This is a genomic window from Nocardioides sp. Root122, from assembly GCF_001425025.1.
Classification (GTDB): Bacteria; Actinomycetota; Actinomycetes; order Propionibacteriales; family Nocardioidaceae; genus Nocardioides.
Map to the genome: position 1 here is coordinate 1 of NZ_LMDE01000015.1, position 55,565 is coordinate 55,565.

59 protein-coding genes (1 of these 59 running past the window's edge) are annotated in these 55,565 nt (G+C 72.6%); 40 read left to right on the top strand and 19 right to left on the bottom strand.

The window, feature by feature from the left end:
• Positions 1–95: 95 nt before the first annotated feature.
• The 5 genes from csrA to flgN are packed head-to-tail and all read right to left on the bottom strand — an operon-like array spanning position 96 to position 3,611.
• Entirely contained in the window at positions 96–338 is a 243-nt protein-coding gene (gene csrA, locus ASC64_RS19585; RefSeq protein ID WP_056909247.1) for a carbon storage regulator CsrA, read from the bottom strand.
• Positions 339–372: 34 nt separating this feature from the next.
• Positions 373–780 carry a flagellar assembly protein FliW gene (gene fliW, locus ASC64_RS19590; RefSeq protein WP_056909430.1) on the bottom strand — a complete coding sequence of 136 codons (408 nt, stop codon included), beginning with the start codon at positions 778–780 and terminating at the stop codon, positions 373–375.
• A 23-nt stretch (positions 781–803) separates the two neighbouring features.
• Complete coding sequence (gene flgL / locus ASC64_RS19595) at positions 804–1,700, bottom strand: flagellar hook-associated protein FlgL (protein ID WP_056909248.1); 897 nt, start codon at positions 1,698–1,700, stop codon at positions 804–806.
• Positions 1,700–3,100, bottom strand: a complete 1,401-nt coding sequence (gene flgK / locus ASC64_RS19600) for a flagellar hook-associated protein FlgK (protein ID WP_056909249.1) — start codon at positions 3,098–3,100, stop codon at positions 1,700–1,702. The genes flgL and flgK overlap by 1 nt, the downstream gene beginning before the upstream one ends.
• A 1-nt stretch (position 3,101) precedes the next feature.
• A complete protein-coding gene (flgN, locus tag ASC64_RS19605; RefSeq protein ID WP_235563840.1) occupies positions 3,102–3,611 on the bottom strand; it encodes a flagellar export chaperone FlgN in 510 nt (169 codons plus the stop codon).
• A 222-nt stretch (positions 3,612–3,833) separates the two neighbouring features.
• Here flgN and ASC64_RS19610 point away from each other — a divergent pair, with 222 nt between their 5' ends.
• The 18 genes from ASC64_RS19610 to ASC64_RS19695 all read left to right on the top strand — a co-directional run bounded on the left by ASC64_RS19610 (position 3,834) and on the right by ASC64_RS19695 (position 19,842).
• Positions 3,834–4,715 (top strand): sigma-70 family RNA polymerase sigma factor, encoded by an 882-nt coding sequence (locus tag ASC64_RS19610; protein ID WP_235563841.1) that lies wholly within the window; start codon positions 3,834–3,836, stop codon positions 4,713–4,715.
• Positions 4,716–4,845: 130 nt separating this feature from the next.
• Positions 4,846–6,018, top strand: coding sequence for a flagellin N-terminal helical domain-containing protein (locus ASC64_RS23035; protein WP_056909250.1), 1,173 nt, complete (start codon positions 4,846–4,848; stop codon positions 6,016–6,018).
• Between the two features lie 112 nt (positions 6,019–6,130).
• On the top strand, positions 6,131–7,489 hold the full coding sequence (gene fliD, locus ASC64_RS19620; RefSeq protein ID WP_056909251.1) for a flagellar filament capping protein FliD: 1,359 nt from the start codon (positions 6,131–6,133) through the stop codon (positions 7,487–7,489).
• A 13-nt stretch (positions 7,490–7,502) separates the two neighbouring features.
• Positions 7,503–7,949 (top strand): flagellar export chaperone FliS, encoded by a 447-nt coding sequence (fliS, locus tag ASC64_RS19625; protein ID WP_082550668.1) that lies wholly within the window; start codon positions 7,503–7,505, stop codon positions 7,947–7,949.
• Complete coding sequence (locus ASC64_RS19630; RefSeq protein WP_056909252.1) at positions 7,946–8,290, top strand: hypothetical protein; 345 nt, start codon at positions 7,946–7,948, stop codon at positions 8,288–8,290. The genes fliS and ASC64_RS19630 overlap by 4 nt, the downstream gene beginning before the upstream one ends.
• A 221-nt stretch (positions 8,291–8,511) precedes the next feature.
• Positions 8,512–8,871, top strand: a complete 360-nt coding sequence (locus ASC64_RS19635) for a flagellar basal body rod protein FlgB (protein WP_156385305.1) — start codon at positions 8,512–8,514, stop codon at positions 8,869–8,871.
• Entirely contained in the window at positions 8,871–9,263 is a 393-nt protein-coding gene (locus ASC64_RS19640) for a flagellar basal body rod protein FlgC (RefSeq protein ID WP_056909253.1), read from the top strand. Before ASC64_RS19635 ends, ASC64_RS19640 begins: the two co-directional genes overlap by 1 nt.
• Positions 9,263–9,577, top strand: coding sequence for a flagellar hook-basal body complex protein FliE (locus ASC64_RS19645; RefSeq protein WP_056909254.1), 315 nt, complete (start codon positions 9,263–9,265; stop codon positions 9,575–9,577). Before ASC64_RS19640 ends, ASC64_RS19645 begins: the two co-directional genes overlap by 1 nt.
• Positions 9,578–9,597: 20 nt before the next feature.
• On the top strand, positions 9,598–11,151 hold the full coding sequence (fliF, locus tag ASC64_RS19650; protein ID WP_235563842.1) for a flagellar basal-body MS-ring/collar protein FliF: 1,554 nt from the start codon (positions 9,598–9,600) through the stop codon (positions 11,149–11,151).
• Positions 11,151–12,164: a flagellar motor switch protein FliG gene (gene fliG / locus ASC64_RS19655; protein WP_056909256.1), complete on the top strand. Its 1,014-nt coding sequence runs from the start codon at positions 11,151–11,153 to the stop codon at positions 12,162–12,164. Before fliF ends, fliG begins: the two co-directional genes overlap by 1 nt.
• Complete coding sequence (locus tag ASC64_RS19660; protein WP_156385306.1) at positions 12,148–12,732, top strand: FliH/SctL family protein; 585 nt, start codon at positions 12,148–12,150, stop codon at positions 12,730–12,732. The genes fliG and ASC64_RS19660 overlap by 17 nt, the downstream gene beginning before the upstream one ends.
• Positions 12,729–14,030, top strand: coding sequence for a FliI/YscN family ATPase (locus tag ASC64_RS19665; protein ID WP_056909258.1), 1,302 nt, complete (start codon positions 12,729–12,731; stop codon positions 14,028–14,030). The genes ASC64_RS19660 and ASC64_RS19665 overlap by 4 nt, the downstream gene beginning before the upstream one ends.
• On the top strand, positions 14,030–14,497 hold the full coding sequence (locus tag ASC64_RS19670; RefSeq protein WP_056909259.1) for a flagellar FliJ family protein: 468 nt from the start codon (positions 14,030–14,032) through the stop codon (positions 14,495–14,497). Before ASC64_RS19665 ends, ASC64_RS19670 begins: the two co-directional genes overlap by 1 nt.
• Positions 14,494–15,474 (top strand): transglycosylase SLT domain-containing protein, encoded by a 981-nt coding sequence (locus ASC64_RS19675; protein WP_056909260.1) that lies wholly within the window; start codon positions 14,494–14,496, stop codon positions 15,472–15,474. The genes ASC64_RS19670 and ASC64_RS19675 overlap by 4 nt, the downstream gene beginning before the upstream one ends.
• Positions 15,471–16,874 carry a flagellar hook-length control protein FliK gene (locus ASC64_RS19680; protein WP_056909261.1) on the top strand — a complete coding sequence of 468 codons (1,404 nt, stop codon included), beginning with the start codon at positions 15,471–15,473 and terminating at the stop codon, positions 16,872–16,874. Before ASC64_RS19675 ends, ASC64_RS19680 begins: the two co-directional genes overlap by 4 nt.
• A 9-nt stretch (positions 16,875–16,883) precedes the next feature.
• Positions 16,884–17,375 (top strand): flagellar hook assembly protein FlgD, encoded by a 492-nt coding sequence (locus ASC64_RS19685; RefSeq protein ID WP_056909262.1) that lies wholly within the window; start codon positions 16,884–16,886, stop codon positions 17,373–17,375.
• A 23-nt stretch (positions 17,376–17,398) separates the two neighbouring features.
• Positions 17,399–18,247 (top strand): flagellar hook-basal body complex protein, encoded by an 849-nt coding sequence (locus tag ASC64_RS19690; RefSeq protein ID WP_056909263.1) that lies wholly within the window; start codon positions 17,399–17,401, stop codon positions 18,245–18,247.
• A gap of 206 nt (positions 18,248–18,453) precedes the next feature.
• Positions 18,454–19,842: an HNH endonuclease signature motif containing protein gene (locus tag ASC64_RS19695; RefSeq protein ID WP_056909264.1), complete on the top strand. Its 1,389-nt coding sequence runs from the start codon at positions 18,454–18,456 to the stop codon at positions 19,840–19,842.
• Between the two features lie 146 nt (positions 19,843–19,988).
• On the opposite strand, the gene ASC64_RS19700 is transcribed toward ASC64_RS19695, so the two are convergent.
• On the bottom strand, positions 19,989–20,411 hold the full coding sequence (locus tag ASC64_RS19700) for a GNAT family N-acetyltransferase (protein ID WP_056909265.1): 423 nt from the start codon (positions 20,409–20,411) through the stop codon (positions 19,989–19,991).
• 84 nt (positions 20,412–20,495) lie between these two features.
• On the opposite strand from ASC64_RS19700, the gene ASC64_RS19705 reads away from it, so the two are divergent.
• From ASC64_RS19705 to ASC64_RS19770, 14 genes are all read left to right on the top strand, one after another.
• Complete coding sequence (locus ASC64_RS19705; protein ID WP_235563843.1) at positions 20,496–21,104, top strand: nucleotidyltransferase domain-containing protein; 609 nt, start codon at positions 20,496–20,498, stop codon at positions 21,102–21,104.
• Between the two features lie 121 nt (positions 21,105–21,225).
• Positions 21,226–21,513 (top strand): flagellar FlbD family protein, encoded by a 288-nt coding sequence (locus ASC64_RS19710; RefSeq protein WP_056909266.1) that lies wholly within the window; start codon positions 21,226–21,228, stop codon positions 21,511–21,513.
• Positions 21,513–22,289: a motility protein A gene (locus ASC64_RS19715; protein ID WP_056909267.1), complete on the top strand. Its 777-nt coding sequence runs from the start codon at positions 21,513–21,515 to the stop codon at positions 22,287–22,289. Before ASC64_RS19710 ends, ASC64_RS19715 begins: the two co-directional genes overlap by 1 nt.
• A gap of 1 nt (position 22,290) precedes the next feature.
• A complete protein-coding gene (locus ASC64_RS19720; RefSeq protein WP_056909268.1) occupies positions 22,291–23,187 on the top strand; it encodes an OmpA/MotB family protein in 897 nt (298 codons plus the stop codon).
• On the top strand, positions 23,184–23,627 hold the full coding sequence (locus tag ASC64_RS19725) for a flagellar basal body-associated FliL family protein (protein ID WP_056909269.1): 444 nt from the start codon (positions 23,184–23,186) through the stop codon (positions 23,625–23,627). Before ASC64_RS19720 ends, ASC64_RS19725 begins: the two co-directional genes overlap by 4 nt.
• A gap of 71 nt (positions 23,628–23,698) precedes the next feature.
• Positions 23,699–24,661: a flagellar motor switch protein FliM gene (locus ASC64_RS19730; RefSeq protein WP_056909270.1), complete on the top strand. Its 963-nt coding sequence runs from the start codon at positions 23,699–23,701 to the stop codon at positions 24,659–24,661.
• A complete protein-coding gene (gene fliN / locus ASC64_RS19735; protein ID WP_056909271.1) occupies positions 24,658–25,416 on the top strand; it encodes a flagellar motor switch protein FliN in 759 nt (252 codons plus the stop codon). Before ASC64_RS19730 ends, fliN begins: the two co-directional genes overlap by 4 nt.
• A gap of 1 nt (position 25,417) precedes the next feature.
• On the top strand, positions 25,418–26,062 hold the full coding sequence (locus tag ASC64_RS19740; protein WP_056909272.1) for a FliO/MopB family protein: 645 nt from the start codon (positions 25,418–25,420) through the stop codon (positions 26,060–26,062).
• Complete coding sequence (gene fliP, locus ASC64_RS19745) at positions 26,059–26,946, top strand: flagellar type III secretion system pore protein FliP (RefSeq protein ID WP_235563844.1); 888 nt, start codon at positions 26,059–26,061, stop codon at positions 26,944–26,946. Before ASC64_RS19740 ends, fliP begins: the two co-directional genes overlap by 4 nt.
• Positions 26,947–26,952: 6 nt before the next feature.
• Entirely contained in the window at positions 26,953–27,222 is a 270-nt protein-coding gene (gene fliQ / locus ASC64_RS19750) for a flagellar biosynthesis protein FliQ (RefSeq protein ID WP_082550671.1), read from the top strand.
• Between the two features lie 4 nt (positions 27,223–27,226).
• Positions 27,227–27,994, top strand: coding sequence for a flagellar biosynthetic protein FliR (locus ASC64_RS19755; protein ID WP_056909273.1), 768 nt, complete (start codon positions 27,227–27,229; stop codon positions 27,992–27,994).
• A gap of 6 nt (positions 27,995–28,000) precedes the next feature.
• Positions 28,001–29,167, top strand: coding sequence for an EscU/YscU/HrcU family type III secretion system export apparatus switch protein (locus ASC64_RS19760; protein ID WP_056909274.1), 1,167 nt, complete (start codon positions 28,001–28,003; stop codon positions 29,165–29,167).
• Between the two features lie 76 nt (positions 29,168–29,243).
• The gene (locus ASC64_RS19765; RefSeq protein WP_156385307.1) at positions 29,244–31,289 is read left to right on the top strand and encodes a flagellar biosynthesis protein FlhA; all 2,046 of its coding nucleotides are present in this window, start codon (positions 29,244–29,246) and stop codon (positions 31,287–31,289) included.
• Positions 31,286–31,522 (top strand): hypothetical protein, encoded by a 237-nt coding sequence (locus tag ASC64_RS19770; protein WP_056909275.1) that lies wholly within the window; start codon positions 31,286–31,288, stop codon positions 31,520–31,522. The genes ASC64_RS19765 and ASC64_RS19770 overlap by 4 nt, the downstream gene beginning before the upstream one ends.
• A gap of 13 nt (positions 31,523–31,535) precedes the next feature.
• On the opposite strand, the gene ASC64_RS19775 is transcribed toward ASC64_RS19770, so the two are convergent.
• Together ASC64_RS19775 and ASC64_RS23040 are read right to left on the bottom strand one after the other, a co-directional pair.
• On the bottom strand, positions 31,536–32,240 hold the full coding sequence (locus ASC64_RS19775; RefSeq protein ID WP_056909276.1) for a 4a-hydroxytetrahydrobiopterin dehydratase: 705 nt from the start codon (positions 32,238–32,240) through the stop codon (positions 31,536–31,538).
• A 34-nt stretch (positions 32,241–32,274) separates the two neighbouring features.
• Positions 32,275–33,822 carry a sensor histidine kinase gene (locus ASC64_RS23040; RefSeq protein ID WP_156385308.1) on the bottom strand — a complete coding sequence of 516 codons (1,548 nt, stop codon included), beginning with the start codon at positions 33,820–33,822 and terminating at the stop codon, positions 32,275–32,277.
• Between the two features lie 88 nt (positions 33,823–33,910).
• Between ASC64_RS23040 and ASC64_RS19785 the strand changes: the two genes are divergently transcribed.
• On the top strand, positions 33,911–35,227 hold the full coding sequence (locus ASC64_RS19785; RefSeq protein WP_056909278.1) for an MFS transporter: 1,317 nt from the start codon (positions 33,911–33,913) through the stop codon (positions 35,225–35,227).
• 5 nt (positions 35,228–35,232) lie between these two features.
• Here ASC64_RS19785 and ASC64_RS19790 read toward each other — a convergent pair whose 3' ends face one another.
• From ASC64_RS19790 to recC, 4 genes are all read right to left on the bottom strand, one after another.
• Positions 35,233–35,841, bottom strand: coding sequence for an ACT domain-containing protein (locus ASC64_RS19790; RefSeq protein ID WP_056909279.1), 609 nt, complete (start codon positions 35,839–35,841; stop codon positions 35,233–35,235).
• A gap of 64 nt (positions 35,842–35,905) precedes the next feature.
• Positions 35,906–37,663 carry an exodeoxyribonuclease V subunit alpha gene (gene recD, locus ASC64_RS19795; protein ID WP_056909280.1) on the bottom strand — a complete coding sequence of 586 codons (1,758 nt, stop codon included), beginning with the start codon at positions 37,661–37,663 and terminating at the stop codon, positions 35,906–35,908.
• On the bottom strand, positions 37,660–41,085 hold the full coding sequence (locus ASC64_RS19800) for a UvrD-helicase domain-containing protein (RefSeq protein WP_235563845.1): 3,426 nt from the start codon (positions 41,083–41,085) through the stop codon (positions 37,660–37,662). Before ASC64_RS19800 ends, recD begins: the two co-directional genes overlap by 4 nt.
• A 1-nt stretch (position 41,086) precedes the next feature.
• Positions 41,087–44,473 carry an exodeoxyribonuclease V subunit gamma gene (gene recC / locus ASC64_RS19805; RefSeq protein ID WP_056909281.1) on the bottom strand — a complete coding sequence of 1,129 codons (3,387 nt, stop codon included), beginning with the start codon at positions 44,471–44,473 and terminating at the stop codon, positions 41,087–41,089.
• Between the two features lie 328 nt (positions 44,474–44,801).
• Between recC and ASC64_RS19810 the strand changes: the two genes are divergently transcribed.
• Positions 44,802–45,677 carry a MerR family transcriptional regulator gene (locus tag ASC64_RS19810; protein ID WP_162245824.1) on the top strand — a complete coding sequence of 292 codons (876 nt, stop codon included), beginning with the start codon at positions 44,802–44,804 and terminating at the stop codon, positions 45,675–45,677.
• A gap of 12 nt (positions 45,678–45,689) precedes the next feature.
• On the opposite strand, the gene ASC64_RS23045 is transcribed toward ASC64_RS19810, so the two are convergent.
• From ASC64_RS23045 to ASC64_RS19835, 6 genes are all read right to left on the bottom strand, one after another.
• Positions 45,690–45,824 (bottom strand): hypothetical protein, encoded by a 135-nt coding sequence (locus ASC64_RS23045; RefSeq protein ID WP_268788256.1) that lies wholly within the window; start codon positions 45,822–45,824, stop codon positions 45,690–45,692.
• A 47-nt stretch (positions 45,825–45,871) separates the two neighbouring features.
• Positions 45,872–46,558 (bottom strand): hypothetical protein, encoded by a 687-nt coding sequence (locus tag ASC64_RS19815; protein WP_056909283.1) that lies wholly within the window; start codon positions 46,556–46,558, stop codon positions 45,872–45,874.
• The gene (locus ASC64_RS19820) at positions 46,555–47,784 is read right to left on the bottom strand and encodes an NRAMP family divalent metal transporter (RefSeq protein WP_056909284.1); all 1,230 of its coding nucleotides are present in this window, start codon (positions 47,782–47,784) and stop codon (positions 46,555–46,557) included. Before ASC64_RS19820 ends, ASC64_RS19815 begins: the two co-directional genes overlap by 4 nt.
• Positions 47,781–48,227, bottom strand: a complete 447-nt coding sequence (locus tag ASC64_RS19825; RefSeq protein ID WP_156385309.1) for a hypothetical protein — start codon at positions 48,225–48,227, stop codon at positions 47,781–47,783. The genes ASC64_RS19820 and ASC64_RS19825 overlap by 4 nt, the downstream gene beginning before the upstream one ends.
• A 91-nt stretch (positions 48,228–48,318) precedes the next feature.
• Positions 48,319–48,492, bottom strand: coding sequence for a CsbD family protein (locus ASC64_RS19830; RefSeq protein ID WP_056909286.1), 174 nt, complete (start codon positions 48,490–48,492; stop codon positions 48,319–48,321).
• A gap of 26 nt (positions 48,493–48,518) precedes the next feature.
• Positions 48,519–48,794 (bottom strand): DUF7218 family protein, encoded by a 276-nt coding sequence (locus tag ASC64_RS19835; RefSeq protein WP_056909287.1) that lies wholly within the window; start codon positions 48,792–48,794, stop codon positions 48,519–48,521.
• 84 nt (positions 48,795–48,878) lie between these two features.
• Here ASC64_RS19835 and ASC64_RS19840 point away from each other — a divergent pair, with 84 nt between their 5' ends.
• The 6 genes from ASC64_RS19840 to ASC64_RS19865 all read left to right on the top strand — a co-directional run bounded on the left by ASC64_RS19840 (position 48,879) and on the right by ASC64_RS19865 (position 55,326).
• A complete protein-coding gene (locus tag ASC64_RS19840) occupies positions 48,879–49,352 on the top strand; it encodes a DUF6328 family protein (RefSeq protein WP_056909288.1) in 474 nt (157 codons plus the stop codon).
• Between the two features lie 54 nt (positions 49,353–49,406).
• A complete protein-coding gene (locus ASC64_RS19845; RefSeq protein ID WP_056909289.1) occupies positions 49,407–50,591 on the top strand; it encodes a hypothetical protein in 1,185 nt (394 codons plus the stop codon).
• Between the two features lie 216 nt (positions 50,592–50,807).
• Positions 50,808–51,905 (top strand): sugar ABC transporter substrate-binding protein, encoded by a 1,098-nt coding sequence (locus tag ASC64_RS19850; RefSeq protein WP_056909290.1) that lies wholly within the window; start codon positions 50,808–50,810, stop codon positions 51,903–51,905.
• A 116-nt stretch (positions 51,906–52,021) separates the two neighbouring features.
• The gene (locus ASC64_RS19855) at positions 52,022–52,798 is read left to right on the top strand and encodes an ATP-binding cassette domain-containing protein (protein WP_056909291.1); all 777 of its coding nucleotides are present in this window, start codon (positions 52,022–52,024) and stop codon (positions 52,796–52,798) included.
• 23 nt (positions 52,799–52,821) lie between these two features.
• Positions 52,822–54,087, top strand: coding sequence for a sugar ABC transporter permease (locus ASC64_RS19860; RefSeq protein ID WP_056909292.1), 1,266 nt, complete (start codon positions 52,822–52,824; stop codon positions 54,085–54,087).
• A gap of 9 nt (positions 54,088–54,096) precedes the next feature.
• Positions 54,097–55,326 (top strand): ROK family protein, encoded by a 1,230-nt coding sequence (locus ASC64_RS19865; RefSeq protein WP_056909293.1) that lies wholly within the window; start codon positions 54,097–54,099, stop codon positions 55,324–55,326.
• A 28-nt stretch (positions 55,327–55,354) separates the two neighbouring features.
• Here ASC64_RS19865 and ASC64_RS19870 read toward each other — a convergent pair whose 3' ends face one another.
• Positions 55,355–55,565 carry the 3' portion of an ROK family protein gene (locus tag ASC64_RS19870; protein ID WP_056909294.1) on the bottom strand. 992 nt of this gene lie beyond the right edge of the window, so only the last 211 of its 1,203 coding nucleotides appear in the window; its start codon lies beyond the right edge, outside the window; its stop codon occupies positions 55,355–55,357.

A 55,565-nucleotide genomic window follows, 5' to 3' on the forward strand; every position in this document is an offset into this window, starting at 1 on the left:
CCTGTGGCGCTGCTGGCACGACCGAGTGCCCTACAACCCCGACCTACACGGCCGCCTCAACCTCCTCAATCAGGAGGCTGCTTGACATAGGGCTCTCAGTCGTCCTTGGAGCGGTCGCGGATCGCGTTGAGCAGCGAGTCGACGGCACCCTCGGGGGGTGAGGCCGCTTCCTGGTTGGACTGCGCCAGCTGGGCCAGCAGCTCCTGCCGGTGCACCGCGATGGACCGAGGGGCGTCGATGCCGATGCGGACGACGTCGCCACGCACCTCGAGCACCGAGACTGTGACGTTGTCGCCGATGACGACGCTCTCTCCCGCACGACGGCTCACGACCAGCATGCGGTGAACGCTACCTGAGGGGTCGCGCCCGAGCTCACGCGATCAGCGGAGTGGCCACCGAGAGGCTGGGATCGTCGAGGACGACCTGCACGGCCCGGTGGGTCGCGATGTCGAGCACGACAGGCGCTGCGAGGTTGGCGGTGGTGGTCGCGAGCGACTCGCCGGCCGTGAGCACGCAGAGCACGACCAGGTCGTCCGCCGAGCTCGAGCCGAGGTCGGCGAGGATCGTGTCCTCCACCTCGGGGGTGTAGTCGGGGAAGAACGTGGCTGGCGGCACGACCAGGAACCGCAGGCCCGGCTGCTCCAGGGACGTCAGGCTGCACAGCGCACCCGTGTCGTCCACCTGGACCAGCGCGAAGCGCGCGAGGTCGGGGAAGCCGGCCATCGGCTGCACCAGCTCGATCACCGGGATCTCGGGGGCACCGTTCGCGGGTCCGGTCATGGTCGTCGTCTCCATCGTGGCGATCATCGCAGAAAGTCCAGAAGGCTCGGCTGCAGCACCCGCGCGGTCGCTGCCAGGGAGGCCTGGTAGGCCACTTCCTGCATCTTCAGGTCGACCATGGCGCGGGGCAGGTCGGTGTTCTCGATCTCGGACAGGGCGTTGGTCAGCGACAGCTCGGTGTCACCGGCCCGGATCCCCGCCTGCTCGACGCGGTTGGTGCGGGCGCCCACGTCGGTCCGTGCGACGATGAGGCGGTTGCCGTCGTCCTTGAGAGCCTCGAGGCCGGACGCGATGGCGCTCGTGTCGCCGGCGCGGACCGCGTCGGCGAGCGCGCTGAGGTGGTCGAAGACGTTGTCCCCGTCGTTGCCGAACGCGGCCGGCCCGGAGACCGCCACGTCGACGGCCACACCGTCGGCCACCGCCCGGTTGACCGGGTTGGTGTCACCGGCGTAGGTCACCACGCCGCCCACCTCGGCGAACGCGGCGGGGCCGGCGGTGGTCCCACCGAAGACCGGCCGGTCGATGTAGGTCGCGTTGGCGGAGCCGAGCAGCGAGCTGCGCAGCTGGACGATCTCGACCGCCAGCGCATCCCGGGCATCCTTGTTCACGGCTCCGTTCACCGCCTGCTGGCCGAGCTCACGGGCCCGGCGCACCAGGTCGTTGGCCGTGCCCAGTGTGCTGTCCAGCGTGTCGAGCCACCCGATGCCGTCCTGCGCGTTGCGGGCGTACTGCTGCTGGGATCCCACGGACGATCGCAGCCGCATCGCGGAGGCGGTGTCGGCCGGGTTGTCGGAGGGGCGGTTGAGCACCCGGCCGGTCGACAGGTGCTCCTGGATCTCCGCGAGCCGGGTGAGGCTGCCCTGGAGCCGGGTCAACGACCGGTCGGTCAGCATCGACTGGGTCACGCGTCCGATCGCCATCAGCGCACCAGCCCGGTCCGGTTGATGAGCGTGTCGAGCACCGAGTCGAGGGTCGTCATGACCCGTGCCGCGGCCTCGTAGGCCCGCTGCGCCTGCATCATCGTCACTGTCTCCTCGTCGAGGTTGACGCCCGAGAGCTGCTCGCGGGCGCCGTCCACCTGGCCGGTCAGGTTCTGCTGGGTGGCGGCCTGGCGCCGGACAGACGCCACGTCGGTGCCGAAGACCGTCACGAACCGCTGGTAGGAGCGCTCGGGTGCCACGAGCGCGTCGGCGATCGCGGTGGCGTTGCCACCGTCGCGGTTGGCGACGCCGCTGATTCCGGACGCCGCGAGGTCGGCGGCGTCGAGGGGGTTCAGGACCAAGGGCCCTCCGGGGGCGGCCGGGTCGACGGAGAAGATCGGCTTGCCGGGGTTCCCGGCCGCGTCGTAGCCGGACTGGTGGGCTGCGTTGACCGCGTCGGCCACCTGCTGGGCGACGGCGGTGATGTCGGCGCGCAGCTTGGGCAGGGTCGTGCCGAGAAGCTCGACGGTGCCGCCGATCTCCCCGCGGAGGCCGGTGACCGCGGTTGCCGTACCACCGGGCGGGGTGACGGCGAGCGCGAGCGGCTGACCGTCGGACGTGCCGTCGGCATTGACGCCGCTCGTCGCCGAGAGCGTGCCGGCGCGGTTGCCCGTCACCAGGGCGACACCGCCGACGGTGACGTCCATGCCGCCCTGGCTGTTCTCGACGGCCTTGCCGCCGGTGAGCTCGGCCAGCCGCAGTGCCATCTGGTCGCGCTGGTCGAGCAGGGTCGAGGGGTCGTTGCCCGACATCCGGGCGGCGGCGATCGCCTCGTTGGCCGCCGCGAGGTTGGTCGCGACGGTGTTCGTCTCGCCGAGGTCCGCGAGCAGGGACATGCGCTGGTCGGCCTCCTCGGACGCCACGTTGCGTCGCTGGGCGGCGACGGCGTCGACGAGGGTGCTGGACGTCGCGATGACCGCGGCGCGCACGGCGGGGGAGTCGGGGCTGTTCCCGAGGTCGTGCCAGGCGGACCGGACGTCCGCCAGCGCCTTGGAGATGCCGTCGCCGGCGGGCTCGCCCAGCGAGGCCTCGACGCGGGCCAGTGCCGTCGCCCGCGTGTCGAGGTAGGACTGGGTGCCGTGCTCGCTCCTGGCGCGCGAGTCGAGGAGCGGGTCGACGAGCCGGTCGACGGACCCGACCCGTACGCCGTCGCCGTGGCCGTCGTAGCGGCTCCACATCGCCGGCTGCACGGGGGCGCCCACGGCCTGGCCGACGACGCGCCGACGCGCGTATCCGTCGGTCGAGACGTTGGCGATGTTGCCGCTGGCGACCTCCATGACCGACTGGTGGTAGCGCAGGGCGCTGGCTGCGGTGCCGATGGAGCCGAAGGACCCGGTCATCTCACAGGCTCCTGTCCACGAGGCTGGCGCGCAGCGGCTCGGCGGTGGCGCTCCCGTCGGCGGCATAACCGTCGACGGACTCGCCCAGGGACATCAGGGTCTCGCGCGCGGAGCGGTAGCCGGCCGAGATCAGGTGCCGGTTGGAGTCGGCCAGGGTGGTGATCTCGTTGGTGAGGGTCACGAAGGCCTCGCGGTGCTCGGTGAAGATCGTGGTCCACGGCTCCCCGGCGGACTCGGCCAGGGACGCCAGGCTGGGGTTGGAGCTCATGCCGGACGCGGCGGCAGCCTCGTCGGCGGCGACCGCGCGCAGCATCTCGGTCTCGCGGACGGTGGCCAGGAGCGTGTCGATGTCGCGGGTCGCGTGGGCCAGCCACCGGCTGCGGCCGCTGGCCAGGACCAGCTGCTCGACCTCCAGCCTGTAGTGGAGCTCCTCGAGCAGCTCGCGCTCGCGCCACAGGACCAGGGAGAGCTTCTCCATGGCTGCGCCGCGGTGGGTGTCGGTGAGGTTCACGAACGTCCCATCGGCGGTCGGGCCCCTGACCTGAGGGGTTGACTGGACCAGTGCGGGCTCGCGTGCGCGGACCGGACTACCTGCGCGTCCACGGGTAGGGGCACTCGGGCATGGCCCGAACGGGCCATGGGTCCTCGGGACCACGGTCCCTGATCCACGCGCTGGTGGATCAGCAACCCCCGTTTGGTAACAACTCCTCCACAAAACATTCAACGATCAGGCGTGCTCAGCAACGCGACCCTCTCTTCCCCCGCCCTCTCCTCCACGTCCTCCCCCACGACTCCCGCCGTGGTGGACGAGCTCGTGACCGCCCACATCCCCCTCGTCGGCCACCTGGTCCGCGAGGTGCTGGCCCGGGTCCCGAGCCACGTGGACCGCGATGACCTGACGTCCGCGGGCCTCACCGCGCTGGTCCGCGCGGCGCAGGGCTTCGAGGCCGAGCGCGGGGTGCCGTTCGCCCGCTACGCCGCGACTCGCATCCGCGGTGCGCTGCTCGACGAGCTGCGCGGGGTCGACTGGGCGTCGCGCTCGGTCCGCCGCACGGCGCGGGGGCTGGACGAGACCCGCACCCGGCTGACGCAGAGCCTCGGCCGGGTGCCCACGGACGCCGAGCTGGCAGCGGCCCAGGGCATCCCGGTCGAGCAGGTGCTCGCCAACCGCGAGGACCTGGCCCGCGCCCAGGTGCTGTCCCTCGAGGCCGACGACGCCCGGGGGTCGTACGCCACCGAGCTGCCGTCCGCCGGCCCCACGCCCGAGCAGGCCCTGGAGCACGCCGAGCTGCTCACCTACCTCTCCGAGGCCGTCGCCGAGCTGCCCGAGCGCCTGCGCCGCGTCGTCGAGGGGTACTTCCTGGCCGAGCAGCCGATGGCCGAGCTCGCCGCCGAGCTCGGTGTCACCGAGTCGCGCATCTCGCAGCTGCGGGCCGAGGCCATGGTGCTGCTGCGCGACGCGCTGAACTCGCAGCTCGACCCGGCGCTCGTGAAGGCGCACGACCGCCCGGACGGCGTGGCCGCCCGCCGCCGCGAGGCCTACTTCGCCGCCGTGGCCGAACGCCACGCGGCCGTGGCGCGCCCGTTCGTGCCCCGCGTGGCCACCAGCGCCTGACACGCTGCGCCGCCGGGCGAAAAGAAGTTCCCGAAAGCTCTCAGGTGGGTCGCCGACCCGCCGAACAGGACCTCGACGGAGTCCACGGATGGACTCCAGCAGTGATCCACCACCATGGAAGGAATCCATCATGTCGCTCCGCATCAACCAGAACATCGACGCCTTCAACTCGTACCGCAACCTGTCGGTCACGCAGGGCCAGATGTCCAAGTCGCTCGAGAAGCTGTCGAGCGGTTTCCGCATCAACCGCGCTGCCGACGACGCCGCCGGCCTCGCGATCTCCGAGGGCCTGCGCTCGCAGGTCGGTGGCCTCAAGGTCGCCTCCCGCAACGCCCAGGACGGCATCTCCGTCGTCCAGACCGCGGAAGGCGCGCTCACCGAGGTCCACTCCATCCTGCAGCGTCTGCGCGACCTGGGTGTCCAGGCCGCCAACGACAGCAACAACTCCGACGCCCGCAAGAACATCGAGACCGAGGCAACCAGCCTCGTCTCGGAGCTCGACCGGATCGGCAAGTCCACGAACTTCGACGGCGCCAAGCTCCTCGACGGCACCGCCGGCAACGCGGGCAAGCTGCAGTTCCAGGTCGGTGCCGACGGCGACGCCAACTCGCGCATCACCGTCGACCTGTCCTCCGCCAACGTGAGCAAGGTCGCGACCGACCTCACCACCGGCGCCCTTGCCACCACCGGCACGACGTTCGACGTCGCGGACGCCACCGCCGTGACCGGCAACCTGACCTTCACCGACACCAAGGGCGGCGTCGTCAGCGACGTGACCGTGGCGATGGGTGCGGCGGGTTCGAGCGCCTCGGTGCAGGACGTGGCCGACAAGCTGACGGCCAACGCGGACTTCGCCTCGAAGTTCTCGGTCAAGGTCGTCAAGGACGCCAACGGTGCCGCCACCGGCATCTCGGTGAAGGCCCTCGATGGCGGCGCTGTGGCCGTCGCCGCCCCCGGCACCGGCCTCGCCGCCGGCACCGCAGGTGCCAGCACCCCGGTCGGCCTGGACTTCTCCTCCGCTGACGCCGCCCAGGCGTCCGTGGCGAAGATCGACCAGCAGATCAAGGGCATCTCCACCGCTCGCGCCAACCTCGGTGCGATGCAGAACCGGTTCGAGCACACCATCAACAACCTCAACGTGGCCGTCGAGAACCTGTCGGCCTCCGAGAGCCGGATCCGCGACACCGACATGGCGTCCGAGATGATGAGCTTCACTCGTGCGCAGATCCTGTCGCAGGCGGGCACCGCGATGCTCGCCCAGGCCAACCAGGCCCCGCAGGGTGTGCTGTCCCTGCTCCGCTGATCTCCAGCGGTAGCGCTCCAGCAACACCCGTGGACGACGGGTGGGCCCACTCTCCGTGGCCCGCCCGTCGTCCGTCCGGGACGCATGTCCCGGTCAGTCCTGAGGAGTCACCATGAGCGGATCCGCCAGCATCAGCGGGCTCTCCAGCGGTCTCGACACCGCCGGGATCATCAGCCAGCTCATGCAGCTCGAGGCCGTGCCTCAGGCTCGCATGCAGACCCGCGTGACCACCGAGCAGCGCGCCGTCAACGCGATGCAGACGCTCAACAGCCGGCTCGCCTCGCTGGCCACCACGGTCGGCGACCTGACCAAGCCCTCGGCGTGGAGCAAGCTCACCACCGCCTCCTCCCTCGCCGGGGTCACCGTGACCGCCGGCTCCGCCGCGACGGCAGGCGCCTTCTCGGTCAAGGTCGACCAGGTGGCCACGACCCATCGACTGGCCTACAGCAAGCAGGTCGGCTACGAGACGCCAGGCGCCGTGCCGACCAGTGTCGAGGTCAGGGACTCCGCCGGGGTGCTCAAGCAGACCCTCACGACGGACGGGACCCTGAGCGGGCTGGTCGGCGCGATCAACGACCCGGCCAAGGAGACAGGCCTACGAGCCACCGCGGTCCGGGTGGGCACGGACGGCGCCGGTGTCGACCAGTACCAGCTGGTCGTCGAGTCCACTGCCACAGGCGACAAGTCGCGCTTCACGCTGGTCGACCCGGCCGCCCCGGTGACACCGTTGCTCAACGACGCCACCGTCCGTGACGGTGTGGACGCCCTCGTCACCGTGAACGGCAGCATCCAGGCGCGCTCGGCCACGAACACCTTCCAGAACCTGGCTCCTGGTGTCGATGTGACCATCGGCGCCGCCGTCGATACCTCGAAGACTGCCGACATCGAGCTCAAGCTCGACCCGGCCGGCACCATCAAGTCGGTGAAGTCCGCGGTCGACGCGATCAACTCCGTGCTCACGGAGATCGACTCGCTGACCTCCTACAACGCCGCGACCAAGTCCAAGGGCATGCTGGCCGGGGAGTCGAGCGTCCGCGAGCTGCGCGGCCAGATCCTCGCCTCGGTCTTCCCCACCGACGGCACCAGCCTCGCCGACCTCGGCATCCAGAGCGACAGGACCGGCCGACTCGTCCTGGACGAGACCAAGCTCAGCGAGGCCTACAAGGCCGATCCGGACGCCGTGCAGCAGCGCCTCACCGCCGACGGCACCGGGTTCCTCGACCGGGTCGCCGACGTGGCGACCGCCGCCAGCGACAAGAACACCGGAACCCTCACCCAGGCCATCACCGGCCGGACCAGCACGATCGACAGGCTCAACGACGGCATCGAGGCATGGGACCTGCGACTGGAGCTGCGACGGACCGCGCTCACCCGGCAGTTCACCTCCCTCGAGACGGCCCTCAACAAGATGAACAGCCAGTCCTCCTGGCTGGCCGGCCAACTCTCCTCACTATCGACCTCGGGAAGCTAAGGACAGCACCCTCATGGCCTACACCTCGCCCTTCTCCAGTCCCTACGCTGCGTCGTCCGCGACGCCGTCGGGGGTGCCGCTCGCCTACCTCCAGTCCTCGGTCGAGACCGCCAGCCCGAGCAAGCTGCTCGTCATGCTCTACGAGCGCCTGGTGCTCGACTGCCGCCGCGCCCTCGCGGCCCAGCAGGCCGGCGACCACCCGGTCGCCCACAACAACCTGCTGCACGCCCAGGACATCGTCGTGGAGCTGCAGTCCTCGCTCCGCCCGGGAGTGTGGGAGGGCAGCGACGCGCTCACCAGCATCTACAGCCACCTGATGGTGCAGCTCGTGCAGGCCAACGTCCAGCGCGACGCCACCACCACCTCGCAATGCCTCGACATCGTCGTCGGGCTTGCGGACGCGTGGCGGGAAGCCGCCACCGAGGCCGCTCTTCCCACCGACACCGCGCGATCCGCGTGACCACCCCGCCACCCCCTCCCGCAGCCGGCGACGAGCTCGTCGCGGAGTGGGAAGAGGTCCTCGACGTCCTCGAGCGCGACGCGCGCGCGGCTGCCGAGCTCGCCGGTGACCCCAGCCGCGACGGCGCCCCGTCCCTGACGGCGTGGACGCCGCCGGCTCCCGGTGGCCCGGTCCCGGACGCCCTCGTCGACCGTGTCCGTGAGCTGCTCCAGCTCCAGGCCTCCGTGCGTGCGGAGCTCGAAGGAGCCATGGGCGAGAACCGTGGCAGCCTCGCCGACCTCGCGCGGACGGCCTCCCCGGCACGGTCGCGCGCGGCGGCGTACGTCGACGTCTCTGCCTGACGCGCGGACCTGGCCACGCCCGCCGCCCGACCGGGTGGTGTGCGCATGGCCCGTCCGGGTGGTGCCGCGTCGGGACCTCCGTCCCGATCGTGTCGGGAACGTCAAGTTCTCCTCATCAACTCCTCAACAGGACGGCAACAGCGCCGATCCGACCCAGTGAGCACGGAACGCTCACCACCTTCGCCGATGGACCGGCACCCGCACCTCCTGCAGGAGTACCCGTGTCCCTCGGCATGCCCGATGCCGTCACGTCCGTGCTCGCCACCGCCCTCGACGGGCTGGCGAACCGGCAGAACGTGATCGCCGACAACATCGCGAACGTCGACACCCCTGGCTTCCGGGCCACGAGCGTCGACTTCGAGTCCTCGCTCACCGCCGCGCTCCAGCGCGGCGAGATGTCGACCTCCGGAGTCACCCCCACCGAGCGGCCGAGCAACGCGCCCGTGGGGGAGAACGGCAACAACGTCGACCTGCGCCAGGAGTCGCTGTCGGCCCTGCAGACGCAGTTCCAGTACCAGATGATGACGCGCGCGGTGTCCGAGCGCTTCGCCCTCGTGACGACCGCGGCGGGTGCCTTCTGATGGGCGCCTTCGACATGCTGCGCATCGCCAACAGCAGCCTGGGCATGCACCAGACCTGGCTCGACGCGCTCGCGCACAACATCTCCAACGCCAACACTGTCACGGCGACCAGCGAGAACGCCTTCCAGTCGCAGATGGTGGTGGCCACGGCCCGTCCTGAGGGCGGCGTGGACGTCAGCGGCATCGAGCTCGGCGACGCCGAGGGCATCCTCGAGTTCGCCCCCGACCACCCCCTCGCCGACGCGGACGGCTACGTCCGCACGCCGAACATGGACATGTCGGTCCAGATGACCTCCCTCGTGCAGGCGCAGCGCGGCTTCCAGGCCTCGGTCCAGGTGACCAAGACCGCGCAGGACACCTACACCGCGGCACTCCAGATCGGACAGGGCTGATGAGCATCGGCGGCATCGAGGCCATCAGCGGCTTCACCCCCCTCGCAGCGCCCGTGGTGCAGGCACCGGTCGCCCCGGCGCCTGCGTCGGGAGCGGACTTCGGCAGCCTCGTGCTCGACGGCATCGAGCGGCTCGAGGGCATCCAGGACTCTGCTGACACGCTCGCCGTGCGTGCGGCGTCCGGCACCCTGCCCAACATCCACGACTACACGCTGGCCGCGGCCGAGGCCGAGACGGCCACGAAGCTGACCGTCGCCGTGCGCAACAAGGCCATCGAGGCGTTCACCGAGATCATGCGGATGCAGGTCGGATGAGGCCCGGGATCACCCAAGCGATGGAGCGCCTCCGCCGCTCCTTCGCCCTCTTCAGCCCCGGCCAGAAGGTCGTCGCGATCGTCGGCACGGCTGCCCTCCTGCTGGCCGCCTTCATGGTGTTCCGGTGGGCCTCGGCCCCGTCGTACGCACCTCTCTACAGCAACCTGTCGGCGGAGGACGCCTCCGCAGTCGTCGAGCAGCTCGACGCCGACGGCGTCCCCTACGAGATCGGCGGCGGCGGCGGGACCATCTCCGTGCCGCGCGACAAGGTCTACGCGACCCGCATCTCGCTGAGCGGCGAGGGCATCCCGTCCGGCAGCGGCGACAGCGGCTACTCACTGCTCGACGGCCAGGACATCTCGACCTCGCAGTTCAAGGAGCAGACCGACTTCAAGCGGGCCATGGAGGGCGAGCTCTCCTCGACCATCGAGGCCATCGACGGCGTCGAGACCGCCGTCGTCCACCTGGCCCTCCCGCCGAAGCAGGTCTTCGTCGAGGAGCAGGACCCCGCCACGGCGTCCGTCCTCGTCGCCACCCGCGGTGGCACCACGCTCAGCCCCGACCAGGTCCAGGCCGTGGTCAACCTGGTCGCGTCCAGCATCGACGGCCTCGACCCCACCAAGGTGACCGTCGCCGACGCCTCCGGCCGCGTCCTCTCGGAGGGCGACGAGTCCGGGACCGGGATGAACAGCAGCCGCAACCGCCAGGTCGAGGACTACCAGGACCAGCTCAGCGGCAAGGCGCAGGCGATGCTCGACCGGATCTACGGGCCGGGCAACTCCTCGGTCCAGGTCACGGCCGTGCTCGACTTCGACAAGGTCAGCCGCCAGACCACGACGTACGGCCGGCGCAAGGCCCCGGTCCTCGCCGAGTCGGCACAGAGCGAGACCTACTCCGGCGGTGCTGGCGGCGCGTCACCCGGTGGCGTGGTCGGACCGGACGCCCAGACCGAGGTCGCCGGCGTCGGCGGCGACGGCAGCTACGGCAACAAGTCGATGGTCCGCGAGAACGGCGTCGACAAGGTGGTCGAGCAGTCGGAGACCGCTCCCGGCTCCGTCGAGACCCTGCACGCCGCGGTCGTCGTCGACACCAACTCCGACGTGACCGTCGACGTCACCGAGATCAACAGCCTCGTCTCCTCCGCGATCGGCCTCAACCCCGACCGCGGTGACACCATCGAGACCTCGTCGGTGCCGTTCGACACCTCCGTCGCCGAGGCAGACGCGGCAGCATTGAAGGCCGCTCAAGCGGCCGACGACGCCGCCGCGCGCAACGCCTTGATCCGCAACGGTGCCCTCGGTGGCCTCGTGCTCCTGCTCGTCGGCCTGGCCTGGCGGCGCTCGCGCAAGCACGCCAAGGCGCGCCAGGACGCGACGACGTACGTCGTGGAGCAGCTGCGGGCCGAGCAGACGGAGCGTACGGCGCTGCACGCCCCCGACGAGACCGCGCTGGCCCTGGCCCCGGTGGAGACCGCGGCCTCCGACGAGATGTTCGACGAGCTCGTCGCCCTCGTGGACCGTCAGCCCGATGAAGTCGCCTCGCTGCTGCGCGGCTGGCTGGTGGAGCGTTCCTGATGACCGTGATGACGACCGGGCTCGGAGCCCGCAAGGCCGCGATCGTGCTCGTGCGACTCGGCAAGGAGCGCGCTGCGACCGTGCTGGCGCACATGAGCGACGAGGAGGTCGAGGCGGTCTCCGCCGAGGTGGCCACCCTCGCCAGCGTCGAGCCGGGCGAGGCCAACGACGTGATCACCGAGTTCGGCAGCCTGCTCACCGCCCGCCAGCACATGCTGCAGGGCGGCATGGACCTGGCTCGCGACCTGCTCGGGCGCGCCCTCGGCGAGGATCGCGCCGAGGAGGCCATGCAGCGGCTCAACGCGATGGCCGTCCAGCTGCCGTTCCAGTTCCTCCAGCGTGCCGACCCGACCCAGCTGCGCTCCTTCATCAACGAGGAGCACCCGCAGGTGATCGCGCTCGTGCTGGCGCACATGTCGGCCGAGAAGGCCTCGCTCGTGCTCTCCGGGCTGTCACCGGAGCGCCAGGCCGACGTCGCGCACCGCATCGCGGTGATGGGGCGCGCCAACCCCGAGACCGTCCGGACCGTCGAGGCCATGCTCGAGCGCCGGCTGTCGTCGGTGCTGCAGCCCAGCGACTCCTCGCGCGTCGGTGGCGTCGTCCCCCTGGTCAACATCATCAACCGTGCCGACCGCTCCACCGAGCGCCAGATCGTCGAGGGCCTCGAGTCGCTCGACGCCGGGCTCGCAGAGGAGGTCCGCAGCCGGATGTTCATGTTCGAGGACATCGTCAACCTCTCGGACCGCGACGTGCAGCAGGTGCTGCGCCAGGTCGACACCGCCGAGCTCGCGCTGGCGCTCAAGGGCGTCTCGGACCAGGTGCGGGACAAGATCACCGGCAACCTCTCCGAGCGTGCCGCAGAGAACGTGCTGGACGAGATCGAGATCCTCGGCCCCGTGCGCCTCACCCAGGTCGAGGAGGCCCAGCAGGCGGTCATCCGCACCATCCGCTCGCTCGAGGAGCGCGGCGAGATCGTCGTACGCCGGGGAGGTGAGGATGAGTTCGTCGACTGAGGTCGTGCGCCCGCTCGCCGGCCTCCGGCTGCCCGAGCTGCGCGCCGTCGAGACGACCCGCGAGACCGCGCGTGCCCAGGGCTATGCCGTGGGCTGGGCGCAGGGACGCCGGGAGGCAGAGGCCGCCGTGCGTGCCGAGACGGACGAGCTGGCCCGCACCACCGCGGTCCGTGAGGCGCAACGCGAGGCGGACCAGGCCCTGGCCGTCGAGGCCCTGCGCCGCGCGACCCACGCTGCCCAGGAGCTCCTCGCCGCCGCCTGCCTCCGGGTCGACGAGCAGGCCACCGCACTGGCGCTCGAGCTCACCCGCACCCTGCTGGGCGTGCTCGATCCCGATCCCGCCCACGTCCTCGCCCGGGTCACTGGGCTCCTGCCCGAGCACGCCGTCGGGTCGGTGCGTCTCCACCCGGAGGTGGCCGTTCTCGCGGGAGACCTGACCGACCTCGGGATCCTCGTCCTCGCGGACTCGTCCCTCGGGCGTGCCGACGCCGTCGCCCAGGCCGACGACCACGTCGTCGACCTGCGGGTCGACGAGGCGCTGGCGCGGGTCGCGGAGGTGCTCGGATGAGCCTGCTGACCGACGACGTGCGCGCTCGCGCCCTGGCTGCCGTCACGCCGCTGCGCCTGGGCCAGGTCGCCGAGCTGCTCGGCCTCCAGGTCCGGGTCATCGGCCTCGCCGCCGCCGTCGGCGACCTCGTCGCCGTCGAGGGCGACACCCGTGTGCTGGCCGAGGTGGCCGCGAGCGGCCCCGCCGGACTCACCTGCCTGCCGCTCGGCGACACCGCCGGGCTGCGGGTGGGCGACGTCGTACGCCACACGGGCGGGCCGCTGCAGATCCCGGTCGGGGACGCCCTGCGCGGTCGCGTGCTCGACGGGCTCGGCCGTCCCATCGACGGTGGGCCGCCGCTGGACCACCTGCCGATGGTCGGGGTCACCCAGGCCGCTCCGGCGGCACTGAGCCGCCCGCGGATCGACCACCAGGTCGGTCTCGGCGTGCGCGCCCTCGACTCCCTCACCCCGTGCGGCCGGGGCCAGCGCATCGGCATCATGGCCGGCTCCGGCGTCGGCAAGTCGAGCCTGCTCTCCATGGTGGCGCGCGGCACCGACGCCGAGGTGTCCGTGATCGCCCTGGTGGGCGAGCGCGGTCGCGAGGTCCGCGAGTTCATCGAGAACGACCTCGGTCCCGAGGGACTGGCGCGCTCGGTCGTCGTCGTCGCCACGTCGGACGCACCTCCGGTCGAGCGGCTTCGTGCCGCCGGCGTCGCCACCCGGATCGCGGAGTCCTTCCGCGACAGCGGGCGCCACGTCGTGCTGATGATGGACAGCCTCACCCGCGTGGCAATGGCCCAGCGCGAGATCGGCCTGTCCGCGGGCGAGCCGCCGGCCACCCGCGGCTACCCGCCCAGCGTCTTCACCCTCATGCCGCAGCTCCTCGAGCGCGCCGGCACGTCCGCGACCGGCAGCATCACCGGGCTCTACACGGTGCTGGTCGAGGGCGACGACATGCAGGACCCCATCGGCGACACCGCCCGTTCGATCCTCGACGGCCACGTCGTCCTGTCCCGCCGCCTGGCGACCGCCGGGCACTTCCCCAGCATCGACGTCCTCGAGTCGATCTCCCGCGTCACGCGGGCGGTCACCGACGCCGACCAGCGGGCCGACGCCACGCGGCTGCGCCGGCTGCTCGCCGCGCACCGCTCGGTGCGCGAGCTGGTGGAGATCGGGGCGTACGTCGCCGGGGCCGACCCCGACGCCGACGTCGCGCTGGCCCGGATGCCCGCGATCGATGCATTCCTCCGCCAGGACATGGACGAGAGCACGTCCCTCGCCGACACCTGGCAGGCACTCAAGGAGCTGGTGGCCTGATGGCCCGCACACCTGACAACGACCCCGACGCCGGGATGCGCGCCGTGGCGCGCGTGCGTGGCGTCCGCGAGCAGGACAGCCGCCTGGGCCTGACCCGGGCCGCGGCCGACCAGCGGGAGGCGGGTCGCCGTCGTGACGCCGTCGCCGCTCGGCTGGCGACCGCGACCGACCCCGCGGCGATCGACCCGTCCGGCTTCGCCACCGCACGCCTGGCCGCCTCCGGCCTCGCCACCGAGCTCATCGCCTCCGAGACCGCGCTCGCGTCGGCCACCACGGTGACCATGGCGGCGCGGGCGCACTGGCAGCGCGACCACACGCGGCTCGCCGCCGTCGAGCTGCTGCTCGAGCGCCGCGCCGAGGACCGTCGCGCCGAGCGACTGCGCCGCGAGCGGGTCGAGGTCGACGACCTCGTCGCGGCCCGCTGGCTGCGCGCCCGCCGGGCCCCCCAGGAAGGAGGTGCCGCATGAGCATCACCGACGTCACCGCCCGGATCTCCGCGATCCAGACGCAGCTGGCCCTGCTGCCCGGCGCGTCCTCCGTCTCCGCCTCCCCGCGCGTCGGTGCCGCCGCGTTCGACTCGGTCCTGTCGCGGACCAGCGGCACGGCCGGGGTGACCGTCTCCGGTGGCACCGGTGCCGTGACCGGCGACGCCGTCGTCGCGAAGGCCAAGGAGATGCTCGGCCTGCCCTACGTCTGGGGCGGCACCGACCCCGAGAGCGGCGTCGACTGCTCCGGGCTGGTGCAGTCGGTCTACCAGTCCTTCGGCATCGAGCTGCCGCGGCTCTCCGCGGACCAGGCGCGCGCCGGCCGGCCGGTGGCCAGCATGAACGACGTACGCCCCGGCGACCTGATCGCCTGGGACAACTCCAGCCGCAACAACGGCGCGGACCACATCGCCATCTACGCCGGCAACGGCCAGATGATCGAGGCGCCGCGTCCGGGCGGCAAGGTGCAGCTGGTCCCGGTGACGACCCCGCCGGACTACATCCGCCGCGTGCTCCCCGACGCGAGCACCGCCACGACCGTGTCGGCGTCCGCTCCGACGTCCGGCCGGACGGTTCCGCCCGGGACGCCGTACGCCGACCTGTTCCAGCAGGCGGCGAACGTCCACGGCCTCGACCCGGCCCTCCTCGTCGCCGTCGCCCAGCAGGAGTCGGGCTTCGACCCCCAGGCAGTGAGCCCGGCGGGCGCACAGGGCCTGATGCAGCTGATGCCCGGCACGGCACAGGGACTCGGTGTCACCAACCCCTTCGACCCCGGCCAGGCCATCGGGGGCGCTGCCCAGCTCCTGGACAGCCTGATCGGTCGCTTCGGCTCGACCCCGCTGGCGCTGGCGGCCTACAACGCCGGTCCCGGTGCGGTCCTGCGCTATGACGGCGTGCCGCCCTACCCCGAGACGCAGGCCTACGTCACCTCGATCATGTCCCGACTGGAGAACGTATGAGCATCACTCCGATCGCCCCGGCACTCCCGACCCCGTCCGCGGACGCTGCGGCGGGCGAGGCTGCGCCCGACACGGGTGGCTTCGCGGCCCTCGTCGCCGGGCTGCTGGCCGGCACGCCCGTCGCGAGCGTGCCGCCTCCGGCGCCCGCTGCGACCGGCTCCGGGACGACTCCGGACTCCGTCCTCGACCTCTCGGTCGCCACCCCCCAGGGCAAGACCGCCGGCCTGGCCGAGGCGCCCGTGGGCGCCGACGGGTCGCCCGGTGACGAGTCCATCGTCGCGATCGAGGGGGACGCCGATCCCGGCCTCGTCCTGACCACCGGCGTCGTGCCGGGTCTGCTGGTCGCGTGGCAGCCGCCGGCTGCCGTGACCCCGTCTGCCGACGACTCCGCGACCGACGACCCTGCGGCCAGCGACTCCGTGGCCGACGACTCCGTGGCCGCCGCCACCCCGGCCCCGGCCGACCCCGCCCTCGTCGCCGCCACCGGTGCCGTACCGGGCCTGCCGGTCGCCGTGCAGCTGCCCACTGACGCGACTTCTCCAGCCGACGACTCCACGACCGCTCCGCCGGTCGGTGGCGTCGGGGCGGCCGTCGGGTCGGCCGTCGCGGCGGACCCGCTGCCGGCGCCGGCTTCCGGTGCGGCGGAGCGACCCGGGGCCGACGCTGCTCCTGGTGCGACGTCCCCGTCGGACGCCGACCCGCAGGCAGCAGTCGCGCCCGCTTCGGCCCCCACCCCGGAGTCCGTCCCGCAGTCGTCCTCGCAGCCGGCGTCTGCCCAGCCGTCCACGCCCGCCGGCGCGGTGTCCGTCACCGCGGTCACGGTTCCCGCGACGGCCGCTGCTCCGGCCGACGCACCCGCTGCGGCCCGCCCGGCCTCGCCCGTGGCCCAGGTCGTCCCCGAGGTGACCCGTCTGGTCTCGCGCGGCAACGGTGTGCACCGCCTGACCATGCGGTTGCAGCCGGAGGCGCTGGGCGAGGTGCGGGTGACGCTCACCGTCCGTGACGGTGCCGTCCAGGTGCGGCTCACGGGCGGTGACGAGGCGGCGCGCGCGCTCGCCGAGGGTGCGCCTGAGCTGCGACGCGTGCTCGAGGCCACCGGCGCGGGCGAAGCCCGCGTCGTCGTGCGGGACCTGGCCGGCCAGCCCGCCACGACCCCGTCGGGCACCGCCCACACCGGGGCCCAGACCGGTGCGCAGAGCAGCACCGCAGACCTGTCGTACGGCGCCCAGAACGGCGCCGGCGGCGACTCCTCGTCGACAGGCGGGGATGCAGGACAGCAGGGCCAGCACGCACGGACGCGTGGTGGAGCAGGAGCCACGGACGGCCTCACCGACGGAGCGACCGCGCTGCGTCCAGACCCGGTCAGCGCTGCCCGCCAGGGCATCGACCTGACCATGTGAGGAGGGATCGTGACGATCTCCGCGAACGAAGCGGTGACCAGCACGACCACCGCGTTCCCGACGGGAGCGACGACCGCGTCGTCGACCTCGGAGGACAAGCAGATGTTCCTGGAGCTGATGGTTGCCCAGCTGCGCTACCAGGACCCGCTCAACCCGGCTGACTCCGGGGAGTTCCTCGCCCAGTCGGCGCAGTTCACCTCCCTCGAGAAGATGCAGGACGTCTCCGACCGGGTCGGTGCGCTGCTGGGCTCGCAGATGGCGTTCGGCGCCGGTGCGATGGTCGGCCAGCAGGTGTCGTGGATCGACACCGACGGCGTCACGTCGCACAGCGGCACCATCTCCGGCGTCACCTTCGGTGCGCAGGGGCCGGTGTTCGACGTCGACGGCACCCAGGTCCCGCTCGCCCAGCTGCTCTCCGTCGGCACCACGACGCCCCCCGTGACGTCGGGCGCCGACACCACCACTGACACCACCTCGAGCTCCACCACCACCACGGCCTGAGGCCGTCCCGAAAGGACCCCACCATGCTTCGCTCGCTCTTCTCCGGCATCAGCGGCCTCCGCGCCAACCAGACGATGCTCGACGTGACCGGCAACAACATCGCCAACGCCAACACCGTCGGCTTCAAGGCGAACACCACCGTCTTCCAGGACACCCTCAGCCAGGTCATGCGCGGCGCCACGGGCGGTGACGCCGCCACCGGCGGGACCAACCCGGTCCAGGTCGGCCTGGGCGTCCAGGTCGCGGCGACCCGCGGCAACTTCAACCAGGGCTCGGCCCAGACGACCGGCAACACCACCGACCTGATGCTCCAGGGCGACGGCATGTTCGTCCTCGGCTCGGGCGACGAGCGCGTCTACACCCGTGCCGGCGCCTTCAGCTGGGACACCAACGGCAACCTGGTCGCGCCCAGCGGCAAGAAGGTGCAGGGCTACGCCCCCGGCGACACCGGCCACACCACGCTGATCGACGTCAACATCAAGAACCTGGCGGGTGTCGTGCCCGCGTTGAACGGAGCGGAGATGACGTCGTACTCCATCGGCAGCGACGGCGTCGTCCGCGGCACCTTCTCCGACGACGTGCAGCGTGAGATCGCCGTCGTCGCCGTCGCCAACTTCACCAACGTCGCGGGCCTCGAGCGGGTCGGCGAGACCGCCTTCCGGGCCAGCGCCAACTCCGGTGGCGCCGACCTCGGCGTCGCCCGCGAGGGCAGCCGCGGCGAGCTGATGGCCGGCACCCTCGAGATGTCGAACGTCGACCTGTCGGCCGAGTTCACGAACCTGATCCTCGCCCAGCGTGGCTTCCAGGCCAGCTCGCGCGTGATCACCACCTCCGACCAGGTCCTCGAGGAGCTCGTCAACATCAAGCGCTGACGGTTCGCCCGTCAGCCAGCCCCGACCGGGCAGTCCAGACGGACTGCCCGGCCGGGGCCGCACCACCGCCGGGTCGTTGGTCGAGGACGGACGAAGTCCCGTCACGAGACCCCTTATCCCCAGGTGGTCGAGTCAGTTCGAAGTGGCTGGCCACCTACCGTCCACAGCCGTTTCCGGTGTCGGTGGTCCCCGATAGACTCGAACACATGTTCGACGAAGTGGAGCAGGACACGGAGAAGGTCACAGACGACCTCTCCGCCACCGCCCTGCTCGCGCTCGCCCGTGACCGCAGGGCCACCGAGAACCGTGCCGCCGCCGACCTCCTCGACCTTGCCGCCCGCTGGGCCGACCTGCACCCGCCGGAGTCGATCCACCACGCCGCGACCTTCACCGTCCCTGGCTGTGAGCACGAAGAACCCATCGCCGGCCAAGGTGCACCCTTGGTGGCGGAGTTCTGCATCGCCGAGCTGGGCGCCGTGCTGGGGATGTCGACGACGTCGGCGAAGAAGCTCATCGGCCACGCGTTGGAGCTGCGGCACCGCCTTCCGCGCCTGTGGGCGCAGGTCCAGGCGGGCGCGGTCCCTGCGTGGCGGGCCAGGTCTGTCGCGGAGGCGACGATCCACACCGTCCCCACCCTGACGATGGAGGCCGCTGCGCACGTGGATGCGCAGGTCGCCGCCGTCGCCGGGAGGATCGGTCCCGCGCAGCTGGACCGGCTGGTCGCCGAGACGATCAAGCGGTTCGACCTCGCGGCACCCGACCCGACCCAGGATCCGGAGGACGGGCACCTGCACGTCGACCCCCGCCACGCCACCTTGAACGACGAGGACGTCGACTTCGGCGGCACGATGCACTTCGATGCCGTGCTCGGCATCGCCGATGCCCTGGACTTCAACCAGGCCGTCGCCCAGGACGCCGCGGCGCAGAAGGCGCTCGGCTCGACCGAGTCCCTCGATGTCCGCCGGTCCAAGGCGCTCGGCAACCTCGCCCGCGCCCAGACGGCACTCGACCTGGCCGGCGTCGGTGCGGAGCCCGCCAACCTCCCGGCCAATGTGCCGCCCGCGCGGGAGGTCGTCGTCCACACCCACTTCGACGCCCGCACCGTCGGCGAGGCCACGGTGTTCGGGCCGACCGGTCGGATGGAGGAAGGCCAGCGGCTGGTGCTCCTCGAGCAGGTCCAGGGTTGGTGCACCGACACCCACACCAGGGTCACCATCAAGCCGGTCATCGACCTCAACACCGAGCTGAGTGCACCCGGCTACGAGATTCCCCAGTGGTTGCGCGAGCAGATCGTCCTGCGCGACGGCGCCTGCGTGTACCCGTGGTGCACCCGACCGGCCAGGCGTGCGGACGTCGACCACGTCATCGAGTACGACCACGACGCCGAGGCCGAAGGCCGCCCACAACCCGGCCCGACCACCACGTCCAACCTCGCAGCGCTCTGCCGCTTCCACCACCGGCTCAAGACCCACTCCGCCTGGACCTACGCCATGGTCGCCCCGGGCGTGTTCGAGTGGACCAGCCCCCACGGCCACCACTACCTCCGCGACCGACACGGCACGACCTCGATCGCACACCCGCCCGATCGACCATGACCCCGCCCCGCACCCCGCCAGTCCCCCCGATGGCGGGGCCACAGGCACGTCCGGGAGCGAGCCACGCTGCGAGCGGACCGGAAGCCCGGACAATAGTTCGGGTAGCGCGGAACCACCGGCGCGAGCGGACTCTCAACGGCGGCGAGTCAGAGCTGTTTGCGCATGTGCACGTCGTCGCGGCCAGGCGTCGGCACCGACTCCCAGCGGAAGATCTCCGCGTAGCCCAGTCGCCGGTAGAACGCAGGCGCTTGGAAGGTGAACGACGTAACGAACGCATGCGTGCATCCGCGACTCACTGCTTCTTCCTCGAATGCCGCCATCAGCGTCGCGCCGAGGCCGGTTCCACGCTGGTCCTCGTGCACCCACGTCATCCCGATGCCGGCTGCCTGGCCCCAGGTCCACCCGGACACCCCGCCGATCAGCTGACCGCCGTGCTCCACCTTGACGGTGAGCTCCTCCGCGGCAGCGACGCCAGGAGTCGCAGCTCGGTTGAAGCGGGACAACTCGTCGTCGAGGCGCTGGTCGAGTGCGGCGTCCGCCCCACCGGTCACGATCTTCGGGTCATCCATCAGGGGAGGCTATCGGCACGACAGCCCGGGTCAGTCGTGGTCGATCCCCAACCACCAGCCCTCACCCCGCCTACTGTGCAGGGCGTGGACCACGACGAGATCGCTCGCCTCTACGGGCCGTGGCTGCCCCGCACGCCGGGCGACGCCGCCGCCCTGTTGGACGGCTACGCGGGGCGTTGGTGGATCGCCGGCGGGTGGGCCATCGAGGCCTTCACCGGCGTGCCGCGCCCGCACGGTGACCTCGACCCGAGCATCCCGCGCTCCGACGCCCACGCGTTGCGGCGACACCTGTCCGGACGCCTCGACGTCTGGCAGGCCGACGCCGGCGCACTGAGCCCGATCGTCCATGACACGGACTCGGTGCCGGAGTCCTGCGGGAACCTGTGGCTCCGCCGCGACGGCGCCTCGCCCTGGGAGTACGACGTGATCCTGATGAGCACGACGCCGACCACCTGGACCTACAAGCGGGACGCCCGGATCCACCGCCCGCTCGAGGACATCCTCTGGCACGTCGACGGGATCTCGTACCTCCGTCCCGAGGTGCAGCTGCTCCACAAGGCGCCGGGCCTCAGGGAGAAGGACCAGGCGGACTTCGACGCCTGCGTGCACCTGCTCGCACCCGACAGCCGGGCCTGGCTGCGCAACGCCCTGGACCTCGCCCACCCGGGGCATCCGTGGTCGAGCCGGCTCTGAGGGTCTCCTGACGCCGGATCCGGTTCCCGGTTTCCCCTCAGATGGGGGGCGCGACGGCCGATGAAGGACATCGAGGCCCACGGACGGGCCTCGAGCTCACGCACAGGGATGGTGCACCGACATGATTGTGTTGACCCGACTCTCCGGTACGGCGTTCGTCCTGAACGCCGACCTGATCGAGCGACTCGACAGCACCCCGGACACGGTGGTGACGCTGGTCGACGGCAAGAAGTACGTCGTGGCCGAGGGCCTGCTGCAGGTCGTCGAGCAGGTGCGCGCCTGGCGCGGCAGCATCATCGCCGCCGGCTCCCTGCCCGACATGCCGCCGCAGACGATGGCCCAGCGCGCCCACCTGGCCGCGGTGGCCGACCACCCCACGCTCGACCCGACGCTGGAGGAGGAACGCTGATGGATCCGGCAACCCTGATCGGCGTCATCTTCGGCCTGATCATCATCGTCGCCGCCAACGTGATGGAGGGCGGCAACCCGATGAGCCTGCTCCTCCTCCCGCCGATGCTCCTGGTCTTCGGCACCACCTTGATGGTGACCATGGCGGGCGGCACGATCCCGGACGCCAAGAACGCGCTCGCCTCGCTCAAGACCGCCTTCACCGGCAAGGTGCGACCCGCCGGCGAGGTCGTGCCCATGGTGGTCGCCCTGGCCGAGAAGGCCCGACGCGAGGGCCTGCTGGCCCTCGAGGACGAGCTGAAGAAGGTCGACGACCCCTTCCTCGTCAAGGGCGTCACGCTCGCCATCGACGGCACCGACCCCGACGAGGTCCGCGAGATCCTCGAGGCGGAGGTCCACGCCACCAAGGCGCACGGGAAGCACTCCGCGAAGTTCTTCGCCGACGCCGGCGCCTACGCGCCCACCATCGGCATCGTCGGCACGGTCATGGGGCTGGTGCACGTGCTGGAGAACCTGGCACAGCCCGAGGAGCTCGGCCACCTGATCGCGGCCGCGTTCATCGCGACCCTGTGGGGCGTGATGTCGGCCAACGTGATCTGGCTGCCCATCGGCAGCCGCCTGAAGCGGCTCACCGAGCTCGAGGCCGCGCGGATGGAGCTCATCATCGAGGGCGTCGCGGCGATCCAGGCCGGGTCCAACCCGCGGGTGATCGCGCAGAAGCTCACCTCCCTCCTGCCCGCCGGCGAGCAGCCCGCGGCCTCGGCGAAGGCCGCGTGAGATGAGCGCGACACGACGCAAGCGCCGGGAGGAGCCGGAGGAGCACGAGAACCACGAGCGCTGGCTGGTGACGTACGCCGACATGGTGACGCTGCTGATGGTGCTGTTCATCGTGATGTTCGCGATGAGCTCGGTGGACCAGAAGAAGTTCAACGCCCTCAAGGACGGCCTTGCCGCCGGCTTCGGCGACTCCAGCTCGGTGATGACCGGCTCGGAGTCGATCATGGAGCAGCCCGGTGTCGCCGCGGTGCAGCCGGTGAAGCCCGACAACTTCATGGGTGCCGCCCCGACCGCGCAGCGCGCCCAGCAGGCGCTGGCCCACGAGGACCGGCAGTACAGCGAGGCGCAGGCCGAGGCAGCCCGCCTCGACGCGCTCGGCAAGCGGCTGGCCGAGGCGCTCCGCAAGGAGGGACTGGCCGGCGACGTGACGCGCCGCATCGACGACAGTGGCCTCGTCGTCAGCCTGACCTCGCGGCACGTGGTCTTCGAGCCCGACCGGGCCGAGCTGAGCCGTCGCGGCCAGCGCGTGCTGGAGGCGGTGGCGCCCGTGCTGCGTGGCGCCGTCGAGGATCTCCGCATCGACGGTCACACCAACCAGGTGCCGGTGAAGCCGCGCTTCTTCGCCACCGACTGGGACCTCTCCTCCGCGCGGGCCGTCACCGTGCTGCGCTACCTCCAGGAGGTCGGCCGGATCCCCGGCGAGCGGCTCAGCGCCGCCGCCTTCGGCCACGAGGTTCCGCTCGTCGACCCGGCGAAGCCCGGGTCCCAGGACATCAACAAGCGGGTGGACATCGTCGTCCTCTCGCAGCTGCCGGCAGGCTCACGCGCGCTGCTGGACGACATCGCCGCCGTGCAGGTCGGCGCCACGCAGGACTCGACCGAGGGAGGATCCTCATGACCAGCGCCACCATGGAACGTCCCACGAAGGCAGCGGCCGACGAGCCGGAGCCCAAGGGAGGCAAGAAGAAGAAGCTCATCGTGATCGGGCTCGTGCTCGTCATCGCCGCCGCGGCAGCCTGGTGGTTCCTGCTGCGACCCAGCGGCCCCGCCGAGCCGGAGCCCGGTGAGGTGATGACGATGGAGCCGATCCAGATCAACCTCGCCGACGGGCACTACCTCCGCGTCGGCATCGCCCTCCAGCTCTCCGCCGACGCCCACGAGGCCGACGGCAGCAAGGCGCTGGACGCGACGATCGAGCTCTTCAGCGGCGTCGACCAGGGCGACCTCGTCAAGGTCGGCCAGCGCGCGGAGCTCAAGGACAAGCTCGAGGAGAAGCTGCACGAGGAGTACCACGGCGACGTCCTGGAGGTGTACTTCACCGAGTTCGTCACGCAGTAGCCGCCGCCGGCGGGCGCACGAGTCCGCACCAACCCCTCAGGTCCGGTCCCGGGAGGCCGATACCTGTCTTCGTGACGGCCCTGCAGACCCCCCGCTCACCCGCGCACACCGGTGCCCGGGCGCGCCGGCGCGCCCGCAGCGGGGCGGCCCCGACGGCGTACGACTTCCGCCGCCCCATCCAGCTCTCCCGCGAGCACACCCGCCTGCTCCAGATGAGCTTCGACGGGTTCGCCCGCCAGATGGCGACGGTCTTCACGACCGCGCTGCGGACCGTGTGCACGGCCCAGCTGCGCGGCGTCGTGCAGCAGACCTACGCCGAGCACGTCGACTCGCTCGACCCGATGACGTACGCCGTCAAGGTGACCACCGAGCCGCTGCCCGGCGTCTCCCTGCTCGACCTCCCGCTCCCTGTCGTGATGAGCGCGATCGACCAGATGCTCGGAGGCCCGGGCTCCGACAACCAGCCCATGCGTCCGCTGACCGACATCGAGAGCGCCGTCGTGCGCGGTGTCCTCACCCGGCTGCTGGGCGAGCTGGCCTACAGCGTCGCCAGCGTCGTCCAGATCAACCCGTCCATCCTGGGCTTCGAGTACAACCCGCAGCTGGCCCAGGCGGCCTCTCCGGGCGACGCCGTGGTCGTGGCGAGCTTCGACCTCACGCTCAAGGAGCGCACGCACCGCATCACCCTCTGCATGCCCTTCGCCGGCCTGCACCCGGTCCTGGCCAAGGCGGCGGCCCCGGCCCCGGTCTCGGAGCACGAGCGCCAGCAGCGCAGCCGGGCCGCCGAGCTCGTCGACCGCCGCTTCCAGGACGTCCCCGTCGATGCCGTGGTGCGCTTCCGCCCCACGCGCCTGGGCCCCGACGCCCTCACCCACCTGGCCGTCGGCGACGTGGTGCGCCTCGCGCACCGCGCCGCCGACCCGCTCGACGTCGTCGTCGGTGAGGCCACCTTCGCCCAGGCCACCGCCGGCAGCCACGGGGCCCGACTGGCCGCGCTGGTCGTCGGCACCGCCAGTACCAAGGAGAACGCATGACCACCACGCCCGACCTCACCCGCGCCGACCTCCACACGAGCGTCGTCTCGGCCGCGGCTGCCGCCGCCGAGGTGCTGCCCGCGCCGAGCCCGCTCGAGGCCGGCACGCCGATGTCCGGTGACGACTGGGCCGGCACCGGTCTGGCCGGTGCCGTCGTCGCCGAGCTCCACCTCCCGGGTGCGCCGCGCATCGCCGTGCTGGTCGGCCCGGACCTGGTCGAGGCACTCGCCGCCAGCCCGCTCGGTGGCCTCGACCTCGCTGCGGCCACACAGCCCGCGCTCGAGGCGGCCGCAGCTGCGTTCGGAACCGGCTGCGGGGCGGCGCGCGAGGTGGCGGTCGAGCTCGTCGGCTCCGACCTCGGCACGCCGTTCACCGCCGTGCCCCTCCTCGGCGGCGGCCTCACGGCCGGTGCCCTCCTCGTCTCCGACGCGGCGGCGACCGCGGCCGCCTCGGTGCGTGCCGCCGTGCAGCCCGAGCCTGTCGTGGCGCCGTCGGTCCGACTCCCGCAGCGCGGCATCGAGATGCTGCACGGCGTCGACATGGAGGTGACGGTCGAGCTCGGCCGCACGACCATGACGGTGCGCGACCTGCTCGCCCTGTCCCCGGGGGAGGTGCTCGAGCTCGACCGGGCCGCCGGCAGCCCGGCCGACCTCCTGGTCAACGGCCGGCTCATCGCCCGCGGCGAGGTCGTCGTGGTCGACGAGGACTTCGGCCTGCGCGTCACCGAGATCATCGACGAGAGCGCAGCGGGCTGACGTGCTCGAGCTCACGGTGCGACTGATCGCCTCGCTGGCGGTCGTCGTAGGTCTCATGCTGCTCCTCGCCCGCCTGGTCGGGAAGCGGTACGGCGCGCGCGCCGGCGCTCCGGTGCAGGTGCTGCACCGCCAGCAGCTGTCGCGCAGCGCCTCGGTCTCGGTCATCACGGTCGGCAGCCGCGTGCTCGTCATCGGCTCCACCGACCACCAGGTCTCGCTGCTCACCGAGCTCGACCCCGAGGAGCTGGCGGACGCCGAGCTCGACGGTGCGGTGGACCTCGACCTGACCCAGGCCGTCCCTGTCGAGCCGGCGGCGCCCGACCTCGACACCACCGCGGCGCCGACGCGTGCCCGGATCGCGAGCCTGGCCTCGCTGTCGTCCCTCTCCGCCCTGGCCTCCCTCGCGCAGCGCGGCGCCCAGCGCGGCACGCACCGGGCTGTCGCACCGCGCGACGAGGTCGCCGCGATCGTCCAGCCCGTCCCGCCCGTCGAGCCCGTCGAGGTGGTCGAGGTGGTCCGGCCGGTGCGCCGTCCCATGTCCGGCACGCGCGCTCCGTCGACCGACGCCGGCGCGCTCGCCGGGTCCGTCCTCTCGCCGCAGACCTGGCGCCAGGCCATCGCAGCCGCGACGGGCAAGGCGTCGTGACCGCGCGCTCTCGGGTCGCGCGTCACCTCGCTGCCGTCCTGGCCGCCGTCTTCGGCGCCGCCGCCGTCCTGCTCGGCCTGAGCGCCACCACGGCCGCCGCCGCGCCAACGGCCCCGTCCTCCGTCGCCGTGCACGCAGGCGTCTCCCCGGCGCTGCCGATGGCCCCGGATGGTCCGGACGGACCGCGTGCCCCGAAGGGACCGAAGGGTCCCGGTGGCGACAGCTCGGTGACGATCGACCTCGGCGGCATCACCGACAAGCCCAGCACGCCGGTCACGGTGATCCTCGCGCTGTCGCTGCTGTCCCTCCTGCCCGCGATCCTGCTGACCTGCACCAGCTTCACCAAGGTGCTGATCGTGCTCGGCCTCACCCGCAACGCGCTGGGCCTCCAGCAGATCCCGCCCAACCAGGTGCTCGCCGGTCTCGCGCTGTTCCTCTCGCTCTTCATCATGGCGCCGGTGCTGACCGAGATGAACGACACCGGCATCCAGCCCTACCTCGACGGCGACAAGACCGCCTCCGTGGCGTACGACGACGGCGTCGAGCCGCTCCGCGACTTCATGCTCGACCAGACCGGCGACGACGAGCTGCGACTGCTGACCAACGTCGCCGGCCGCAAGCTGCCGGAGAACCGCGACGAGGTGTCCATGGCGACGCTGGTGCCGTCGTTCGTGCTGAGCGAGCTCAAGCAGGCGTTCATCATCGGCTTCATCATCTTCATTCCCTTCCTCGTCATCGACATCGTCATCAGCGGCGCGCTCATGGCGCTCGGCATGATGATGATGCCGCCGGTGATGGTGTCGCTGCCCTTCAAGCTGCTGCTCTTCGTCCTCGTCGACGGATGGGGCCTGGTCATCACATCCGTCGTCTCGAGCTACCAGTAGGCCACCGTGACCGACACCACCGTCATCAACATCGCCCTCCAGACCATGGTGGTCGCGCTGAAGCTCTCGGCGCCGATCCTGGTCACCTCGCTCGTCATCGGCTTCACGATCTCCCTCTTCCAGTCGATGACGCAGATCCAGGAGTTCACGCTTGCCTTCGTGCCCAAGCTCGTCGGGGTCGGGGTCGCGCTGCTGATCTCCGGCGGCTGGATGCTCCAGACCCTCGTCGACTTCACCCAGGACCTCTTCGCGATGGTCCCCACGCTGCTGGGTTGACCACGTGACCCTGACCGTGGCGGGCGAGCCGCTGCTCGCCTACCTCCTGGCGTCGGTGCGCATCATCGCCTGGCTCGCCCTCGTCCCGCCCTTCGCGGGCCGCTCGGTGCCGACCATGGCCAAGGTGGTGCTGTCCCTCGGCCTCGCCTTCGCCGTCGTGCCGAACGTGGACGGTGGCAGCATCCCGACGAGCACGGGCAGCCTCCTGGTCACCGCCGTCACGCAGGTGGTGGTCGGCGCAGCGCTGGGCCTGGTGACGTACGTCCTGCTGGCCGCGATCGCCACGGCCGGCTCGCTGATCGACACCTTCGGCGGCTTCCAGCTCGCGCAGGGCTTCGACCCGCTGTCGATGAACATGAACACCGTCTTCGGCAAGCTCCACCAGATGCTCGCGGTGATGATCCTCTTCGCCACCGGCGGGCACCTCCTGGTCCTCGGTGGCCTGCTGCGCACCTTCGACGTGCTGCCGCTCGGTGAGGCGCCGAAGATCGAGGGCGCCTCCCACGTGCTCGTCACCGCGTTCGGGATGTTCTTCGTGACCGCGGTCCAGATCGCGCTGCCGCTGATCGCGGTCCTCTTCGTGTCCGACCTCGCACTGGCGCTGCTGACCAAGGTCGCGCCGCACCTCAACGCGATCAACGTGATGTTCCCGGCGAAGATCGGTCTGACCCTGCTGCTGCTCGGGCTGTCCTTCCCGGTGCTGCCCGAGGCCGTCAGCCGACTGGTCGAGCTGGCCAACGAGGCGCAGTTCGCGCTCGTGAGCGGGGGGTGAGGGCGGGTGTCGGAGGAGAAGACCGAGAAGCCCACAGCCAAGAAGCGCAAGGAGTCGCGCAAGGAGGGACAGGTCCCGCGCACCCAGGAGCTGGGCGGCTGGGCGACCCTCCTGCTGGTCGGGATGGTCCTGCCGACCCTCCTCGGACGTGAGCTGACCGCGCTCGCCGAGCTGATGCGCGACTGCTTCAGCATGGACGGCCGCGTCGAGGTCGCCGACGCCACGACCCTCCTCGGCCGCGGCGCCCGGCACGTGATGATCACGCTGGTGACCCTCGGCACCGCGGTGATGATCGTGGGTGTGGCGGCCGCGCTCGCCCAGGGCGGCTTCTTCCTCGCCACCAAGTCCGTGAAGCCCTCGCTCAAGAAGCTCAACCCGATCCAGGGCTTCAAGCGCATCTTCGGCACCCAGGCGCTGTGGGAGGGCGCCAAGATGCTGCTCAAGAGCGCCGTCGTCGGCTTCGTCGCCTACGGCGCGGTCTCGGCGATCATGCCGCTCATCGGTGGGTTGGTCCCGATCGCCGCGGTGCTCGAGGTGGTGCGCGACGAGGTGATGTCCCTGGTGCGGAGCGTGGCCGTCGCGGGCCTCGTGATGGCGGTGGCCGACTACATGATGGTCCGCAAGCGGATGGGCAAGCAGACCCGGATGAGCAAGCACGAGGTCAAGCAGGAGAACAAGCAGTCTGAGGGTGACCCGCTCCTCAAGGGCGCGATCCGCTCGCGCCAGCTCGCGGCCTCGCGCAACCGCATGATGGCCGATGTGCCCACTGCCGACGTCGTGCTGGTCAACCCGACCCACGTCGCCGTCGCGCTGAAGTACGACGCCGAGCGCGGCGCGCCGCGGGTCGTCGCCCGGGGTGCCGGCGTGGTCGCCCAGCGGATCCGCGAGGAGGCGGCCGAGCACGGCGTACCCCTCGTCCGCGACATCCCGCTCGCCCGCGCCCTGCACCGGTCCACGGTGGTCGGGCAGGAGATCCCCGCCGAGCTGTACGCCGCCGTGGCGCAGGTGCTGGCGTTCGTCATCTCCCGCCGCTCGACCGGCGCCCGGGGCGGCGAGCACCTCACCCCGCGACAAGCGGCCGACCTGCCCGCGGTCCCCGTCGCCGGGCGCCGCCGGCGCTCGATCGAGCCGGCCGCCACGAACTCCTCAGGAGCACCCCCCGCCGGCCGATGAGGGCTGTGGTGCCAGGACGGCGCCGCCCCCGTGCCATGGAAGGCGCGCCCCTCGGCGACCTCCCGAAAGGCACCTCGTGGCCCCGAAGCGACTGCTCCAGCTGGGCGTACCAGCCGGCATCGTGATGATCATCGTGATGCTCGTCGTGCCGCTGCCTGCGGTCGTCCTCGACATGCTGATCGCCTTCAACATCACCGCCGCGCTGCTCGCGCTGCTGGTCGCGATGTTCGTGCACAAGCCGCTGGAGTTCGCGGCCTTCCCGGCGGTCGTGCTCGTGCTGACGCTCTTCCGCCTGGCGCTCAACGTCAGCGCCACCCGGCTGGTGCTGCTCGACGGCTACGCCGGCAAGGTGATCGACACCTTCGGCCACTTCGTCGTCGGTGGCTCGCTCATCGTCGGCCTCATCGTCTTCGCCATCTTGCTGGTCATCCAGTTCGTGGTGATCACCAAGGGCGCCGAGCGCGTCGCCGAGGTCGGCGCGCGCTTCACCCTCGACGCGATGCCCGGAAAGCAGATGGCCATCGACGCCGACCTCAACTCCGGCCTCATCGACGAGGACGAGGCCCGGCGCCGGCGCCACGAGGTGCACGCCGAGGCCGACTTCTACGGCTCGATGGACGGTGCCTCGAAGTTCGTCAAGGGCGACGCGATCGCGGCCATCATCATCACGATGGTCAACCTGCTCGGCGGCTTCGCCGTCGGCATGGCCCAGCGGGGCATGTCCTTCGGCGACGCGATCACGACCTACAGCCTGCTGTCGGTCGGTGACGGCCTGGTCTCCCAGATCCCCGCGCTGTTGCTCTCGACCGCGACCGGCCTGATCGTCACCCGCAACACCGGCGACTCCGACATGGGCTCGGACATCCTGCGCCAGCTCACCAGCAACAAGGTGCCGCTCCAGATCGCCGGTTTCGGCGCCCTCTTCCTCTGCCTGATCCCGGGCCTGCCCAAGCTTCCGTTCGTCACCGCCGGCGGCATCATGCTGCTGGCCTCGAGCCGGGTGCCGAAGCCCGGCGCCGAGGGCGCGGAGCTGCTCCCGGAGCAGGCGCTGGCACCGGCGCCGGACACCCCGGAGCTCCTCGCCGCGGAGATCCAGGTGGACCCGCTCGGCCTCGAGCTCTCCCCGGACATCATCGACCTCGTCGACACCGCCAGCGGCGGTGACCTGCTCGACCGGGTCAAGGCGCTGCGCCGCAAGATCGCCGGCGAGCTCGGCATCATCGTGCCGCCGGTCCGCACCCGCGACAGCATCGACCTGCCCTCGGGCACCTACGCCATCCGGCTGTTCGGCATCGAGGTCGCGCGCGGCGAGGCGCCCCGCGGCACGGTCCTCGCCATCGGCGACAACCTCGGCACGATGCCCGGTCAGCCGACGCGCGAGCCCGTCTTCGGGCTGGAGGCGTCGTGGATCCCGGCCGAGCTGCGCGTCCAGGCCGAGCTCAGCGGCGCGACGGTCGTCGACCGTTCCTCGGTCATCACCACCCACCTCGCCGAGGTGGTCGGCCAGCACGCCGCCCGGCTGCTCGGCCGTGAGGACGTCAAGACCCTCACCGAGCTCATCCGTCGCAGCCACCCGGTCGTCGTCGAGGAGCTCACCCCCGCCCAGCTCAGCCTCGGCGAGGTGCAGCGCGTCCTGCAGGGGATGCTGGTCGAGGGCGTGGCCGTGCGCGACCTGGTCCGCATCTTCGAGGCGCTGTCGCTCAAGGCACAGACCACCAAGGACCCCGACACCCTCGTCGAGGCGGCCCGCGCCGCCCTCGGCCCCGCGATCGTGGCCCCGCACCTGACGGAGGGCGTCGTGCACGTCATCAGCTTCGACCCGATGCTCGAGCAGCGGATGCTCGAGGCCGTACGACCGGGGGAGCAGGGGGCCGTGGTCGCCCTCGACCCGCTCGTCGGCCAGAGCGTGCTGGGTGAGCTCTCCGACCTCCGCACGGCAGGCGAGGAGCAGGGCCTGCGGCCCGTCGTCGTCTGTGCGCCGCAGCTGCGCGCCGCCGTGCGCCGCATGGTGGCGCCGGTGCTGCAGACCACCGCGGTGCTCTCCTACACCGAGCTCGTCGGCGCGAACCAGGTCAGGTCCGTCGGCACCGTCTCCGGCGATCGCCTGGCGGTGATGGCATGAAGCCCGTCTCCGGGACGATGCTCCTCGTCGCCGCGCTCCTCACCTCGCCGGCGCTCGCCGGAGCCGTCATGGGGGCGGTTCCCGTCGACGTCGCGCTCGCGCGCTACCTGGTGGTCGCCGGCCTGTGCTGGGTGCTGCTCACGGTCGCAGCCGAGTGGCTGTGGTCGGAGCCGCAGGCGCGGGCCGCGGAGGTGGCACCCCCGAGCGGCGACGGCGGCCCCGACGGTTCCTGAGCGGGGCCCGGCGTCAGCCGAGTCCTGCGGCGGCGGCGTCGATGCAGATGACGCCGGTGTTGCCGTCCTGGTCCGCGAGCACGGTGAGGCCGGGTGCCTGGCTGTCGTCGGCGACGGTCCCGCCCGCCGCGACGGCCGCGGCGATCCGCTGCTCGCGCACCTCGGGTGCGACGTAGACCTCGACGTGGAACCGCTGCGTCGCGTCGGCGGCCGCCTCGTCGTCGAACCACAGGTTCGGCACCCGTCCGGTGGCGTCGCGGACCTCGTCGCCCGGTGACCCGAGGCCCTGGGATGCGGCGTCGCCGGTCAGCAGCGCGGCCCACACCGGGGCGACGGTCGCGGAGCTGGTGGTGTCGAGGCCCAGCTCGACCTCGCTGACCGCCGCCGGGTCGGCGACCAGCCCCAGGTCCGCGGCGAGGTCGGTGATCCGGCGGGCGAGGTCGACGTCCTGCTGGGTCACCCACTCCACGACGTGCTCGGTGCCGTCGTCGGCGCGGTAGATCGCCTCGGCGGTCACCAGCTCAAGGTCGACGTGCCGGTCACCGATGGCGGCCCGCGGGTGGTGGCCGACCTCGTCGCCGGCCTCGCCCACTGCGGCCACGAAGCGCGCCCCCGCAGCGAAGCCGTCGGTGACGTAGCGGGCGTGCAGGCCCTGGGCCAGCTTTCTCCAGTCGGTGAGCCCGGCCTCGGCGATCTGGGCGCTGCGCAGCATGTCCATGCCTGGCGACCCTAGCCCCACCGGGCTGCCCCGATCAGCGATCGAGCGGCACGCGCCACTGCAGCACGGTCCCGCGCCCGGCGCTCTGGACCTCGAGGTCGCCGCCCAGCGCGGCCGCGCGCGTGCGGAGGTTGCGCAGCCCGCTGCTCGGCACGTCGGAGCCGGCCATGCCGCGGCCGTCGTCGGTGACCCACAGCGTGAACCAGCCGTCCTCCACCGCGACGTCGACCTCCACCCGGCCGGCTCCGGCGTGGCGTGCGCAGTTGGACAGCGCCTCGCGCAGCACCACCGTCGCCTGGTCGGCGAGCTCGGCGGGGACCAGGGAGTCGACCGGTCCCCACGACCGCACGGCGGGCAGGAAGCCCAGCACCGGCTCGTACTCCCGCGCGAGCGCCAGCACGTCGCCGCGCAGCGACGCGGACCGTCCGCGCTCCAGCTCGAAGACGGTGCCGCGGATGTCGCGGATGGAGTCGCCGATCTCGCGGACGGCCTCGTCGCCGTGGCCGCCGGTGTCCTCACCGCTGCGGATCCCGGCCCGCAGCTTCAGCGCGGTCGCGTAGAGGCGCTGGATCACCCCGTCGTGCAGGTCCCTGGCGATCCGGTCGCGGTCGGCGGCCAGCACGGCGTGCTGGCGGTCGTGCTGGAGCACCGCGTGGTCGAGGACGAGGGAGCAGTGCCGCACGAAGGCGCCGAGGAGCTCGCGGTCGTCGGCGGACGGACCGCGGTGGGTGCCGTCGAGCAGCATCACGACCACCCCGTGGAAGGCGTGCTCGGGGTCGAGGGGGACACCCCACACCGTGAGCTCGCGGTGGCGGACGACGAACCCCTCGCCGTCCTGCTGGGCGGCCAGGACGCGGTCGGTGACCGCACCCAGGGTGCGGGCGAGCACCCCGTCGGTCACGCCGGCACCCGCGGAGACGTCGACGCGGTCGGGGTCGGTCGCGACCTGGACGACGACCGCTGTCCGGGCCCCGGACATCCGCAGCGCGCCCTCGGCGAGGCGGGTGAGCGGGTCGGAGAGCAGGAAGGGCGGCCGGATCGACCGGTCGACCGCGGCGGCGAGCTCGAGGGACTCGCGCCGCCGCTCGCTGAGCGTGTAGCTGAGGGCGTTGCGCACGGCCACGCCGGTGACCCGGCCCAGGGCCGCGATGCTCTCCACGTCGTCGTCGTCGAAGAAGCCGTCCGGCGGAGCGAGGAGGAGCAGGTCGGCGTAGAGCCGCTCGCCCACCACGACCGGCACCCGCAGCACCTCGCGGCCGGTGGCCCGGTCGCCCAGGCGGGACACGTCCTGCTCCGGGCGGGCGCCCGGTCCACCCCGCAGGCCGGAGGCGCCCAGCCGTTCTCGGAGCGCGGCCGCCTCGGCCGCGTCCATGCCACGCACCGACAGGATCCGGGAGGACGGCTCCTCGGCGTCGGTCCCGCCCGGCGCGGGCTCGTCGACGAGGGTCAGCACCAGCCCTTGGGCGCGCGTGCGCTCCGCGGCGATCGCGGTGGCGCGCTCCAGGACGCTGTCGACGTCGAGCACGGAGACGATGTCGAGCAGGTCCCAGCGCCGCACGGCGGGATCGCCCGAGAACATCATTGCGTCATTAGAACAGCCGGGTCGGGGTGGGGCAGGCGGACCCTGATTTTCCTCGCGCGCCCCCGGCCCGCGGCCCCACAATGACGCCGTGACCAGCCAGGCTGCGGCCCGCTCCGCGTTCGACGAGCCCGTCGAGACGCCCCCGGCCCGCTGGGTCGCCGCGCTCGTGCTGCTCAACCTCGGCGTGATGGCGGGCTGGTTCGGCCCGATCCAGGTGCTCCTGGCCCAGCAGGCGGACCGGATCGCGGCAGCGGAGCCGGGAGGCATGAGCAAGGAGCTGCTCCTGGCCGTCGTGCTCTTCACCGGTGCGACGGTCTCGATGTTCGCCAACCCCGTGTGGGGCGCCTTCTCGGACCGTACGACGTCCCGGCTGGGGCGGAGGGTCCCGTGGGTGCTCGGCGGCGTCGTCCTCGGCGCCGCGTCGCTGCTGCTGCTCTCGGTCGCCGAGGGCCCGGTGCTCATGGTCCTCGCGTGGAGCCTGGTGCAGCTGGCCCTCAACGCCGCCTGGGCCGGTGGCGTCGCCGCGGTGCCCGACCAGGTGCCGGTCGAGAGGCGCGGGCTGATCGGCGGCCTGGTCGCGATCGCCGGCACGGTCGGGGTGCTCGTGGGCATCAAGATCGCCGAGCTGACCGGCTCGATCGCCCAGGGCTACCTGGTGATCGCGCTGGTGATGCTGGCGCTGTCGGTGCCCTACCTCGCCGGCTCGCGCGACGTACCCCTCCCGGACGACCACGTGCTCGAGCCGCTCGACTGGAGGACGCTGCTCCGCTCGCTGTGGGTCTCGCCGCGCGAGCACCCCGATTTCGCGTGGGCGTGGCTGACCCGGCTGCTGGTCAACCTCGGCAACTGGATCGCGCTGAACTACCTCTACTACTTCCTCACCGACGGCCTCGGCTACGGCGACGACGACGCCACCGCCAGGCTCGGCCTGCTCGTGCTGGTCTACGGCGTGGCGACCGTCGCGACCACGGTGCTCGTGGGGCACTGGAGCGACCGGGTCGGGCGTCGGAAGGTCTTCGTGATCTGGTCGGGGGTGCTGATCGGCGCGAGCTCGCTGGTCCTCGGCCTGTGGCAGGCCTGGCCCGGAGCGCTGCTCGCGGCGGTCGTCCTCGGCGCCGGCTTCGGCGTCTACCAGGCCGTCGACTTCGCCCTGATCACCCAGGTGCTGCCCGGCGCCGTCGACCGGGCCAAGGACCTCGGCGTCATCAACATCGCGGCCGCCCTCCCGCAGGTGCTCGCCCCGGCGATCGCCGGCCTGATCCTGGTCGTCGTCCGCGAGCTCGGCGGGTCGGTCGCCACCCACGGCGATGCCTGGTCGTTGGGCTACGGGGTGGTCTACGTCGTCGGCTTCGCCTTCTGCGTGCTCGGCTCGGTGTTCGTCACCCGGATCCGGTCGGTGCGCTGAGCCGGTCAGTTGCGGCTGATCGTCATCGCCAGGCCGAGCAGGTGCTGGAGCCGGGCGAGCTCGGAGTCGAGGAACTCCGGTCCGCCGCGACGGCCCATCAGGACGACGTCGTCGTCGCCGAAGGGGGCGGCGCACTCGACGTAGGTGTCGTCCCCGGGCAGCCGGACCGGGACCGGCACGTCGCGGGCGACGAACTCGTCCGGGGCGGCGTCGGTGCGGTGCACGACCTCGAAGCCGTCGCTCGTCGACCGGACCCGCGCCGCCCAGTCGACACGGAAGGCGATCGGCAGCAGGTCGACCAGGCGGTCGCGCGCCGTGGACGGGTCCTCGGTGAGCGCCTCGACGACCTCGAGGTCGAGGAACAGGTTGCCGCCCGCGGCGTAGCGGTTGATCCACAGCACGGTCACCCCGTCGAGCACGCTGCACGCGGAGACCACCGAGTCGGGCATGGTGCCGGGGGCCATCTCGAGGAGCACGTCGTCGACGGCGAAGCCGTCGCGCTTCTCCACGATCTCGATCGCGTCGATGTCGCCACCGGCCTCACCGATCGCGCCCGCGACGCGACCGAGCGACCCCGGGACATCGGGGAGCTCGACGCGCATCAGGTAGGGCATGCGTCGAGGTTAACGGGAGTCTGTGTCCGTGGCGTTTCAGCCGCGCGTCCGTGGGACGTGGTGCTCACGGGGCGGCCGCGAGGCGTACGGCGAGCCCGCTGGCGCGCTGGGCCCGTCGACCGATGGCGGCCCGGATCGCCGCCTCTGACCCCACCACCCGCACACGCGAGCGTGCCCGCGTGACGGCTGTGTAGAACAGCTCGCGCGAGAGCAGGCGGGAGTCCTCGTCGGGCAGCAGCACCGTGACGACGTCGGCCTGGGAGCCCTGCGACTTGTGGATCGTCATCGCGTGCATGGTCTCCACGTCGCCGAGCCGCGACGGCGCCAGGTCGCGGGGTCCGTCGCTGGCCGCGATCACCGCCCGCGGGCCCTCGGGCGTCCGGACCACGACGCCGCTGTCGCCGTTGTAGACGCCGAGCTGGTGGTCGTTGGCGGTGACCAGCAGGGGGCGGCCGATGTAGGCGCGCTCGTGGAGCGGGTCGCCCGTCTCGGCCGTCAGCCAGTGCTCGATGCGCCGGTTCCAGTGGCGTACGCCGTAGGGGCCGTCGCGGTGCGCGCACAGGAGCCGGTGGCGGTCCAGCGCGGCCAGCGCGCCGGCGACGTCGCCCCGCTCGGCGGCGTCGCGGACGGCGAGGGCGGCGGTGAGCGCGGTGGTCCGGATGCGCGGGGCCGGGTCGGCCTCGTCGACCCACTCGACCGCGTCGTGCCCGGCCGACAGCACCGCCACCGCCTCATCGGCGTCGCCGGTGCGCAGCGCCTCCGCCAGGGCGCGGATCTGCTCGCCGAACCGGTGGGTGGTGCGCAGCCCGGCGACCGGGGAGTCGGCCCTGCCCTGGAAGCCGCGGACCACGTCGCTCAGCACCGCGCCGGCCTCGACCGACGACAGCTGGTGCGGGTCGCCCACCAGCACCAGCCGGGCGTCGGGGCGGACCGCCTCGAGCAGCCGGGCCATGTGGGTGAGCGAGACCATCGAGGACTCGTCGACCACGACGACGTCGTGCGGGAGCCGGTTGCCGCGGTGGTGGCGGAAGCGCGTGGAGTTGCCCGGGTCGGGTCGCAGCAACCGGTGGAGGGTCGACGCGGTCACGCCCGCCAACCGCGCCCGGTCGGGCTCGTCGAACGCCTCGGCCTCCTGGTGCACCGCCTGCTGGAGCCGCGCGGCCGCCTTGCCGGTCGGCGCGGCCAGCGCGATGCGCAGCCCGTCGGGGTGCTGGTCGAGCAGGCCGACCAGGAGGCTGGCGACCGCGGTCGTCTTGCCGGTGCCTGGGCCGCCGGTGAGCACGGTCGTCCACTGGCCCGCGGCCGCGAGGCACGCCGCCACCTGCTCGTCGTAGGACGTCCCGGGACGGGCCTGCTGCATGGCCGCCACCAGGCGCGCCATCGACGCGGCCATCAGCCCAGCGTCGTGGTCGGGCGACGTCGCCGCCCGCGACAGCAGGTCGTCGACGACCTGCGTCTCCTGCTCGTGGTAGCGGTCGAGGTAGAGCAGGTCGTTGTCCCAGCGCACCAGGCCCATCTCGACGAGCGGGCTGTCGGCGACCGCGCGCGTCCAGGCGCCCTGGTCGGGCCACGGCAGGCCGGGCGGGTCGGCGACGGTGGTCAGGTCGAGAGCCACCGAGCCACCACGGACCGCGCGCACTGCCAGCGCGACGGCGAGCAGCACCTGCTCGTCGGTCTCCCGGCCGAGCCGACCCAGTGCGGAGGCGACGTGGACGTCGGCGCTCGTGAGCACGCCGGCGGCGTTGAAGTGGGCCAGCAGCCCGGTCGCCCCGAGCGCGAGGCGGGCGTCGGTCGCGTCGACGGGCTCGAAGAGATCAGTCATCGGCGTGCTCCGTCCAGCAGGTCGGACAGCGCGGTGACCAGGGCCACCGGCGGCTGCCACGAGAACACCCCGCAGGGCTGGCCGTCGACGATCGGCGTCGCCGGCCCGCACATGCCGCGGAGGTAGAGGTAGAGCACGCCGCCGAGGTGCTCCGCAGGGTCGTAGTCGGGCAGCCGCCAGCGGAGGTAGCGGTGCAGGACCACGGTGTAGAGGAGGGCCTGGAGCGGGTAGTCGGAGTGCCCCATCGCCTCGTCGAGGACGGCGGGGCGGTAGTCCCACGCGGTGGCTGGTGCGGCCCGGTCGCCGAGCCAGTTGGTCTTGTAGTCGATGGTGAGGAAACGGGTGCGGCCGTCGACCGGCACCCGGACCACCACGTCGATCGAGCCGGTGAGGTAGCCGAGCAGCCGCTGTCCGGCCAGGGCCGGGTCGCCCGCGAGCGTGTCGGCGAACGCCAGCAGCGGGTCGCCCGCCGGGAGGTGCGCGCGCAGCAGCGGCCCGAGGTCGCCGAGGACGACCTGGGCGGCGGACGCGGCCGGGGCGGCCGAGGTGTGGTCGCGCGCAGCGAGGTCGCCCCCCGCGAGCGGCACCTCGAAGTCGAGCTCGCGGAGCCGGTCGGGCACGTGGATGTCGCGCAGCGTGAGGCCGCCGGCCAGGGGGCCGAGCGGGGAGTCGCACACCGCGACGAGCGCGTCGGCGAGCACCTCGGCGTCGACCTCGACCGCCCACCACGCTCGGTGCTCCTCGATCTGGGCGAGCAGCTCGGCGCGCAGGTCGGTCGCCGCGGGGTCGGCGTGCTCGAGGACCTCGTGGACCAGCGACCCGAACTCGGCGCCCACGGGCAGGTCGGCCATCGGTGACGCGACCGCGGTCAGCGCCAGGTCGGCCTCGGGGGCGGGCACCTCGTCGCCGAGGTCCTCGAGGTCAGCCTCGTCGAGGTCGGGGACGTCGTCGGGCTCGGACAGGACCCGGTCGGGTGCTCCCGCGTGGGGTGCCCCGGCCGATGCCAGCGCGGAGTACGACGTGCGGCGCCAGTCGGTGTCGACGTCGCGGTCGAACGACCGGACCGACAGCGGCGGTAGCGGGCGGTCGATCGGGGAGGTGTCGACGGCGCCGGGCATGGCGAGCTCGGGCTGCGGGCCGCCCGCCGCCTTCCAGCGGCCGAGGATCTCCACGACCTCGTCGTCGCCGAGCACGGGCTGCTCGTCGTTGACGACCGCGTGGCCGGGTGCGCGGCCGAAGAGCATCCGGTGCAGTGGCGCACTGGCGGTGTTGTTGGCGGTGGGGCAGTACCAGGCGACCACCTGCGACTGCGCCCGCGTGAGGGCGACGTAGAGGAGGCGCAGGGACTCGCCGGCGTCCTCGTGACGGCTCCGGGTCACGGCCGCGTCGCGCCAGCGGCTCGGGCCGCCGACGTCGCGGCACCGCTCGCCGTCGGCGTCGTGGAAGAGCGGCACGTCCTCGTCGCGCACCCAGCGGTCCCACAGGGTGGGGAGGTAGACGATGGGGTACTCGAGGCCCTTGCTGCCGTGGATCGTCACGAGCTGCACGGCGGCGGCGTCGGAGTCGAGGCGCCGGGTGCGCTCGGAGGCGACCTCGAGCTTGTCGTCGACCACCTGCGCGCGCAGCCAGCCCAGCAACCCGACGACGCCGAGGCGCTCGTCGACGGTGACCTTGTGCAGCGCCTCGCCGATGTGGCGCAGGTCGGTGAGCGTGCGCTCGCCGCCGACCCGGCCGAGCACCCGCGCGACCAGCCCGTCGAGCACCGCGCACTCCATCACGGCCGCGACGCCGCGGGCGGCGAACACGTCGGCGAGGCGGCGTACGTGCTCGCTGAGCGCGTCCGTCGGGTCGGGCTCGGCCTGGAGCTCCTCGGCGGTGCGGCCGAAGAAGTCGGTCAGCGCCGCGGCCCGCACCCTGTCGGCCCGGTGGGGTTGCTCGAGAGCCTCCAGCAGGCTCAGCCACTGGGTGGCGGCGGCCGTCTTGAAGACCGACCCGCCGGCGTTGAGCACGGCAGGGACGCCGACGGCGGCCAGTGCCTCCTGGGCCGCGAGCAGGTCGGCCCGACGGGCGGCCAGCACCGCCACGTCCTTCGGCTCGACGGGACGAGTGACAGGACGAGCTTCACCCGAGGAGGCACCGGCGTCGACGGTCGCGCCGCTGGTCAGCAGACGCTTGACGTCGGCGGCGAGGTCGGTGAGCACGTGCTGGCGCCAGTCGCCGATGCGGGGCCGGGTGCGGCCGAGCTCCTGGTGGCGCACCACGCGGAGCCGGAACGGCGGGCCGGCGCCCTCGAGGCGGGAGGTCGGATGGTGTGCCGTCACGGGGTGCACCGCGATCCGCTCGTCGCCGAGCGCCGCGCCCTCCACCAGCACGTGGAGCGAGTCGAGCAGCGGCTGGTCGGCGCGCCAGTTGACGCCGAGCGTCTGCCGGGTCGTCGCCTGCTCGGCGGCGTCGAGGTAGGTCACGATGTCCCCACCGCGGAAGGCGTAGATGGCCTGCTTGGGGTCGCCGATCAGCACGAGCGTGGAGACGCCGTGGAAGGCACGCTCGAAGACCTGCCACTGGACCGGGTCGGTGTCCTGGAACTCGTCGATCAGGGCGACCTTCCAGCGGTTGCGCATCCGGGCCCGGGCGGGGGAGTCCTCCGGCCCGAGCGCGTCGGCCAGCTGGCCGAGGAGGTCGTCGTAGGAGAGCACGCCGAGGCGCCGCTTGCGGCGGTCGATCTCGTCGAGCACCCCGCACGCGAAGCGCACCCGCGCCGCCGCCGCGCCGTCGGGGTCGTCGGTGAGCGCCTCCTGCGGGGCGACACGGGCCCGCGGGTCGTCGACGACGGCGCGAGCGATGGTGAGCGCCTCCTCGCGGCTCCACGGCGCCCGCTGCTGGCGGGCGAAGAGCTGGAGGTAGTGGTCGTCGCTGACCTCGGTGGTGAGCTGCTCGAGGTCCTCCACGAGCACGGCGCCGGTGTCGGTGTCGCCGGCGACGCCGAGGCTGCGGAGCACGAGCTGGCAGAACTGGTGGATGGTCGCGATCGTCGCGGCGTCGAAGGAGGTCAGGGCCCGGGTGAGGCGACCGAGACGGACCGCGCGCTCCGCCTCGTCGGCGTCGAGCAGCCAGTCGTGCAGCCGGTTGGCGGGGTCGGCGGTGGCCGGGTCGGCGAGCACCGCCGCCGCGTCGTCGAGCTGGCGGCGCACCCGGTCGCGCAGCTCCTGGCTGGCCGCACGGGTGAACGTGACGACCAGCATCTCCTCGAGCGTCGCCACGCCCTCGACGAGGTAGCGGGTGACGAGCGCGGCGATGGTCCACGTCTTGCCGGTGCCGGCGCTCGCCTCGAGGAGGGTCGTGCCGGTCGGGAGGTCGCCGCAGATGTCGAAGGTGTCCATCAGAGCGGGCATGACGGGGGGCTGGGTGGTGGGCTCGGTCATCTCAGATCCCCCGCACCAGCTCGTGGGACAGCAGGGGCGACCAGACCCGGAGGGCGTAGTGGCCGAGCCGGTGCGGCGCCCGGCCGCCCTCGGACACCCCGCCGGCCACCTCGTCGGGGAGCAGCGGCGCGGCGAGCACGTCGTAGGGGGCGGCCTCGCCCCAGGCGCGGACGTGCCACTGGTCGCCGTCCTCCTTGGGGAAGCCGGAGTCGTTGAAGCGCGGGGTCACCCACTCGGCCCGCGCCTTGGCGTCGGGGTCGGCCTGGCTGCCGCCCCGCTCGCCGATGGCGAACTCCTCGGCGAACGCCAGGCTGGTCCGCACCGGGAGCGGCAGCGGCTCGCACTGCCCCCGCTCCATCACCGCGACGAGGTCGCGGAGCAGGGTGCGGGCGTCGTCGTCGGGCATCGGGGAGATCAGCGCGCGCCGGCCCGCGCGGCCCCAGCGCCCGATGGTGTGGGCCGTCCAGTTCTCGTCGGGGCGCCCGGCCGAGAGGGCGAGCGCGTCGAGCCAGGCGGCGAGACGGTGCTTGGCGCCCAGGCTGGAGTAGCTCACCGCGACCAGGTTGTTGCCGAAGACGTTGCCGACCGTGCCGGTGAGCCGTCGGTCGCCGAGGTCGATGTCGACGTCGAGGGTGCGCTGGACGCCGGAGCGCAACGGGGTCGCGGCCTCCACCAGCGGTCGCACGCGCGTGACGATCTCGGTGAGCATGGTCGAGCCGAGCTCCTCGGGCGGCAGCAGCCCGCGCAGCTGCTCGGCGAGCATCGCGGCCTGCGGGTCGCCGCCGGCGAGGACGTCGTGCACCAGCCGGTCGCCGACCTGCCACTTCTCCAGGCCGTCGAGGCTGATCGGGATGGCGTCCTTGGTCTCGTCGGCGTCGTAGGGGGTGGTGACCCGCAGCCGCTGGCGCAGGAAGCTGCGCACCGGGTGGGCGAAGAAGTCCTGGAGGTCGCTCAGCGAGACCTCCTCAACGGTCGCCGGGGCCGCGAGGGGCCCGGGCACCAGCGACCGCGGTGCAGGCCGGGGCGTGCGGGCTGCCCTGGCGCCGGCCAGGGCGGTGCGGTCGAAGGAGAACGGCCGGTCGGCGGCGCGGACCAGGGCGCCGGACGTCAGGTTGGCCTCGTCGAAGGGCTGCAGCGGGTGCTGGACGAGCACGTCGGCGCGCACCGGCCCGCTGCTGGTGCGGTCGAGCGCGTCGAGCAGCTCACCGAGGGGCACGGCGGGCGGCTTGTCGTCGTTGGTGTGCTCGCCGCGACCGGCGTAGGTGATGACGAGGGTCTCGGTGGCCGCTCCGATGGCGTCGAGCAGGAGCTGGCGGTCCTCGGAGCGGACGTCGCGCTCGCCGGTGAGCGGACGCCGGGCGAGCACGTCGTCGCCGTCGACGGACTCCAGCCGCGGGAAGACGCCGTCGTCGAGGCCGACCAGGCAGACCACGCGGTGCGGCACGGAACGCATCGGCACCATCGTGCAGACGGTCAGCGTGCCGGTGCGGAAGTTGCTCCGGGTGGGTCGCCCCCGGAGCCGGTGCCGCAGCAGGGCTCGTACGTCGGCGTGGCGCAGGCGGGTCTCGTGGTCGCCGACGCCCGCGGAGATGCGGGCCAGCTCGCGGTCGAACTGGGCCACGCGCCATGCGTCGTCGGCGCTGCTCGCGGTGAGGCCGTGCACGGCGCGGCCGAGCGCGGTCGTCCAGTCGGCGACGGAGGTGGCGTCGCCCGCCGCTCGGACGAACGTGTGGAGCCGGTCGACCATCTCCACGAAGGTGCCGACGAGCTCGAGGTGGGCGTCACCGACGTCGTCGAGGGGCAGCGTGGTGCGCACGACCCGGTGGCCGTCGCCCGACATCGCCGCGCCGAGCAGCACCCGCTGCAGGCCGGTCAGCCAGGTGTTCGCGTCGAGGTCGAGCCCGAAGGCGCCGCGGTGGTCGCGGTCGTAGCCCCAGCGGATCGCGGCCTGGTCGACCCAGCGCGCCATCCGCTCGAGGTGGTCGTCGGTGAAGCCGAAGCGCGCCCGGACCGGCTCGGTCGCGGCGAGGTCGAGCACGGCGGTCGCGGTCATCCGGCCGGCGGCCAGCTCGACGAGGTCGGCGGCCACCCCGAGCAGCGGGTTGGTCGCTCCCGGGGACCGGTCGGCGAGCCGGACCCGGAGGCGGTGGGCCGGGTGGCCGACGTCCTCGTGCGCCACGTCGGCCAGGCCGAAGCCGGCCGAGATCAGGGGCGCGTAGGTCTCGATGTCGGGGCACATCACGAGGATGTCGCGGGGCTCCAGGGTCGGGTCGTCCTGGAGCAGGCCGACCAGCACCTCGCGGAGCACGTCGACCTGCCGGGCGGTGCCGTGGCAGGAGTGGACCTGCACGGAGAGGTCACGCGGGGCGCGCTCCCGTCCGGCGAGCGTCGCCGCGTCGGGGACCCGGTTGGCGCGGAGGTCGGCCTGCAGCCAGCCGAGCAGCGTGGCCGGGTCCGCGTGACCGGCCGGAGCCTGCTCGGCGTCGAGACCGCCGAGCGTGCGGCGCAGCTCGCGGGAGTCGCGGCCCAGCGAGGCGAGCAGCGGGTGCCCGACCAGGTCGGCGGACTCGTCGTCGGCGCGCGCGACCGGGCCCTGGTCAGCGGTGGGTGCGAGCGCGGACCAGAGCACCGGCGAGGGCTGGGGGAGCCAGAGGTGGACGTCGCGGTGCTCCCCGAGGGCGCGCAGGAGCTCGACCTCCGTGACCGGCAGGCGCGTGTGCCCGAACAGCGAGAGCCGGCCGGGCAGGTCGAGGTCGTCGAGCCCCCGGGTGCCGTCGCGCAGCCGCTCGAGCGTGGCCGCGTGGCGCACGTCGGGTGCGGGGTCGTCCATCCGGGCGACGAGCCGTCGCCAGAGCTCGGCCTGCCAGCGCAGGTCGGTGTCGAGCATGCGCCCGGCACCGTCGGTGTCCTCGCCGGCCCCCCAGTCGCGCACCAGCTGCGGCCGCTGCACGGCGTAGGAGGAGAACAGGCCGGCGAGCCGGCGCGCCACGGCGTAGCGGCGCGCGCTGCGCTCGTCGGTGGGGTCGCCGCCGCCGAGGTGGCGCCGGAGGTCCTCGAAGCCCGGCTCGTCGAGGCACCCGTCGATGACCGCGAGGAGCGGCCACGCCAGCCGGTCAGGGCTCCACGGGTCCTCGGCGTCGCGGTCGAGCAGCATCGCCACGAGGGAGTGGGGGGTCACGAAGTCCACGCCCGCACACACGCCGTCGCCGCCCCGGGGGCCGACGCCGAGGCGGTGGGACAGGCGCTGGGTCAGCCAGCGCTCGACGCCGCGCGCAGGCACGACGACCACCTCGCGGGCGAACGGGTCGGGCAGGGGGGTGACCAGCAGGTCGGCCAGGCCGTCCGCGAGCGCATCGGTCCGCTCGGCCGTGTGGAGGTGCAGGGTCACGACGCCACCCTATGAGCGGGCACCGACGCTGTCCGGCCGGGCGTCGAGCACGCCGGCGGGACGGGGACCGGTCACCGGAGGGTGGAAGGCGCCCCCCGGTGACCGGAGCGGGTCAGGAGCGGTTCTCGATCTCCTCGGCCCGGGCGGCGTCCATGCGCCAGATCACGAAGCAACCGACAATGGCGACGAGGATCGCCACGGTGCTGATGAGGATCATGCTGACCATGGGGATCTCCTGGGGTGGTGGACCAATAGTTCTACAAGCATGTATAAGTTACTTCGACACGTTTGGCAAGGGTTCCGGGTGATCGAATCGGGAGGGATGGTCATGCACGAGGGACTGCACGAGCAGGTGGACAACCGGGTGGACGAGGGGTTCAGCATCGGCGTGCTCGCCTCCCGCACGGGGGTCACCCCCGGCGTGCTCCGGGCGTGGGAGAGCCGCTTCGGCTTCCCAGCGGGCCGACGCTCGCCCGCCGGCCACCGTCGCTTCACCGACGCGGACGTGCAGCGCGTGCGCGAGGTGATCGAGGTCCGCGACAGCGGCGTCCCGCTGCAGCTCGCCATCGACTCGGTCTCCCGCCGTGAGTCCGCCGGCCCCCCGGAATCGGTGCACGCCGCCCTTGTCCGCGAGTTCCCCGAGCTCCGCCCGCAGCGCCTGGGGCGGCCCGCCCTCGTCGCGGCGTCGTACGCCGTCGAGGACGAGTCGCTCGCCCGTGCCGACCGCCCGGTGGTCCTCGGCGCCTTCCAGAGCGGCTACAACTTCGGCCGCGCGCGGCACCGCTGGGACGAGCTCGCGCGCACGGCCGCGTGGAGCGCCGTCGTGGCGGACTTCGCGTCCGAGGACCTCCCCGCCGACCCCGCGGCCCGTCCGGCCCGGTGCCAGCTGCCGCCCGGGTCGCCGATGCGACGCGAGTGGGTCGTGGTCAGCGTCAGCGCCGGGTTCGCGGCGGTGGTGTCGGCCTGGGAGGTGCCGACCCGGCCGGGCGAGGAGCCCGCGTTCGAGTCCGTCCTCAGCACGCACCGCCCGGTCGCGCTCGCTGCCGCGCGCGTGCTGGTGGCCGCCGCCCGGGCGACGGGCGCCACCCCGCCCCCCTCCGTCGGGGAGCTGCTCGACGACGTCACGCCGCGTGCGGCGACTCCCGCGGTCGAGGCCGACCGCGTCTGGTTGCGGGCGCTCGCCCACCTCGACCCGCCACGCTGAACGCTGCGCGCCCTACTTCGCCAGGAAGTACACCAGCACGAGCACCGCGAGCGCGGCGACGAGCCCGATGGGGACGAGGGTCACCATGAGGGGTCGCCCGCTCTGCTTGCTCGGGTCGACCTGGTCGGGCTCGTGTCGGGGGTCCATCACGGTGCAGTACCCGGACCCCGGAGGGCCCATGCGGGCGCCGGCGCTCAGTCGTCCTCGTGGTCGCCCGACAGGGGGCGCCGGGGACCGCGGGTGGCCACCGCGCCGCCGGTCCAGTCGACCGCGCACTGCCCGATGTCGACGACCCAGGATCCGCGGTGGAGGCGACGGACCAGCGCGGCGATCGCCCACGGACCCATGTCGCGGTTGCGGTCGTAGCCCAGCAGCGAGCCGGCACCGCCACGACCGACCACCAGCTCGCTGACGACCAGCCCGTGGTCGACCTCCGGTCGCGCACGTACGTCGATGACGCGCCCGTCCCGCTCGCCCTCGTGGCTGACCCTCGCGCCGAGCAGCCCGGTCAGCCGGGCCCGGTCGGGGTCGAGCGCGGGAGCGGGCGGAGCCGCCCCGGCGCGGCGGGTGCGCAGGCGGACGCCGCTGTCGAGGCGGTCGACCAGGGAGAGGTCGATCCGGTCCGGGACGTGCTGGCCGGGGCGCTGCGGGGCGGACGCCACCCACAGCTCGTGCGCACGGCGCGAGATCCGGGGAAGGAGCGCGTTGGCTCCGAGCAGCAGGCCGGAGACCACGAGCCGGCCGTCCTCGGAGCGGGTGAGCTCCACGTCGTCGACCTTGCCGACCAGCGCACCCTCGGCGTCCTCGACCTGGCGGTCGAGCAGGTGCAGGGCGAGGTCGAGCTCGCGGCCGAGGCGCCCGCCGGGCGTCGCCGGGCTCATCGGCCCATCCCTGTCACGACCATCAACGGGATCGCGGCCACGGCCGCCAGCACGATGAGCACCAGGTAGACGGTGCCGAGGGTGTTGGTGATCCGGCCGTTGACATGCTCGCCGACGTAGTCGGGGTCGTTGGCGATGACCAGGATCGGGAAGTAGGTCAACGGCAGCGCGACCGCCGAGAACACGACGGACGCCTCGGTGACGGCGATCGGGTCGATGCCGGTGAGCAGCACGGCGGCCGCGGCGAGGGTGCAGAGCACCAGCACCGTGTGGAACGCGACCGCGGCCTGGGGGCGGACGTACTTGCCCCACTGCGCGCCGACGTACTGCGCGAGCGAGTAGCCCACGGACAGGCCCGTCTCGCAGGCCGCACCGAAGGTCGCGGCGACGAAGCCGAGCACGGCGATCGCCACGCCGACCTTGCCGAGGGCCTCGGCCACGGGGAGCGCGGTCTCGCCGAGCGTGTCGACCATGATCCCGTGCGGCTGGAGCACCACCGCTGCGCAGCCGGCGATCGCCAGCGACAGCAACCCGCCGAGGGGGAAGCCGATGTAGACGTTGGCCCGCATGGTGGCCAGGTCCTTCGCGGTCCACCGCTCCTCGACGCCACCGGAGGAGAAGAAGAACACCTCGTAGGGGGTCATCGCCGCACCGAAGAGCGCGACCGCGTAGTAGGCCCACGTCGTCCAGTCCTCGCCGGCCGGCTTGTCCGCTGTCACCGCCTGGTGTGCCAGCGCGCCCCAGTCGGGGCCCAGCTGCCACAGGGCGACGGCGAAGACGATGAGGGACAGGCCGAGCAGTCCGAGCACGTTCTCGATCGCGCTGAACTTCGCCCGCCACAGCAGCAGCCAGACGGCCAGTGCCACGAACGGGACCACGAGCAGGTAGCTGACGGAGCTCACCAGCTGGAGCGAGAGCGCGACCCCGCCGATCTCGGCGATGAAGGTCAGGAAGGTGACGCCCATCGAGCCGACGAGGTTGAGCAGGCCGACCCGCGGGCCGAGGCGCTCGCGCACCAGGTCGAAGGTCGCCCGTCCACTGACGGCGGCGACCCGTCCGGACATCTCGGCGAACAGGCAGATCCCCACGACGCCGACCACCACCGCGGGGGCGATGGACCAGCCGAAGCGGGCACCGACCTGGGCGTTGGTCACCAGGTCGCCGATGTCCACGAAGCCGCCGATGGCGGTGAGGATGCCGAGCGCGACGGCGAAGAGGCGCTTCACCGCAGCCCCTCCCGCGCCGTGTCCAGATCGTCGGACAGGTCGAGCAACCGGTTGCGCAGCTCGGCGTACGACGACTCGTCCCCCGCGGTCAGCGCGATGCGCGCCTCCCGCACCAGGTCGGACGCGCGCGACAGCAGCTCCCCGACCTCACGGTCCTCCCGTGCCTCACCGGGTGGGGGCTGCTGGGTGGTGACGCCCTCGACGGCGGTGGCGAGCGACTCCTCGGACTCGACGGCGGCGACGCGTGCCGCCCGGCCGGGCAGCCGGTCGTGGGACTGGAGGTAGAGCACCAGCGCGACCGACTCGACCTCACTGGCGGTGTCCTCGAGCGCCTGGGACGTGCTCGAGCGCCAGTCGGCGACCGACGGCTCGGACGGCACGCACCCCGTGAGGGCAAGAGCAAGCACGCCGCTCACGGCGGCGGTCCGCAGCATCGTTCTCATCGGCTCCATCACCAGGCTCGGACGCGAGAACGACCGGTCCCGTCGTGCGTGACGACGGGTCCGGCCGTTGGTCCCCCGAACTGATCCGAGGTCAGCCCTTGAAGGCGTCCTTGATCTTCTCGCCGGCCTGCTTGACGTTGGCGCCCATCTGGTCGCCCTTGCCCTCGGCCTCGAGCTGCTCGTCGTCGGTGGCCTTGCCGGTGGCCTCCTTGGCCTTGCCCTTGAGCTCGTCGCCCTTGTTGTCGATCTTGTCGTCCAGACCCATCAGAGATCCTCTCCTCGGTGAAACGGTCAGTGGTTGCGCAACGCGTCGATCAGCTCGGCCTTCGACATCGAGGAGCGACCCTCGATGTCGAGCTCGGCGGCGCGACTGCGCAGCTCGTCGACGGTGCGGTCCTCGTAGTCCTGCGCCTCGCCGCCGCGGTGGCCGACCTTCGATCGACCCTGGGCGGCGGAGGCGTTGGCGATACGGGCCGCCTTCTCCTTGCTCGCGCCGTCGTCACGCAGCGCCTCGTAGACCTCCGGATCCTTGACCGACGGGCCCGGATCCTTCCTCTTCTCAGCCATGTCCCCACCGTGCCACCCGGGCAATGGGCACGGTTCACCCGTGGGGAGGTGTGCGCCTCCGGTGCCGTGAGTAGCGTCCGGTGGATGCCCGAGCACAACCCGGACGAGACGCGCGAGGAGACGCCCGACGAGCGCGCCGACCGCAACTGGAACGAGCTCCTCCAGGAGCTCCGCGTGAGCCAGACCGGCGTCCAGCTGCTCGCCGGCTTCCTGGTCACGCTCCCCTTCCAGTCCCGGTTCGCGGAGCTCGACTCCTTCCAGCGCGGCTGGTACGTCGGCCTGCTGGCGCTGGCGTTCAGCACGGTGGGGGTGACGCTCGCCCCGGTCGCCGTGCACCGGCGCGTCTTCCAGGACGGCGTGAAGCCCGAGCTGGTGAAGGTCGGTCACCGGCTCACCAGCGTCGCCCTGGGGCTCATCGGCGTGCTGCTGGGCGGGATCACCTTCCTGGTCGTGGACATGGTCTACGACCGCGCGGCTGCCGCGGGCGCCGCGGTGGCGTCGGTCGTCGTCCTCGCCGGCCTGCTGGTCCTCCTGCCCTCGCGCGTCGCGCCGAGGTAGTCGCGCCGAGCTGGTCCTGCCGGCCCCGGCCCCCGGTGCGGCACACTCCGAGGCGTGGAGCTGCGACGCGTGCTGGTGCCGGCCCTCGCCGGCGTGCTGCTGCTGACGGGCTGCACGGAGGACGCTGAGCGTCCCGACGCGCCCGAGGCGGTCACCGTCGCCTGGGCCGAGCAGCCGCTCCCGGCGCCGGCCGGCGCGCCGGGACGCACGGTCGTCCGCGACGCGGTGCAGTGCGGTGACGGGTGGTGGGTCGTCGGCGCGGTGCTGCTCGACCACCCCACGGAGACCCGCGACACCCGTCCGGCCGCCTGGTTCTCCCCCGACCGCGCGTCGTGGACCGCGGTCGAGGTGGACGCCACGACCTACTGGGGGCGCCGCGCGATCCTCGGCTCGGTCGCCTGCTCGCGCGGCAGGATCGCAGTGGTGGGTGCCCGCTCCGGGGGAGCCCACGGGAACCCCCGGGTGACCACCTTCCGCCTCGACGGTGACCGGCTTGTCGACGTGCCCGCCCTGTTCATCCAGTACGGCGGGGTCACCGCCACCAACGTCGGACCCGTCGCCGGTGGGCCGACCGGCTGGCTGATCACGGGCAACCGGACCTCGGGCCCCGGGGTGTGGTTCACCGACGACCCGCGGGAGTTCACCCGCGTCGAGGAGGAGCCCGGCCTGACCGACGACGGCGACCTGGAGTCCCTGGCGCAGGGCGCCGGCTGGTCGGGGGAGGAGTGGGTGCTGGTCGGGTCTGGGGCGCGCACCGGCCGGCACCTCGACCCGGACCCGCTCGCCTGGACCTCGCCCGACGGGCTGACGTGGACACCGGACCCGATGCCGCCCGAGGAGGGCGTGCAGGACGTGCACCGGGTCGTCGCGCTCGACGGGGGGCGCGTGCTCGCCGTCGGTCGCAGCGAGGACGCGTTCGCGGCCTGGGTGCGCGGCGACGACGGCTGGGGTACGGCCGTGGGCTTCGGTGCCGTCGCCGACTCGTGGCGTGGCGCGCCGTACGTCGCGTCGCTGGTGCGCACGCCCGTCGGCGTGCTGGCCACCCTGAGCACCGGCGACCACTACGAGCTGTGGCAGACGTCCGACGGGGCGTCGTGGCAGCGGGCCGGCGTACCGCTCGAGCCGCAGACGGCGGGGGACCACTCCCTGGTCGCCGCCGAGGGCGACGCGCTGCTGCTCGTGGGGGACGCCGGCGACGGCGGGCACGTGTGGTCGGGGACCGTCGAGCCGGCGCAGTAGTGCGTCGGACCAGACCAGTGGTCCAGTGCGGGGCGCCCCGCTCCCGCCTGACCAGGGCCCGGGCAGTGCTGTTTCGATAACGAACCGGTCACGTCCGGTGTCGGGTATTTACGTGACCACTGTCACTCCATATGTTGTGCCGGACAACATATGCGCGGAGGCGTGGCGATCAGCCGTGGACCGACGTGCGATCGAAATCGCTAGGAGGCGGTTCGTGTGAAGCGGAAGCACAGTTTGGTCCTGGTCCCCCTGCTCGGTCTCTCGATGGCGCTCACCGCCTGTGGCGGCGACGACAGCGACTCGGGCGACAGCGGCAGCGACAGCGGCGGCAGCAGCGAGGCGCAGGGCAAGATCGGCGTCATCCTCCCCGACACCGAGTCCTCGGTGCGCTGGGAGAGCGCGGACCGCCCGGCCCTGGAGTCGGCCTTCAAGGAGGCCGGTGTCGACTACGACATCCAGAACGCCGAGGGCGACGCGAACAAGATGACCCAGATCGCCGACTCGATGATCGGCAACGGCGTCACCGTCCTCGCGATCGTCAACCTCGACTCCGAGTCCGGCGCGGCGATCCAGGAGAAGGCCAAGTCCCAGGGCGTGGCCACCATCGACTACGACCGCCTCACCCTCGGTGGCTCCGCCGAGTACTACGTGTCCTTCGACAACACCAAGGTCGGCGAGCTGCAGGGCCAGGGCCTCGCGGACTGCCTCGGCGACAAGGACGCCAACATCGTCTACCTCAACGGCTCGCCCACCGACAACAACGCCACCCTGTTTGCCGAGGGCGCCCACAGCGTGCTCGACGAGATGAGCAACTACAAGGTCGTCGGCGAGCAGGCCGTCCCCGACTGGGACAACGAGCAGGCTGCCACGATCTTCCAGCAGCTCTACACCGCGGCCGACGGCAAGGTCGACGGCGTGCTCGCGGCCAACGACGGTCTCGGCGGCGCGGCCATCAACATCCTCGAGGGCGCCGGCCAGGCCGGCAAGGTCCCGGTCACCGGCCAGGACGCCACCGTCGAGGGCCTGCAGAACGTCCTCTCCGGCACCCAGTGCATGACGGTCTACAAGTCCGCCACGCAGGAGGCCGGCGCGCTGGCCGACGTCGCCATCGCGCTCGCCAACGGCGACAAGGCCGAGACCACCGGCACCACGGTCGACTCCTCGGACGACAGCGAGGTCCCCTCGATCCTGCTCACCCCGCAGTCCATCACCAAGGACAACGTGGGCGACGTGATCGACGACGGCGGCCAGAAGGCCGAGGACGTCTGCGCGGGCAAGTTCGCCAAGCTGTGCCAGAAGGCCGGCATCTCCTGATCCTGATCGGGACAGCCTGACCCTCTGCGGTACGACGACGCCCGGGCCGGACCACTCGGCCCGGGCGTCGTTCCCGTCCTCTCGCACAACAAATTCTGCTGATCGGAAGTGGCTTCATGGTTCAACCGCTGCTCGAGCTGCGCGGAGTCAACAAGAGCTTCGGCGTGGTGCACGTCCTCCACGACGTCGACTTCGCCGTCTACCCGGGGCAGGTCACCGCCCTCGTCGGCGACAACGGCGCCGGCAAGTCGACCCTCGTCAAGATCATCGCCGGCATCTACGGCCGCGACAGTGGCGACTACTACTTCGACGGGCAGAAGGTCGAGGTGCACGGCCCGCGCGACGTCGCCGCCCTCGGCGTCGAGATCGTCTACCAGGACCTTGCGCTGTGCGACAACCTCGACATCGTCCAGAACATGTTCCTCGGCCGTGAGGAGACCTCCCGCCTCGGGCTCGACGAGGTCAGCATGGAGACCCGCGCCCGCGAGACCCTGGCCTCCCTCTCCGTGCGCACCGTGAAGTCGGTCCGCCAGAGCGTGGCCAGCCTCTCCGGCGGCCAGCGCCAGACCGTCGCCATCGCGAAGGCGGTCCTCTGGAACTCCAAGGTCGTGCTCCTCGACGAGCCGACCGCCGCCCTCGGTGTGGCCCAGACCCGCCAGGTGCTCGACCTGGTCCGGCGTCTCGCCGACCACGGGCTCGGCGTCGTGCTGATCTCGCACAACATGGGCGACGTCTTCGAGGTCGCCGACCGCATCACCGCCCTCTACCTCGGCCAGGTGGCCGCGGACGTGCCCGCCAAGGACGTCACGCACAGCCAGGTCGTCGAGCTCATCACCGCTGGACGCTCCGGGGACCTCGGCATCGCCGAGGACTCCGCGAACGCGGCCGTCTGACCCGCCCGGACCGGAGACCACTCATGACCGACGTCACCACCTCGACCCCGTCCGCGGGCTTCGACAACGACAACCGCCAGGCAGCCACGCTCGGCGACGCGTTCCGCGACTACCTCAACCGGCTGCGCGGCGGCGACATGGGCTCGCTCCCGGCCATCTTCGGCCTGGTCGTGCTGTTCGTCGTCTTCACCTCGCTCCACGACCGGTTCCTCACCACCTACAACATGGCCAACCTGGTGATCCAGGCCGGCTCGATCATCGTGCTCGCGATGGGCATCGTCTTCGTGCTGCTGCTCGGCGAGATCGACCTGTCCGCCGGTGTCGCCGGTGGCGCGTCGGCGACGGTGACCACCTTGATGCTGATCGACCACGACTGGATGTGGTGGCTGGCCACCCTCCTCGGCATGGCGGTCGGCGCCGTCATCGGCCTGGCCATCGGATCACTCGTGTCGGTCCTCGGCATCCCGTCGTTCGTCGTCACGCTCGCCTTCTTCCTCGGGCTGCAGGCGGTGCCGCTCAAGCTCATCGGCGCCGGCGGCTCGCTGCGATTCAACGACCCGGTCCTGCGCGGGCTGTCGATCAACAACGTCCCCGTCACAGCGGGCTGGATCGTGGCGGTGCTGATCGTGCTCGGCTTTGCCGCGTTGTCGCTCTACCGCTTCCGCTCCCTGTCGGCCAAGGGCCTGGTCCACCCGCCGATGGCCCTCGTCCTGCTGCGCATCGCCGTGCTCGCCGTGGTCGTCCTCGGGATCACCGCGCTGCTCAACTCCAACCGCGCGCCCAACCCCAACCTGTTCAACATCAGCGGCATCCCCTGGGTGCTCCCCGTGGTGATCGCCCTGCTGCTGTTCTGGACCTTCGTCCTCACCAAGACCCGCTTCGGCCGGCACCTCTACGCGGTCGGCGGCAACGCCGAGGCCGCGCGCCGGGCCGGCATCAACGTGACTCGGGTGCGCATCTCGGCGTTCGTCATCTGCTCGGCCATGGCGGCCGTCGCGGGCCTGCTCTCCGCGTCCTACACCGGCAAGGTGTCGCCGGGAGCCGGTGGCGGCAACGACCTGCTCTACGCCGTGGGCGCCGCGGTCATCGGCGGCACCAGCCTCTTCGGTGGCCGGGGCCGGGCGATGGACGCCGTCGTCGGCGGCCTGGTGATCGCGACGATCCCCAACGGCCTGGGCCTGCTCAACCAGGCGAGCTACATCAACTTCATCGTCACCGGTGGCGTCCTGCTGCTGGCCGCGAGCGTGGATGCGATCTCGCGTCGCCGCCGTTCCTCGGCCGGCGTCTAGGCCACGATCATGAGCCCGCAGCGGCGCGCGGGCCTCGGGACCAACCAGGAGGCCGTCCGGCGCCACAACCTCGGCACGTTGCTCCGGCACGTCCACGGCGCCGGACAGATCTCGCGCGCCGAGCTGACCAGCCTGATGGGGCTCAACCGGAGCACCATCGCCGGGCTGGTCGGTGAGCTCGAGTCCCTGGGCATCTCGGAGCGCGCCATGCCCGCGGACGGCCCGCGGCAGGGAGCCGGGCGCCCGTCCGCCGGGGTACGGATCGCGGCCGAGGGTCCGTTCGTCATCGCGGTCGACCTCGGCGTCGACCGGGCCGTGGTGGCCCGGGTCGGACTGGGTGGGCGGGTGCTGGAGCGGGCGCAGGCGCCGGTCCACAGCGACGGCGAGGCGTGGCAGGTGGGCGCCGCAGTGGCGGCACTCATCCGCCGGGTCGTCGAGGGCGCTCCGGCGGCGGCGCCGCTGGTCGGCATCGGCATCAGCGTCCCCGGCCTGGTCCGGCGCAACGACGGGCTGATCCGGCTGGCGCCGAACCTGGAGTGGCACGACGTGTCCTTCGGCGGCATCGTGCTGGCCGCACTGGGTCTCGACGTCCCGGTGTCGCTCGCCAACGACGCCGACCTCGGTGCGCTCGCCGAGCACATCCGCGGCGCGGGCGTGGGCATCGACGACCTGATCTACGTCTCGGGCAACGTCGGCGTGGGCGCCGGCGTGATCACCGGCGGCGTCCGGCTCGAGGGCGCCGGCGGCTACGCCGGCGAGGTGGGCCACCTCCGCTTCAACCCGCAGGGTCGGCCGTGCCACTGCGGAAACCGCGGCTGCTGGGAGACCGAGGTCGGTGGGCACGCCATCGCCGAGGCGATCAGCTGTCCCCCCGACAAGGTGGCCCAGCTCGACGAGGTGCTCGAGGGCTACACCACGCCGACGCCGGAGCTGCGTGCCACCGGCACCGCCCTCGGCCACGGCCTGGCGAGCATCGTCAACACGTTCAACCCGCGGCTGATCGTGCTCGGCGGCTACTTCCGCTCGCTGTACCCCCTCGTCCGCGGCGAGGTCAACGCCGGCCTCGCCGACCGGGCGCTCCCCGCGCCGCTGGAGTCGGTCACCCTGGCCCTGCCGGGGCTGGGCTCCGACTCGGCCCTGCTCGGCGCGGCCGAGATCGCCCTCGAGCCGCTGTTCGTCGATCCGGTCGCCGCGCTGGGCTCAGCCCTCGTCGACGTCGGCTCGCTCCTCGCCGTCTGAGCCCCGCGCCACCGGCCACCCGGAGGGCTCAGGCCGGCCCCCACGCACCCGGGTCGGCGAGGTCGAGCTCACCGCTGAAGACCGGGCCGAGCGACTGCTCCGCCGCGCCGAGGGCAGCGGCCTGGATGCCGAGCGTGCTCAGCCTCAGCTCGGGGCGCACCTGCACGGCCGAGGCGAGTCGCTCGTCGAGGGTGCGGCGGGCGGGCTCGAGCACGAGGTCGCCCAGCGGCGCGAAGTAG

Excerpts from the sequence above, each read along its gene's own strand:
- ASC64_RS19670 (WP_056909259.1), top strand. The coding sequence starts at position 14,030 with ATGGCCCGCACACCTGACAACGACCCCGACGCCGGGATGCGCGCCGTG.
- fliW (WP_056909430.1), bottom strand. The coding sequence starts at position 780 with ATGACCGGACCCGCGAACGGTGCCCCCGAGATCCCGGTGATCGAGCTG.
- ASC64_RS23045 (WP_268788256.1), bottom strand. The coding sequence starts at position 45,824 with ATGGACCCCCGACACGAGCCCGACCAGGTCGACCCGAGCAAGCAGAGC.
- ASC64_RS19770 (WP_056909275.1), top strand. The coding sequence starts at position 31,286 with ATGAAGCCCGTCTCCGGGACGATGCTCCTCGTCGCCGCGCTCCTCACC.
- ASC64_RS19710 (WP_056909266.1), top strand. The coding sequence starts at position 21,226 with ATGATTGTGTTGACCCGACTCTCCGGTACGGCGTTCGTCCTGAACGCC.
- ASC64_RS19675 (WP_056909260.1), top strand. The coding sequence starts at position 14,494 with ATGAGCATCACCGACGTCACCGCCCGGATCTCCGCGATCCAGACGCAG.
- ASC64_RS19725 (WP_056909269.1), top strand. The coding sequence starts at position 23,184 with ATGACCAGCGCCACCATGGAACGTCCCACGAAGGCAGCGGCCGACGAG.
- ASC64_RS19645 (WP_056909254.1), top strand. The coding sequence starts at position 9,263 with ATGAGCATCGGCGGCATCGAGGCCATCAGCGGCTTCACCCCCCTCGCA.
- ASC64_RS19665 (WP_056909258.1), top strand. The coding sequence starts at position 12,729 with ATGAGCCTGCTGACCGACGACGTGCGCGCTCGCGCCCTGGCTGCCGTC.
- fliS (WP_082550668.1), top strand. The coding sequence starts at position 7,503 with ATGGCCTACACCTCGCCCTTCTCCAGTCCCTACGCTGCGTCGTCCGCG.
- flgK (WP_056909249.1), bottom strand. The coding sequence starts at position 3,100 with ATGACCGGGTCCTTCGGCTCCATCGGCACCGCAGCCAGCGCCCTGCGC.
- ASC64_RS19825 (WP_156385309.1), bottom strand. The coding sequence starts at position 48,227 with ATGAGAACGATGCTGCGGACCGCCGCCGTGAGCGGCGTGCTTGCTCTT.
- ASC64_RS19815 (WP_056909283.1), bottom strand. The coding sequence starts at position 46,558 with ATGAGCCCGGCGACGCCCGGCGGGCGCCTCGGCCGCGAGCTCGACCTC.
- fliG (WP_056909256.1), top strand. The coding sequence starts at position 11,151 with ATGACCGTGATGACGACCGGGCTCGGAGCCCGCAAGGCCGCGATCGTG.
- ASC64_RS19775 (WP_056909276.1), bottom strand. The coding sequence starts at position 32,240 with ATGGACATGCTGCGCAGCGCCCAGATCGCCGAGGCCGGGCTCACCGAC.
- ASC64_RS19855 (WP_056909291.1), top strand. The coding sequence starts at position 52,022 with ATGGTTCAACCGCTGCTCGAGCTGCGCGGAGTCAACAAGAGCTTCGGC.
- csrA (WP_056909247.1), bottom strand. The coding sequence starts at position 338 with ATGCTGGTCGTGAGCCGTCGTGCGGGAGAGAGCGTCGTCATCGGCGAC.
- ASC64_RS19830 (WP_056909286.1), bottom strand. The coding sequence starts at position 48,492 with ATGGGTCTGGACGACAAGATCGACAACAAGGGCGACGAGCTCAAGGGC.
- fliF (WP_235563842.1), top strand. The coding sequence starts at position 9,598 with ATGGAGCGCCTCCGCCGCTCCTTCGCCCTCTTCAGCCCCGGCCAGAAG.
- ASC64_RS19640 (WP_056909253.1), top strand. The coding sequence starts at position 8,871 with ATGGGCGCCTTCGACATGCTGCGCATCGCCAACAGCAGCCTGGGCATG.
- flgL (WP_056909248.1), bottom strand. The coding sequence starts at position 1,700 with ATGGCGATCGGACGCGTGACCCAGTCGATGCTGACCGACCGGTCGTTG.
- ASC64_RS19700 (WP_056909265.1), bottom strand. The coding sequence starts at position 20,411 with ATGGATGACCCGAAGATCGTGACCGGTGGGGCGGACGCCGCACTCGAC.
- ASC64_RS19720 (WP_056909268.1), top strand. The coding sequence starts at position 22,291 with ATGAGCGCGACACGACGCAAGCGCCGGGAGGAGCCGGAGGAGCACGAG.
- fliN (WP_056909271.1), top strand. The coding sequence starts at position 24,658 with ATGACCACCACGCCCGACCTCACCCGCGCCGACCTCCACACGAGCGTC.
- ASC64_RS19810 (WP_162245824.1), top strand. The coding sequence starts at position 44,802 with ATGCACGAGGGACTGCACGAGCAGGTGGACAACCGGGTGGACGAGGGG.
- recD (WP_056909280.1), bottom strand. The coding sequence starts at position 37,663 with ATGACTGATCTCTTCGAGCCCGTCGACGCGACCGACGCCCGCCTCGCG.
- ASC64_RS19865 (WP_056909293.1), top strand. The coding sequence starts at position 54,097 with ATGAGCCCGCAGCGGCGCGCGGGCCTCGGGACCAACCAGGAGGCCGTC.
- ASC64_RS19790 (WP_056909279.1), bottom strand. The coding sequence starts at position 35,841 with ATGCCCTACCTGATGCGCGTCGAGCTCCCCGATGTCCCGGGGTCGCTC.
- ASC64_RS19680 (WP_056909261.1), top strand. The coding sequence starts at position 15,471 with ATGAGCATCACTCCGATCGCCCCGGCACTCCCGACCCCGTCCGCGGAC.
- ASC64_RS19860 (WP_056909292.1), top strand. The coding sequence starts at position 52,822 with ATGACCGACGTCACCACCTCGACCCCGTCCGCGGGCTTCGACAACGAC.
- ASC64_RS19840 (WP_056909288.1), top strand. The coding sequence starts at position 48,879 with ATGCCCGAGCACAACCCGGACGAGACGCGCGAGGAGACGCCCGACGAG.
- ASC64_RS19660 (WP_156385306.1), top strand. The coding sequence starts at position 12,148 with ATGAGTTCGTCGACTGAGGTCGTGCGCCCGCTCGCCGGCCTCCGGCTG.
- ASC64_RS23040 (WP_156385308.1), bottom strand. The coding sequence starts at position 33,822 with ATGATGTTCTCGGGCGATCCCGCCGTGCGGCGCTGGGACCTGCTCGAC.
- ASC64_RS19715 (WP_056909267.1), top strand. The coding sequence starts at position 21,513 with ATGGATCCGGCAACCCTGATCGGCGTCATCTTCGGCCTGATCATCATC.
- ASC64_RS19690 (WP_056909263.1), top strand. The coding sequence starts at position 17,399 with ATGCTTCGCTCGCTCTTCTCCGGCATCAGCGGCCTCCGCGCCAACCAG.
- fliD (WP_056909251.1), top strand. The coding sequence starts at position 6,131 with ATGAGCGGATCCGCCAGCATCAGCGGGCTCTCCAGCGGTCTCGACACC.
- ASC64_RS23035 (WP_056909250.1), top strand. The coding sequence starts at position 4,846 with ATGTCGCTCCGCATCAACCAGAACATCGACGCCTTCAACTCGTACCGC.
- ASC64_RS19695 (WP_056909264.1), top strand. The coding sequence starts at position 18,454 with ATGTTCGACGAAGTGGAGCAGGACACGGAGAAGGTCACAGACGACCTC.
- ASC64_RS19835 (WP_056909287.1), bottom strand. The coding sequence starts at position 48,794 with ATGGCTGAGAAGAGGAAGGATCCGGGCCCGTCGGTCAAGGATCCGGAG.
- ASC64_RS19800 (WP_235563845.1), bottom strand. The coding sequence starts at position 41,085 with ATGACCGAGCCCACCACCCAGCCCCCCGTCATGCCCGCTCTGATGGAC.